The organism is Exiguobacterium sp. s26 (assembly GCF_018618235.1).
In the GTDB taxonomy this organism is placed as follows: domain Bacteria; phylum Bacillota; class Bacilli; order Exiguobacteriales; family Exiguobacteriaceae; genus Exiguobacterium; species Exiguobacterium chiriqhucha.
Genome location: NZ_JACSLS010000003.1, coordinates 57,672 through 114,632 on the forward strand (window position 1 = coordinate 57,672; position 56,961 = coordinate 114,632).

A 56,961-nucleotide genomic window follows, 5' to 3' on the forward strand; every position below is an offset into this window, starting at 1 on the left:
GTCAAAGCGGAGAAGTTATTGCTGCGGGCGATGTTGAGTGGTCCGGAACGGGTTCGTTTCGTCCGGGACCGCCTCGGTCTGTCCTACCAGGACGAGGTGCACCGGATGTTGGCGACGGCATTGTATGAAATCGTCTCCGAGGACATGACACACGAGGAGTTCGAACAGGTCGCCCCTCCGTTCATGGAACGATATTGTGACCAACGTCCGGACTATGCGAATCGTTATGCCGAGATTCGACTCATGGCCGCACCGGATGAACTGACCGAAGAGGTTTTAGATGAATACATTAAGGTCATAAACAGTTATGAGGAACAGCGTCAAATCGAGCGGGCGAAAAGGGAAATCGGACAAGATGCCGAAAGTATAGTAGACCAGGCATCCAAGTTACAAGAATTGATTACCCGGAGTCGTCGGCTTCGTGAACGATGAACGTGGAGGAAGTTTGGAAGGAGTTGAACTGCTAGATGGCAGAGAAGAAAAAAGAGGATTTATTTAACGCCATAGAGGAACTTGAGAAATTAGGGAAGAAAAAAGGCGTCGTATCGATGCAGGAGATTCAAGATCGCCTCAGCCATTTCGAGGTGGACTCAGACTTTATCGATAACTTCATCGAAGATTTAGAAGGTAAAGATATCCGCGTCACAGAAGATGCGGCCGATGCCGAAGAGACGCCATCGAAAAAAGAAGACGAAGAGGTCGATTTGAACGACCTATCTGTCCCACCGGGCATTAAAATCAATGACCCGGTCCGCATGTACTTGAAAGAAATCGGACGCGTCGATCTTCTTAGCGCGAAAGATGAGACTGAACTCGCGAAGCGGATTGAACAAGGCGATGAAGAGGCGAAGAAACGCCTTGCCGAAGCCAACCTCCGTCTCGTCGTCTCGATTGCGAAACGTTATGTCGGGCGCGGCATGCTCTTCCTCGACTTGATTCAAGAAGGAAACATGGGCCTCATTAAAGCCGTCGAGAAGTTCGACTATATGAAAGGGTTCAAGTTCTCGACATATGCGACGTGGTGGATTCGTCAAGCAATCACACGTGCCATCGCGGACCAAGCCCGGACAATCCGGATTCCGGTTCACATGGTCGAGACCATTAACAAATTGATTCGTGTTCAACGTCAATTGTTGCAAGACCTCGGACGCGAACCGTCGCCTGAAGAGATTGCCAAAGAGATGGAGCTCACACCTGAGAAGGTGCGTGAAATCTTGAAAATCGCTCAAGAACCGGTGTCACTTGAGACGCCGATTGGTGAAGAAGACGATTCACACCTCGGTGATTTCATTGAAGACCAAGATGCGATGGCTCCACAAGATGCCGCCGCGTATGAATTGCTCAAAGAACAACTCGAAGACGTGCTCGACACGCTCACGGACCGTGAAGAGAACGTACTCCGTCTCCGCTTCGGACTCGATGACGGCCGCACGCGTACGCTTGAAGAAGTCGGTAAAGTGTTCGGCGTCACCCGTGAGCGGATTCGTCAAATCGAGGCGAAGGCACTTCGGAAACTTCGTCACCCGAGCCGTTCGAAACGCTTGAAAGACTTCCTCGATTAATTGTGTTTTTGAATAAAATGTGAAGTTTTAGAAGAAAGGAAGGAAAATGAGTGATTTTCCTTCCTTCTTTATTATTTTTTGAGTAAAATAGTGATGGGTAGAAATTTGGAATGAACATGAGGGGGAAATGCAATGCGTAATCCATTGTTACCGTTTGCAGCGATTGCGATCGTCGCAATCATTGCCATGGTCTCATTATCGTATTTTGGCGTAAACCAAGCACAACAAGCTGCTGAAGGTCCGTCTGTCACTGAGATGAACCCAGAAGACTTGTATGCGGCTAAAGGCTGCACAGGTTGCCACGGTGGAAATCTCGAAGGAGGCGTCGGTCCTGCCTTGACTGGTGTCGGCGAACGTTTATCGGCTGAAGAAATCACGAACATCATCGTCAACGGTAAAGGTGCGATGCCAGCTGGCCTCGCGACTGCCGAAGAGGCGGACGTGCTCGCGACTTGGTTGCTCGAACAATAAGAGGGAAACGTACTCCTAACGGGGTACGTTTTTTATTGTCCTGGCTATCAATATTCGTTACCCTAATAGTGAAGAAGTAGAAAAAGGAGTTGTCCCTATGCAAGAACAAGTGACGTTAGACCGGCGGCTGAAGCAAGTCGTCGATTTCATCCCGAAAGGTAGCGTAGTGGCGGACATTGGATCTGACCACGCCTACGTGCCGTGCTACCTCGTCCAACAAGGCATCGTCAATCGAGCCATCGCCGGCGAAGTGAACCGCGGACCGATGGAGGCGGCAAAAGCGCAAGTCGCGTTGATTGGCGCGACTGAACAGATTGACGTCCGTCTCGGTGACGGACTCGCCGTCCTCGAAGCAGATGAGGCGACCTGTATCTCAATCTGTGGGATGGGAGGAAGTTTGATTCGGTCGATTTTAGAGAGTGGCCGTGACAAGTTAGGCGCGGTCGAACGCCTCGTCTTGCAACCGAACGTGGATGGACAACACGTCCGCGAATGGTTGCTCGACGCAGGTTTCGTGTTGATCGCCGAGTCCATCGTCGAAGAGAACGATAAAGTATATGAGATTCTCGTCGGAGAACGTGGTACGGAGACCCGCTATAGTTCGGATGAAACGGAACGGGCTTGGCAGCTCATGTTCGGACCTTACTTGCTCGAGACACGGCCTGAGGCGTTCAAGCTGAAATGGGGACGCGAAGCGGACAAGCTCGATTATGTGCTCGGTCAAATGGCCGAGGGGGCACAGACCGAGGCGCTCATCCAGAAACAGGAGGAGTTCAAGACGTTACGTGACAAAATGAGAGAGGTGAGCAACTAATGGCGAACGGAAACCATGTCATCCAATTGTTTGACGAATTTGCCCCGAAACATCTTGCCGTCGAGGGCGATAAAATCGGTCTCCAAATCGGTACGTTGAATAAACCGGTACATCGGGTCATGGTGACGCTCGACGTGCTCGAATCGGTCGTCGATGAGGCCATCGAACGAGACGTCGACTTGATTATCGCCCATCATCCACCGATTTTCAGTGCTCTCGAACAAGTGAACGACCGCAGTGCGGCAGGGCGCATCGTCATGAAATGCATTCGGCATGACATCGCCGTCTATGTGGCCCACACGAACTTGGACGTCTGCGAGGGCGGGGTCAACGACTGGATGAGTGAGGCACTCGGGTTGGTCGATCCGACGGTGCTCATCCCGACGTATGAAGAACCGGTGTATAAACTGTCCGTGTTCGTCCCGACGACGCATCGACAAGCCGTGTCGGATGCGCTCGGCCGGGCCGGAGCCGGTCGTCTCGGAGATTATGGGGACTGTCAGTTCACCGTCTCGGGAGAGGGTCAGTTCACACCACTCGAAGGGTCGGACCCCTATCTAGGCCAACACGGCAAGATGGAACATGTCGAGGAAGTGAAAATCGAGACGATTGTCACGGAGAGCCAAAAGAAACGAGTACTCAAGGCGATGACGGACGCACATCCATATGAAGAGGTCGCCTATGATTTGATTCGGGACGACATCGAGGGGCGTGTGTTCGGTCTCGGGCGCATTGGTCGTCTGTCGACCCCGCTCACACTCGCTGCGTTCGCAGAGCACGTCAAGGCGAGCTTTGGCGTCGAGGCGGTGCGTATCGTTGGCAATCCGAACCGGACAATCGAGAAAGTGGCCGTCCTCGGTGGTGATGGGAACAAATACGTGTCGGCCGCCCATTTCAAAGGCGCGGACGTGTATGTGACGGGTGACTTGTATTTCCATGTGGCGCACGACGCGATGGCTCTCGGTCTTTCGGTCGTCGACCCGGGTCATCATGTCGAGAGTGTCATGAAGCAGGGTGTCGTCGACGTCATGCGGCAAAAAGGAGAACGTGCGAAGCTCGATGTCGAATTCTTCGTGTCCGAAGCCGATACGAATCCATTTCGTTTCTATTGATGATGCAACAACCCCCGTCCTCAGGTGAGGACGGGGGTTGTGTTCATTTACGGAGCGCCTTCACTTTCGGGAGGATGCTGCGCAGTTCGAGATAAGGGGTCTTGTCATGTGTGCTCAAATCGAGCGGGTCATATTGGCTCAAGAAGTCGATCACTTTCTTCGTGATCGGCGTCGGTGTAGACGCGCCTGACGTGACGGCGACCGTCTCGACACCATCGAGCCAAGCCAGGTCGAGCTCGCTCAAATCACCGATGCGATAGGCATTCGTGCCGGCAATCTCTTTAGAGACTTGGGCCAGGCGGTTCGAGTTATTCGATTTCGGGTCGCCGACGACGATTAACAGTTCGCAATCGCCGGCTTGTTCGGCCACCGCTTCTTGACGGACTTGTGTCGCGTTACAGATCTCATTATGCACTTCGACGTGTGGATAACGCTCTTGAATCATTTCGATCAAGGCCGAGACGTCCCATTGACTCATCGTCGTCTGGTTCGTGACGAGGATTTTCGTCTCATAGAGATGGGCCGGCAACGCCTCGAAATCCCGTTCATATTGTACGAGATGAACTTTGCCCGGGGCGACGCCCATGGCACCCTCTGGTTCCGGGTGTCCGTGCTTCCCGATATAGATGACCTCATAGTCGAGGGCCGTCTTTTCACGAATCAAATCGTGCGTGACCAAGACGTCCGGGCACGAGGCATCGACAATCGTCAATCCTTTCTCGATGGCACGTTTACGTACGAGCGGCGAGATGCCGTGAGCGGTAAAGACGACCGTTCCGCGGTCGATGGTCTCGAGTGCTTTCATGCGATCCTCGCCGTCGACCGTCTTGACGCCGAGGTCCTCGAACGCTTGGGTGACATGTCGGTTATGGACGATCATGCCGAGTATATGGATAGGACGCGGTAAATCTGGGTTGGCCACCGCTTCGTTGGCGAGCTTCATGGCATCGACGACGCCGTAGCAGTATCCGCGTGGACTGATTTTTTTAACTTTCATTTTGTAAGGAACGCTCCTTTCGCGATGCTTTCATACGTATTAGTCTAACATTGTTTCGAAAATACGAAAAGAATTGCGTGTATTCATGCTATAATCTTAAGGTTAGAAAGGAGGGACACCGTGGAACGCTTGAGAACATTGCTTGAAGTTCGAAAATCGTACTTCTTTCAGATTACATTTATTATCTTCATTATACTAGGACTTGTCATCTCTTCACTAGCGTTCTCTGCCGATCGTGTGACGGTGTCCCGGGCGGAAGAGCTAGCGAAAGAACAATTTGATTATGCGATTGACGGAAGTATCGAGAACCTAGAGACGCGACTCGGTAAACTGTATGAAGACTTGGTCTATCTCGGCGCCTACGTCGGAAACGAGACGTATATCGAAGAACGGATTCGAACCGGCTATTTGAATCAGCGCACGAGCTTTACCTCGATTTTTTATTACGATTTACGGGACGATGCCTTTAAATGGTACTCGCAACGTCAAGTGCCGGCTACGACGCTGAAAGCCGATGCAAAGTTTAACGAAGTGCTCAACGGTGGAGGCAACGACTTATTCATGAGTGAACCGATTTCCATCTCCGGTGACGTCGGGACATTTTTGTACGTACCGGTCCTTGAGGATAACCGGTTGGTCGGGATGTTCGGCGGCAGCATCAGCGTGCTCAACTCCGATTTATATCGACGCATGCTCGAATCGGCGAACGACGATATGATTCTTTACTTGTTGAACGAGCGGGGCGAGGTGTTATCGACGTCGTTCAATCTCGTCACGGACGCGGAACGTCGTCTGCCTCGCTCGATTATCGAGGCGACGGACGACTATGCGGTCCGGACGATTTTCAGCACTAAGGATGACGTCATCATGTATGAACCGGACGCCCGCGTCGCCGGCTGGAGCGTCCTCGCCAAACATAGTACTGATTCTGTGTACGAGGCGGTCTATGCGACGCGCTGGCAATATTTAATGATTACGCTCGTCACGTTCTTTTTAAGTATCATGGTCGGTTTGCTCTTGTCGAAGACGTTGACGAGCCCGCTCCTCGAGCTCGTGCAAAACATCAAGAAGCAGCAGTCGCTCGAACCGATTCAACTAGAACGGACCGGCTCCAAAGAAGTCGAGACGTTGCTTGATACGTATAACGACTATTCCCGCCGCATGGAGACGGCACGACGGGAACAGCTTAGCCAGCAACAACTGTTGCTTCAGCAAGAGAAGCTCGCCTCGCTCGGACAGCTTGCGGCCGGAATCGCTCATGAGATCCGCAACCCGCTCACACCGGTCCAAATCACGTTACAGATGGTGAAAGAGGGGCATAGCAGCCAAGAAATGCTTGACCTCGCCCTCTCAGAGCTCGACCGGGCCAACCATTTGATTACGACGATGCTCACGCTCGCCAAGCCAGATCAGGCGAAACTGCAAGAAGAATGGCTCGATATGACAGAGTTTGCGAGTCGCCTTGAATTCTTGCTCGACGCCGAGTGTTATAAACGGGTCACGAATTGGGAGTTGAACTTCCCGAACGACATGCCGCCGTTTTACTGCTCGAGCGACATGCTCATTCAAATCATTTACAACTTGTTCAAAAATGCGGTCGAAGCCGTCGACTCGAAAGGGGCCGACGGGAATGTGACGGTCACCATTCAGTTCACGGAGCGGGATTATCGCTTCTTGATTGAGGATAACGGCATCGGCATGACCGAGGCTCAAGTCAAATCGGTCGGATCGGCGTTTTACACGACGAAAGAGAACGGCAACGGCTTAGGTCTCTACATGATCCGCGAATACTTGAAAGCCGTGAACGGTGACATGAACATCGAGAGCGTTGAAGGAGAAGGTACGGCCATGATGATTAAAATCCCAAGGCGGTCGCACCCATGACGAAAGGATTCAAACATTACTGGTTATGGCTACCTGTCGTCTGGGCGTTGACGATTTTACTGATCACCTCGATTCAATTGCCGGAACGTTCGAGTGAGAACAACGAAGTCGGTTTCGTCTTCGTCAGTGAAAAGCATGAGCACGCCAATAAATTGTTGGCTGCTTTCGTCAGGACGGCGAATCAAAAAGGGTTCATCCCTGTCCCGACGACGAGCGAGGACTCACGGGTGTTAGAGAAAGAGAAGTTGGACGCCTTGATTGACCGCGGGGTCGAAGCGATTTTTGTGACGACGCTCGACGAGGCGTTCATTCGTCCGTCGCTCGAGCGTGCCGAGCGGGAAGGGATCCCAATTATCGCGATTGACCGCATGATTGACCATGAGAGCGTCTTGACGTCCGTCATGTCCGACAACGTCGAGATCGGCCGCATGGCGGCGAACCATATCGCCGCCCAACACGCGGGGCTCGACCGTCCGATTCGAGTCGTCGAAGTGCGCGGGACGGCCAAAGTCCGCTCGACGATTGACCGGAGTCTCGGATTGACGGAATATGATAAGGCGAACGACAACCTTCAAGTCGTCGCTTCCATCACCGGAAACTATGATACGTTCCAAGCGGAGATTGAGATGTCACGTTGGCTCGAGGCTGATATCCCGTTCGATGCCGTCTTCTCGCATAACGATGACAATACGTTCGGTGTCGTCCGCGCCCTTGAAAGTCATGGGCTCAGCGACAAAACGCTCGTGTCGGTTGACGGGGTGACAGAAATTTATCCGCTCATCCACAACGGCAAAGTGAATGCGACGGTCGTCCAATCTCCGAACGAGATGATCGAGGTCGGATTTAAAGCGCTCGAACTACATTTGAGCGGCAAAAAAATCGCACCACACTACTACACATCGAGCTATTTATATGAAGGGCTCGCAAAAGATTAATTGACAAATGATTAGATTCCGCTATGCTAGGAAAAGTGGAAAGAAACAGGAGGTGTATCGATTGAACAGCTTCCAACAGTTCAAATTGTTACCGTTTATCGTCGATGCCTTGACAGAAAAGCGCATCACAGTACCGACGGACATTCAGGCCCGGATTATTCCGGCTGCGATGAATGGCCGCGATATCATTGGGAAATCACAAACCGGGACGGGGAAGACGCTTGCGTTCCTCTTACCTATTTTAGAAGCAATCGATCCGAAAGAAGAATCGGTCCAAGCCATCGTCGTCGCACCGACGCGCGAACTCGCTTGGCAGATTCACGAAGAGTTGAAAACACTTCTCGTCAAACAGCCGGACTATATTAAGACAAGTCTGATTGTCGGAGGAACTGACCGGGAACGACAAATCGACAAGATGAAAAACCCACCACAACTGATCATCGGGACACCAGGTCGTTTGCTCGACTTGATGAAAGTCCAAGCGTTATTCCCGCACAAAGTCACGCACTTCGTCGTCGATGAAGCTGACCAAATGCTTGACATGGGCTTCTTGCCTGAAGTCGACCGCATCGCGCAGTCGTTGCCAGAGAAACTTCAAACGATGGTCTTCTCAGCGACAATCCCTGAGAAGTTACAGCCGTTCTTGAAGAAATACTTGCACGACCCACGCTACGCGGAAGCGAGTGAAGAGCACCGTGTCGTTCCGAAAATCAAGCATCACGTCATTCCGGTCCGTCACCGTGACCGTAAGGCGTTGACGGTCGAAATCGCAAAAACGATTAACCCGTTCGTCTGTCTCGTGTTCACAAACACGAAACAAGATGCAGATGAGTTGGAGACGTCGTTCCGCGAGGCGGGACTCAACGTCGGCACGCTTCATGGGGACATGCAAGCCCGTCGCCGGAAGCAAGCCATCAAAGACATTAACGACGCGAAATATCAGTTCGTGATCGCCACCGACTTGGCGGCGCGCGGCATCGATATTAAAGGTGTGTCGCACATCATCAACTTCGGGATTCCAAAAGACCTTGACTTCTATACGCACCGCGTCGGCCGGACGGGCCGCGCCGGTGAGACGGGTGAAGCGTACACGTTGTATGAAGATCACGAGAACGGTCCGATCAATCGACTCGAAGAGCGTGGTTTCACGTTCAAGCACGTCGATGTGAAGAACGGGTCACTTCAAGAGATTAAGACACGCAAACGTCGCACGACCGACCGGAAGATGAAAGTCTCGCAAACGGCGCACAGCCGGATGGCGGGCGAAATCAAGAAGGCGAAGAAAAAGGTCAAGCCTGGTTACAAGAAGAAGTTCAAGTATAAGTTGAAAGAGACGGCCTCACGTGAACATATGCAGAGCCAACGTCAGGAACGTCGCGAAGTTCGTAAGAAGAACCGTCGCTAAGCAAAAGAAGAATCGACTTCATGGAGTCGATTCTTCTTTTTGTGTACACTAAAGACAGATGAGAATGAAGGAGAAATGACTATGTTAAAAATTGGTTCCCACGTTTCAGTTTCCGGTAAGAAGATGTTGCTCGCAGGAAGTGAAGAGGCCGTATCTTACGGTGCCAACACGATGATGGTGTATACGGGTGCGCCCCAAAACACACGTCGCAAACCGATTGAAGACTTGAATATCGAGGCGGCGCTCGTTCATATGGCGGCACACGACATCGAGGAAATCGTTGTCCATGCCCCTTATATCATCAACTTGGGCAATACGACGAAACCCGAGACGTTTGAACTCGCCGTGTCGTTCTTAGCAGCCGAGATTAAACGGGCCGAGGCGCTCCAAGTCGCGCGCCATGTCGTGCTCCATCCCGGTGCCCACGTCGGTGCCGGTGAAGACGTCGGACTCGCTCGCATCATCGAGGGCTTGAACGAAGTGCTCACTGGCGATGAGACGGTTAAAATCGCGCTCGAGACGATGGCTGGGAAAGGCAGCGAGCTCGGCAAGACGTTCGAGGAGCTAGCGACCATCATCGATGGAGTGACGCATAACGATCGTCTCTCGGTCTGCTTCGATACGTGTCACGTCCATGACGCAGGTTACGACCTCGTCGGTGATTTGGACGGCGTCATCGAACAGTTCGACCGAATCGTCGGATTGGATCGGCTCGGTGTCATCCACGTCAACGACTCGAAGAACGTCCGTGGCGCGAAGAAAGACCGGCACGAGAATATCGGATACGGGGAGATCGGCTTTGATACGTTGAACCGCATCATCCATCACGAGGCGTTCACCCACTTGCCGAAGATTTTAGAGACGCCATATATTCCAATCAGTGAGAAGACGAAAGTGGCACCATACAAGCAGGAAATCGAGATGTTCCGGGCGAACCGCTTTGACGCCGAGTGGCGCGAACAGTTCACGCTCGCGCACCAATAAGATGAGCGTCATCCGAATCAACCCGAACGTATATGACGTCTGGTCTGCGCTTCCGACATATTTTCAAGAAGCGAGCCCGTTTTATGTGGAAGGGCAGATTGACGAGGCGACAGCGTGGATTGAGATTCTCGGATATGGAATCGTGGCCGAAGTCGAAGTCATGCTCGTCGAGAAGACGCAGCGCCCGTTCGACCGCTATTGGCGGACGGAGGCAACGCCCGAGGTGACGGCGTATAGTCTCGTCGATGTGATCGGCCTCGACTTTCATCATCCGCTGCTGCGAACGGGCCTGTATGAAGGGGACACGGACGTCGAGATTCGTGATAAGTGGGAGCGGGGGTACCGCGTCCCTTCTGCGAAGTGGACCCGGGAGACGTTCCGCGCCCATTTGGCGGACGAGCAGGCGAGGTTACAACTCGCCCCGACGACTGTCTGTGAGGCATGCGGGGATGACTTGAGCCGTTTTGGAGCATTTGGGGTTCGTCTGATGGAGTATCATCTCGAAGCAGGAAGCGGTACATGGCTTTGCCCGACGTGTCACAAAGCAAGACATTACGATATGTAAAAAAAACGAAGCCCGCGGGCTTCGTTTTTTGAATTAAAATGGCCAGTTCGCGAGTGCGAATTGATATACTTTCATCCCAAGAAACACACCGAAGATGCCGATGACACCAGGTAAAACGGGTGGGGCAGGGAGCGGCAACTTCAAAGCGGTGAAAATCATGCCACAAATAAGACCAGCGAGCAATGACAATAGGATTTCTTGCATGAATGATTCCTCCATAATCGAAATGAAAACGCTTTATTAACAGGTAACCGAATTCATTATACAATGTTCATTCTCGTTTGAGAAGTCTAACATCAGTCATCTGTCATTTTCTCATTTTCAGCTCGTAAGCGAAGGACTTCCCGTTCGGCCCAGTTCGAAGGTTCCCGTTCAAACACGCTCGGAATGTTGTTCCAGCGGCCGCCCGTGTATTGATGGATGATGATTTGTGATTGAATTTGTTCTTGTCCGGCTTCTTGTTTCAAATACACATAACTGCCGTCAGCACGCTGGATTCTGGCTTTCACGTTATCGACGAGTTGTAGCGCGAGCATGTCTTTAATATACGACTTATGTCCCGCATCGAGGATTGGGAATAGAATCTCAATCCGTTTGCGCATGTTACGGGTCATCCAGTCGGCAGAGGAACAATATAAGTCTTCTTTCCCGTTTTGATAGAAGTAGAAGATACGCGAGTGTTCCAAATAGCGATCAATGATGGAGATGACACGGATGTTTTCCGAGATGCCTTTAATGCCCGGACGCAGACAACAGATGCCGCGGATGATTAAATCGATTTTGACGCCGGCCTGTGAGGCGTCGTATAGTTTCGTGATAATTGGCTTGTCGGTAATCGAGTTCATCTTGGCGACGATGCGGCCGTTGCCGTATTTCTCGTGCAGTTTAATTTCGTCCTCAATCTTTTGAAGGAAGAAGTCGTGCATGTCGTCCGGTGACGTCTCGAATTTATGCCACGACGGACGTTCTCCGTACCCCGAGAGCCAGTTGAAGAAGTTGGTCGCGTCTTCGGCGAGCTCTTCGTTCGTTGTCAACAAGCCGATGTCCGTGTACAGCTTGGCGGTCGAGTCGTTATAGTTGCCGGTACCGAGATGGACGAACCGTTGCAAGACGCCGCCTTCAAGAATACGGACGACGAGCGTAATTTTCGAGTGCGTCTTTAACTCTTTATAGCCATAAATGACGTGGGCGCCGGCTTTCTCGAGCTGTTTTGCCCATTGAATATTCTTCTCCTCATCGAACCTGGCCTTCAATTCGACGAGCACCGTCACTTGCTTCCCGCTCTCGGCGGCATCGGTCAGCGCCTTGATAATCGGCGAGTCACCGGACACCCGATATAACGTCTGCTTGATGGCGAGGACGTTCGGGTCTTTGGCCGCCTGGGCGATGAAGCGGACGACCGGGTCGAACGAATGGTACGGATGGTGGAGCAAGTAATCTTTTTTCAGTACCGCTTGGAACAAATCTTTCCCCGGTTCAAGTCCTTCCGGGACGAACGGAATGAGCGTCTCGTTAATCATCTCATCATACTCGATCCCGATTTTATTATAGACCCCGAACAAGAACGTCAAATCGATTGGACCATCGACGAGGAAGATGTCCCGGTCATGAAGGTCGAGCACGTCCTGGAGCATGAACAACAGCTCTTTACTGAGTGACCGTTGCTGCACCTCGAGCCGAATCGCGACCCCGTAGCGTCGTTTCTTCAACTCTTTCTCGATTTGTTTCAAGACGTCGCGGCTGCCTTCCTCATGGAACGGCATATCGGCGTTTCGGGTGATTCGGAACGGCATCGTCGACTCGACTTCGAACCCTTTGAACAACGAGTCGATGAACTGGATGATGACATCCTCGAGCAACATCAAGTCGGTATGGTCCTCATCCTCGGTCGGTAGCTCGAGATAGCGTGGCAAGACGGCCGGCACTTGGACGAGAGCGAGCCGTTTCTTGCCTTCATCGGTCGAGGCGATCTCGACGGCGATATTCAGTGATTTAGACAACAACATCGGGAACGGCCGGTAGGCGTCGACGGCAATCGGCGTCAAGACAGGGAAGACATGCGTCCGGAAATAGAGTTTGACGAACTCGAGTTGCGTCTTATTCAAATGTTTCGGCCGCAAGAAACGGACGTTCTCCGCGGCGAGCTGCTTGAGGATTTTCTTATATGTCGCGTACTGGACCTCGACGAGCTCTTGCGCCTTGATGGAGATGGCTTTGATTTGCTGCTTCGGCGTCAGACCGGCCTTGTCTTCCGGACGGTTGAAGCCGGCGAGCACCTCGTCTTTCAATCCGCCGAAACGGACCATATAAAACTCATCGAGGTTCGAGCTGAAGATGCCGAGAAACTTCAGCCGTTCCATGAGCGGATTGCGTTCGTCCATCGCTTCTTGCAAGACGCGTTCGTTGAAGCTCAGCCAGCTGAGCTCACGGTTATTGAAATGTTCGGGTAAGTAGATGGTCATGAATCTCTCTCCTCTACGCGTAACTCGATTGATTGGTCAATCGCACGTTCCAAATGTTTTTTATGGCGGATGCCGCGTTGCAGTTCAAAGCGCGGGGATGTGTGCGTATGAAGCGTGAAGACAAGTCCTTCCTCGGTCGAGGATACGTCGACGTTCTCTACGACTTGACGTTCGGTCAAATCGAGCGCGTCGACGAGCTTGACGATGGAGCCGAGCAGCTCTAAGCTCTTCAACATCTTCGAGTCGAACCATTCGGGGAAGCCTTCGATATGTTGTTCGAGCAGGCGTCGTGATTTATAGGACGTCACCAAGGCGAGGGCGAGCCTGTCCTCGTTGTTCATCCCTTTAAAATCGTTCGTCGTAATCAAGTGGAACGTGTGGTCGCTCTTGTTATTATGGTCGATATATTCCCCGACATAAGCGAGCCGGCACGCCCCTTCTAAAAGACCGGGTTCGAACGGTTTCGGCTTAATCGTCTTCGTCTCAATCAAGCCGGTGTAAATTTGGCGGGCGAGATGAATCAAGTGTTGATGACGGACCGGGTCGACGGCATACTGCTTCTCGAAATGACGGAAACTTTCTTCTTTGACGTCACCGAAACGGACCCGATTGTTTTCCTTTAAGTAGTACTCATAGAACAAGCCCTCGCGTAGTCCGTTGTTGCTCATCATGAACTCAGGAACTTTCAAATACTTCGCCAGTTCATCGATGGCGGTCACGGCCGGGGCGATGATGTCCATCCGGTCCTTCGACAAACCGTCGAGACGCCCAAGTTGTTTCGGCGACATTTGTATGAGTTCGTCGACGACATCATGCAGGCGGTCGGCCCCGAGCGTGTATTGATGAATTCCCTCGAGTGGGAACAAGGACATCGACTGTTCGACCCGAACGAGGTTTCGAGCCGTGCCTCCGACACCGACGAGCGGTATACCGTGCGGCTCGAGCCAGTCGATCTCTTTGAACGACTTTTTCAAGAACGTCGTCAATTGTTTACGCTCGTCTTTCGTGAGCGTGTCACCCTTCATGAAGTCCTCGGTCAATGTGACGGCTCCGAACGGGAAGCTGTGATAGAAGACGAGTTCACGATCTTTGAAGTAGGTCACTTCCATTGAACCACCACCGATATCGACTGAATAGCCGTCCTCGATATACGTCGAGTTGATGATGGCCGAGTAGCCGTAAAACGCCTCCTCATAGTCGCTCAACAACCGAATCTCCATGCCGGTCGCTTGCCGGACTTCTTCTAAAATGGCCTCGGAATTGCTGGCGTTGCGGATGGCGGCCGTCGCGACGGGCAACACTTCTTTCACTTCGTGATGCTCGTTCAAGCGATTAAAGTGATTCAGCGTCTCGATGAGCGCCTCGATGCCAGACTCGGACAGTTCATTGTCATCGGTGATATGGCTCGACAGCCGTGCCACTTCTTTCACGTTCAACCGTTCAAAATACTGACCGTGGCCGTTCACTTCAAAAATGACGTTACGAATCGAGTTGGACCCGATATCGATGACTGCTAGTTTTTTCTCCACGGAAAAACCCCCTCTGCGTTATCTCTAGTGTACAACGAAGATCATAAAATTACATACGGATTTCAGTTCGTGCGCCGCCAATCGGCTCGCATTGCCTCTATACTTGAAGCATAGACTGATATTCTGTATAATACAGACGCCAAGCAAGTAGAAATGATTACGATTTATCACACGAGAGAAGGGTAGCTTATGACGACATCCGTCGTAAAATTAAATCATGTTTCCTATCATTACGATGGGACCGCCGCGCTACAGGACGTGTCCATCGATATTAAACAAGGCGACTTTGTCGCTGTCGTCGGGGAGAACGGGTCCGGCAAATCGACCTTGATTCGGACGATTCTCGGATTGTTATCGCCGCAAACCGGATCAGTCGAACTGTTCGGCCGTCCCCAAGGACAGTTCAAAGACAAGTCTCGTATCAGTTACGTTTCCCAAAAAGCCGCGTCGTTTAACTCAGGATTTCCGGTGACGGTCGAGGAAGTCGTCGCTATGGGCCGTTATGGACGCCTCGGTCTGTTCAAACGGTTGAATATCGAAGACAAGGCGGCCATTCAAAATGCACTCGAGACGGTCAATATGTGGCAGTTTCGACATCGGAAAATCGGCAGCCTGTCCGGCGGCCAGCAACAGCGCGTCTTTATCGCTCGAGCAATCGTCAACCAACCGGACTTGCTCATCTTGGATGAACCGACGGTCGGGGTCGACCAAAAACATTTGCGTGATTTTTATGAGGTGCTCCATCTGTTGCGTGAGCACACGTCATGTACGTTCATTCTCGTCACCCATGACTTGAACGTCGTCACCGACCTCGTCACGAAAGTCGTCCATCTCGATCACGGGCGTATGGCCTGCAACTGTGGATTAAAAGAATATAGTGAACTCGGCGAATTGACGGCGATTAAACCGTATCCGGTCAAAGTGCTCGTCCATGAAGGTACGTCATGATCACGGATCTGTTCACGTACAGCTTTTTACGTTATGCGTTCATCGCAGCCGTCGTCATTGGTTTCACTGCGCCGCTCATCGGCTCGTTCGTCGTCGTCAGACGGATGAGTTTGATTGCCGACGCGTTATCCCACATGACGCTTGCCGGAATCTCGTTCAGTCTGTTCCTCGGACAGTATATTCTGCTGTTCAGCGACTTGAACCCGCTTTACTTGGGGACGCTCGTCTCCGTGCTCGCCGCGCTCGGCCTCAATTGGCTCCGCGGAAAATACGTCCATTTCCAAGAGTTGTCGATTCCGATCATGATGTCGGCCGGGATGGGACTCAGTGCGATCTTCATCTCATTGTCGCGCGGGTTTTCCATCGATTTGTCGACGCTCCTGTTCGGGTCAATCTCAGCGGTCAGTCTATCAGACATCTGGATGATTTTGGCGGTGGCGGGTTTCACGTTGCTCGTCATCATCGTGTTCTATAAACAGCTGTTGTTCTTGTCGTTCGATGAAGAACAGGCGAAAGTGTCGGGCCTGCCGAGTACGATGCTCCACGTGCTGTTCATGTTCGTCGTCGCGCTCGTCATCGCCGTCAGCATGCGCATCGTCGGCACACTGCTCGTCTCGAGTCTGATCACATTACCGGTCGCGGCTGCGCTCCGGTTCACGAGCAGCTTCAAGCAAACGATTCTCTGGTCAATCGTGTTCGGAGAAGTCGCGACGATTGGCGGACTCATCCTCGCCTATGAGCTCGATGTCGCCCCGGGTGGTGTCATCGTTCTGCTCGCCGTTATGATTTTAGCCGTCGTCATGCTGGCTGAACGACTCGGACTCGCTCGGAAGAAGGAGGTTCGTTATGAAGGAAACTGAACAATTGACCCGCCTGCAATCGTCGTCGCTCAAAGTGACACCGAAACGGATTGAGATGTTTGCCTTTCTCGCGGCGGAAGAGCGTTACGTCAGTGCCAAGGACGTGCTCGACTATATGCGCGCGAAACATCCGACGATGAGTTTTGACACCGTGTACCGCAACTTGAAGTCATTCGCTGAGGAAGGATTGCTCGAAGCGACCGAATTGAATGGAGAGAAGGCGTTCCGCGTCACGTGCGGGTCGAATCATCATCATCACCATTTGATTTGCCGCGGTTGCGGTAAGACGAAGCTGCTCGAGCTCTGCCCGATGCGCTATGTCGAGACGCTCGATCCTGATTTTGAGGTCGTCGATCATAAATTCGAGATTTACGGGTATTGTAAACAATGTAAGTGACAAGAAGGGATTGTGGATGCAATCCCTTTTTTGTCGAATCAAGAGAGGGGGAGTCGAGATGATTTACACCGCAGCCGAAATCAAACAAGCCGATGCGACGGCGCTCCGGCAAGGGATGCCGGCCGACGTGTTAATGGAACGGGCAGCATCAGCCGTGGCGGCCCGTCTGACCTTCCGGCCACGCTCGTCGGTGCTCGTCATCTGCGGCGCCGGCAATAACGGTGGGGACGGCTGGGTCGTGGCTCGAGAATCGGCACAGCGAGGGTGTGACGTCTTTGTCTATGCCCCATTTGGCGAACCGAAGTCTTCGGAAGGGGAACGGCATGCGGCGTATGCGCGCCGTTTCGTCACCATCGTCGAGGAGCCCCGAGACGCCGATTATGTCGTCGACGCCTTGTTTGGGGTCGGATTCCGTGGTCCGGTCACCGGAAAGGCGAGGGACGTCATCACTTGGATGCGTGAACAGTCGGCGCCGGTCATGGCGATCGATGTGCCGTCCGGTGTCCCGAGTGATGAGGCGTCAGAATTTGACGGACATGCGGTTAAGGCAGATACGACGTTTTCGCTACACGGCTATAAGCGGAGTGCCTTTTTAACTCAGACGGCCCCATATTATGGGACGGTCGAGATGGTCGATATCGGACTGTCACACAAGTCCGAATGGCGTGTGTTGATCGAGTCAGACTTTGATCGGGGGTTGCTCGAGCGCGACCCGTACGGTCATAAGAATCGATATGGTCATGGATGTTTGATTGGCGGGAGCCGTCATTTGATTGGAGCCCCGTTCTTGGCGGCCCGGGCGGCGTTACGGACTGGCATTGGCTTACTGGACTTGGCCATCCCATCGGAGGCGCACATCATGGCATCGAGTTTACCGGAGGCGATGTATTATGGCATCGATGAATTACCGGACAAAACGTATGCGGCTACGGCGATTGGGCCAGGTCTCGTCGACGATGAACGGTCGGACCGTTTATGGCAAACCGTCAGTCGTCAATCGAAACCGCTGATCGTCGATGCGGGCGCCTTGACGACGGAACATCTCGCAGCGGAAGGTCCTCTCACGTTGACGCCGCACCCGGGAGAGTTCGCTCGCTTGACGGGACGGTCCGTCGCCGAGATTGAAGCGGACCGGTTCCGTATCGCGTCAGACTTCGCACGGCAACATGGGATTCACCTCATCTTGAAAGGGACGCATACGCTGATTGTCAAACCAGACGGGACGGGGGCGGTCAATACGATTCAAGCCGCGGCGCTCTCGAAAGGAGGGAGCGGCGACGTGTTGACCGGAATGTTGCTCGCGCTCTGGGCGCGGACGGACCGAATCGACACCGAGTCTTCCCCGAACGAACAAGCCGTCCTATGGCACGCCTTGGCGGCACAAGCCGCGAGTCGGCAGATGCATCCGGCGAGTGTCCTCGCAACAGACGTCATCGAAGCGATCGGACGCATATAAAAAAGCCCCGTATACAGTGGATATTCTTATCCACGTATATGGGGCTTTTTTTAAATGGTGATAGACTTGGTCGTCTCGAAGCGATTGACGATGTGGAGCGCCTCGTTCCAAGATGTGATCCGCTTCACGCCATCCGGTAACGGTTTGCGATTATACGGCGCGTCGAACAATAGGACCGGGATGGTCGTCTGTTCATGGATCGAGATCGCGTTCTCATAACGGTCCTCCATGAATAGGTCGAGTTCGAGCTGTTTGACGACGCCGACCTTGTCATGGCTCCCTGTCATGATGAGCGAGTCGAGTGGGAGTTCATGCTGCCGAATCCACTCCTCGGTGACGGCGCGGACGGCTTCGCTGCGGGCCGTGACGTAATGGAGACGGTGTGCTTTTCGCATGTGCCAAAGGACGTCGTTCACTTCAGAGTGGGGAAGTGAGCGACGATAAATCGCTTCCTCGTGGCCTTGCTCAATCATGAAGCGCCAAAACGCTTCTTGCGTCATATCGGTATACGTATGCAACTCGTATTCGGTCGCTTGATGATAATCGATGGCGTACCCGAGTGCGTCGTTCATATAGTGAAAACAACTTTGCGGATCCGTGACGGTTCCGTCGAGGTCTATTCCAATGTGCATCTTCGTCCCTCCTTGCTCATAACCCTTATTGTACCAAAAGCCCGCTCGGTTGCAACCGAGCGGGCGAAGGATTAGTTAGATTGGTTGGCGAGTTCTTGCTCCTCGAGTTCGCGAGCGGCAAGTTTCTCGGCGACAATGGCGTCGATTTCTTTCTTCAACTCTTCGACCATCGTGGCTTCAGGCACTTTACGGATGATTTTCCCGTGACGGAAGAGCAGGCCTTCGTTGCGGGCACCGGCGATGCCGATATCGGCTTCACGTGCTTCACCCGGTCCGTTGACCGCACAGCCGAGCACAGCGACCTTGATGTTGACGTTAATGTTTTGGATATACTCTTCCACTTCTTTCGCAATCGAAATCAAGTCGATTTCGATGCGTCCACATGTCGGGCATGAGATGAGCGTCGCCGCGTTGGCCGCGAGACCGAACGATTTGAGCACTTCTTTGGCGACTTTGATTTCTTCGACCGGGTCGTCAGATAGTGAGACACGGACCGTCGAACCGATACCGAGCGAAAGGATTGCCCCGAGGCCGGCAGCAGACTTGAGTGATCCCGAGAAGAGCGGGCCTGATTCCGTGATTCCGACGTGGAGCGGGTAATCGAACGTCTTGGCTGCGAGCGTATACGCTTCGAGGGCCAAGTTTACATCAGATGCCTTAAGCGAGATGATTGTGTTATAGAAACCGAGGTCTTCTAAGATTTTGACGTGGTGCATGGCACTCTCGACCATTCCTTGAGCCGTCGGATAACCGTACTTTTCAAGGAATTGCTTTTCGAGTGAGCCGGCGTTGACACCGATGCGAATCGGGATGCCTTTTGCTTTAGCGGCGTTGACGACCGCTTCGACTTTCTCGCGACGACCGATGTTACCCGGGTTGATTCGAATCTTATCGACACCGCTCTCGATGGCTTTGAGCGCCAATTTGTAGTCGAAGTGAATATCGACGACGAGCGGGATATTGATGCGGCTCTTAATCTCAGCGAGGGCATCGGCAGCGCGCTCATCCGGACAAGCGACGCGGACGACTTGGCAGCCTGCTTCTTCAAGACGCAATATTTCGGCGACGGTCGCTTCGACGTCATGTGTTTTCGTTGTCGTCATCGACTGGATGACGACCTCATTCGATCCCCCAATGATGAGGTTGCCGACACGAATCGGACGGGTTAATGAACGATGCAGAATTTCTGACATATACGTAATCTCCTTCTTTTGGAAAGGTTCCAATCGATTTAAGATGAGTGGTTTCCTTATTATCATAACGAAATGTTTGTGAAAAAGCACCCGGCAAGCGCTTGCGAGATGTGCTCTTACGAAACGCTAACGTTATCTTAACAGATGCTTCATAATTTTCCACCGTCTGAAGACCGATATATTCAATGAAATGACGTGTGAAGAGGTGGAATGAAGGATGTTGAAGCGATTTAAACGATTGAAGAGGATGAAGCGTCGAAACGAGTGGACGATGGCAAGTCGGTTGACTTGGACGTTGATGCCAATCATGCTCATATCATTTTCAATTGTATTCGGTTGGTTCGCCATGAAAGCCGAACAGTTGATGACCGACGAAATCGAAAAACGGTTGCATCGAGAAGCGACTGTGATGCGGGAGACAATCAAGACGACGTATGGGGCGTATGTCGCGAACGAAAAGATGTTAACCCGTTCTTTAAAGTCGACGTACATGCAACAGGCTTCGATCCTAGCTACAGACGGACTCGAAGCGAGTCAGTATTTGGTGACCAATGATAATATCGAAAAATTGAGCGGGAAAAAAGTTGAAGACCGGTTTAGCAATCGCCTAGATGAGATTTTAGTGGAAGACGTGAGTGTCAGTGATCAACATGATGAGTTTATCGTTACGACGCCGATTCCTGAACTTCAGGCTCATTACGTCATTGTTGTGACGAAACAGTCGGTACTCGGTTCGATGTGGGCACTACAAGAAATCGTCTTCGTTGGCCTGATCAGTATGCTCGTGTTCATGATTGGCTTGTTTGCCGTCATGATTCGTCGTGAGGTCAAGCCGTTGACGCAGTTTGCCGAACGATTGCGTGAGTCGGTGGCGACGCGCTCATTCACAGCAGTTACATTAGACGCCAACTCAATTGAAATGCGAAGTCTAGAGCAGGCATACAATACGTTAATTGGATTATGGACGCGCTCGCTCGTGACGATGACCGAGACGTCAACAGCATTCGAATCAAGCTTGCCGCTGTTCAGAAGACAACTGGAGGCGAATGAACAGCAAATCGTGGGCTTTAAGGAAGTAGCGGCCACGGTCGCGCTGACGAGTCAGTCTTACCAGTCGTTCACGACCGAGTCGACCCATCGGTTTACCGATATCGCTGCCCACGTTCGTTCATTCGAAAAAGATATCGCTGCAATCGATCAACGGACAGAGTTACTAAATCGAACGATTGCGTCAGAAATGGAATCGTTCTCGAGCGTCAAAGGAGCGAGTGAATCGTTTGCCATCAAAGCGGCAGCGGTCCAGCAACGATTATTAGACAGCGAGGCGACATCAGAGCGAGCGGATGATGCGCTAAAGAAAATCCTTTCTGTCGCGGCTGCGACAAAAATGTTAGCGCTCAACGCCTCGATTGAAGCAGCACGTGCCGGTGAACATGGTAAAGGATTTGCCGTTGTCGCCAGCGAGGTCGGACAGTTGGCGAAAGTGACGAACGAATCGACGTTATCCGCTGTGGCTACGATTGAAGCCATTCGGCAAGAACGAAGCGAAGTGTTCATGGAAATGGAACGCTTCGAATCCGACATTAAATCATTAGGGGCGGGATTGCGTAATGTCGAAGCGGGGATCGAGAAAATTGATCATGAGGTCACAAAACAAATGAGCCAATTCCAAGCGATCACGGAACAGACATCGCTGACCGGACAGCAGTTGCTTGAAATGGCGGAAGCGAATGGTCAATTGACCGAAATCGGAATGATGCTCGAGCAAAAACTGCATGACTTACAAGACGGTGTCGAAGAATGGACGGATACACAACGAGCTTTACAAACGGCAGGAACCCATCTCGGCAATCAAAGCGAACGTCTTCACGACGTCTTGCATGATTTGGCACCACTCCAATAAACAAGGCCGGACGAGCGCATAGAAGCGTTCATCCGGCCTTGTTTTATGATGTTCGTTTAATCGGGATTAGCGATAATGGAACGACTACATAAATAAATAATAGTAGAATCCCGAACCACGACGCGGACGGCGAAACGTGATACAGGACGACGAGACTGACTGTCGGAATGAGCGACATCGCGACCGCATACGGCCAAGCTTGGCGATACGGCCACATCTTCTTCGTACGCCATTTCGTGACGAGTTGGACGAGGAGGGCACTGAGGGCGACGAGTCCCATATAGAAGAAGAAAATCGCGAACGCATGTAAGAACAACCACATCGGCCAAAAGAAATTTGGTTGTAACACGATGTAATCGAGTGCCGTGACGGTCAACGTCAACACTAAACTCGCCATCATATAGGCGTGGAGTGGGGCCAAGCGGAGACGTAACGCCTGCTTGGACGGGTAAAGGCTATGGCGGATAAACTGAATCGTTGTCTTGAACATAAATGGAACTCCAATCTGTTATAGTACAAAACTAGAAAAACAAACAAAAATCATACAGTGGTTTAATAAAACCTTAACATTAAACCTGTTTACATCGAATGGGTGATGCGGGCATAATGAGTAGGGCATTAAAAACCAAGCAAACACAACTAATTCACAATCAAAAGGAGTACAAAAATCGTGGAATACAATTTGCAAGAAATGTTATTCATGTTTTTTGGAGGATTAGGGATCTTCCTCTTCGGTATCAAATCGATGGGAGACGGCCTCCAAAAGTCAGCAGGTAACCGCCTGCGTGACATCCTTGATAAGTATACATCGAATCCGTTCCTCGGAGTACTAGCTGGTATCATTGTAACAGTCTTGATTCAGTCATCGTCAGGTACGACTGTCATCACGGTCGGTCTTGTCAGCGCCGGGTTCATGACGCTCCGTCAAGCAATCGGGGTCATCATGGGGGCGAACATCGGGACGACAGTGACCGCGTTCATCATCGGTTTCGATGTCGGCGCCTACGCGTTGCCGATTATCGCTATCGGTGCGATTCTTCTTTTCTTCTTTAAAAAAGAGAAATTGCAACATTTGGGTCAAATCTTCTTCGGTTTCGGGATGCTGTTTTACGGTCTTGAACTTATGGGAAGCGGCATGAAGCCGCTCCGTTCGAGCGAATACTTCATCGACTTGACGCAATCGATGAGTGACAACCCGTTCCTCGGTGTCGTCGTCGGTACGGTGTTTACCGTCATCGTTCAATCGTCATCAGCAACGATCGGGATTTTGCAAGAGTTGTATGCCGGTGGATCAATCGACTTGGACGCGGCACTTCCGGTCTTGTTCGGAGACAACATCGGGACAACGATTACAGCGGTACTCGCTTCAATCGGTGCTTCGGTAGCAGCCCGTCGTGCGGCAGCAGCCCACGTCATCTTTAACATTGTCGGGACGACGATCTTCATGATCTTGTTGATCCCGTTCACACAATATATTTACTGGATCACAGATATTTTAGCGATTGAAGACAAGATGCAAATCGCCTTCGCCCACGGGACGTTCAACGTCGTCAACACGTTCATCCAGTTCTGGTTCATCGGAACGATTGCTTGGATCGTGACGAAAATGGTTCCTGGTGAAGATTCAATCGTCGATACGAAAGCACAGCATTTGGATCCAATCTTCATCCAACAGTCACCATCGATCGCCGTCGAACAAGCGAAGTTTGAAGTCATCCGCATGGGCGACTTCGCAAAACTTGGACTTGATGAAGCGCGCAACTATATGACGACTGGCGATAAGAAACATGCCGAGAAGTCAGCGCACATTGAAGAGGCGCTCAACTCGCTTAACTCAAAAATCACAGATTACCTCGTGAAACTCGCTGCCGTTGATTTGACGGAGCAAGAATCACAAGAACATAAGACACTCATGCATGCCATCAACGATATCGAGCGAATCGGTGACCACGTCGAGAATATTATCGAATTGATCGATTATAAGACGGCGACACGTGTCACACTATCGACCGGTGCTCAGAAAGAGTTGACGGAAATGTACGATTTGACACGGGCCACGCTCGAGAAGTCACTTCAAACGTTGGCGAGCGGAGACATGGTCGAAGCGCGTCAAGTCATCGAGATGGAAGCGAAACTCGATATGCTGGAGCGTCAGTTCCGTAAAAATCACGTTGTCCGCTTGAATACAGGTGAGTGTGACGGCCAAGCCGGTATGTTCTTCGTCGATATGCTCTCGAACTTGGAGCGCATCGGTGATCACGCCATGAACATCACAGAAATCACGCTTGAAGATAGAAACGAAGCAACAGTCTAATCCAACGGTCCTTCCGGCTCATTTGAGACGGAGGGACTTTTTGGTTCAATGTGACTTTTGATTGACAGTGACGCGTTCATTCAGTATATTATTACTGTATAACAACGTGGCGGTGTAGCTCAGCTGGCTAGAGCGTACGGTTCATACCCGTGAGGTCGTGGGTTCGACTCCCTCCGCCGCTACCAATAAAGGACCCTTAGCTCAGCTGGTTAGAGCAGACGGCTCATAACCGTCCGGTCGTAGGTTCAAGTCCTACAGGGTCCATTTTGTGAACAGCTTTCTGATGAAAGCTGTTTTTTGTTTTCATTTTTAGTTTTCAAACTCGAAGTCCTGGGTAAATATCCGTTAGCATTTTGTTTTTTGAAAAATATGAAATGAGGCGAAGCGAGATGGAACGAAATCATACGATGATGCAATTTTTTGAATGGCACGTCCCGGCTGACCAGAAACATTGGAAGCGATTGAAAGAACGAGCTTCTGAATTGAAGGAAGTCGGAATTACCGCATTATGGTTGCCCCCTGTCACGAAAGGACAGAGCGACGAGGATACGGGATATGGCGTGTACGATTTGTATGATTTAGGGGAGTTTGACCAAAAAGGAACGGTCGCGACCAAATACGGAACAAAAGAGGAATTACTCGAGGCGACGAAGCATGCCCAAGAACTTGGAATGCAAGTCTATATGGATGTCGTCTTAAACCATAAAGCCGGGGCCGATGCGACCGAGAAGTTCGATGTGCTCGAAGTCGACCCGGAAGATCGCACGAAAGTGCTGTCAGAAGAGCCGTTCGAGATTGAAGGCTGGACCAAGTTTGATTTCGAAGGTCGAAACGACAAACACTCCTCTTTCAAATGGAACTTCCATCACTTTAACGGTACAGATTATGACGCTGCGAACGACCATAGCGGTATCTTCTTCATCCTCGGTGAAAACAAAAAATGGAACGACAACGTCGATGACGAGTTCGGTGTCTATGACTATTTGATGTTCGCCAATATCGATTATCACCACCCAGAAGTCCGTGAAGAAGTTCTTAGCTGGGGCAAGTGGTTTATCGAAGAGACGCAGTGCGACGGGTTCCGACTCGATGCCATCAAACACATCAACTATGATTTCGTTAAAGAGTTCAGCCAGAAAATGAAAGCTGAAAAAGGCGACAACTTCTACTTGGTCGGTGAGTTCTGGAAGTCAGAGCTCGATGCATGCCGTGAGTTCCTCGACAACATCGATTATCACGTCGATTTGTTCGACGTGCCGCTCCATTACAACTTGCAGCGTGCCTCGACAGAAGGAGAATCGTTCGATATGCGGACGATCTTTGACGATACGCTCGTCCAGTCCCACCCGCTCCACTCAGTGACGTTCGTCGATAACCACGATTCACAACCGGCGGAAGCACTCGAGTCATGGGTCGAAGATTGGTTCAAACAAATCGCCTACGGTTTAATCTTGCTTCGCCAAGACGGGTACCCTTGTGTGTTCTATGGGGACTACTACGGCATCAATGGACCGCACCCGGCCGATGGGAAGAAAGTGGCAATCGATCCGCTCCTTTATGCACGCCGGGAGAAAGCGTACGGTCAACAGGACGACTACTTCGATGACGAACACGTCATCGGTTGGGTCCGTCAAGGTGTCGAGGAGATCGAGCGTTCGGGTTGTGCTGTCCTCATCTCGAACAGTGAAGCAGCCGAGAAACAGATGTTCGTCGGCGAGCACCGTGCCGGCGAGAAATGGGTCGATTTGACACAGACCGTCGATGAGGTCGTTGAGATTGATGAAGACGGACATGGGGTATTTAAAGTAGAGGCAGGTTCGATTTCGGTTTGGGCGTTACCTGAACAAGACGTCGAGTGAAGCATTACAATTGAGTCGACCGTCACAAATCTGTTACATTTAAAACGAACGTTGTTCAAACCAATTTAAGGGGGATTTTAGTTATGGCTAAATTTGAATTACCACAACTTGATTACGCATACGATGCACTTGAACCACACATTGACGCACGCACGATGGAAATCCACCACACGAAACACCACAACACTTACGTCACGAACGTAAACAATGCACTCGAAGGAAAAGACGTGAACTACTCTTCACTCGAAGAGTTGCTTCAAAACCTCGATTCACTTCCTGCTGACATTCAAACAGCGGTCCGCAACAACGGTGGCGGTCACTGGAACCACTCATTCTTCTGGAAATTGTTGCAGAAGAACGAGAACGGTGCTCCGACGGGCGAACTCGCTTCTGCAATCGACGAAGCGTTCGGCAGCTTCGACGCGTTCAAAGAGGAGTTCACGAAAGCAGCGACAACACGCTTCGGCTCTGGTTGGGCTTGGCTCGTCGTGAAAAACGGCAAACTCGAAGTCACATCGACTCCAAACCAAGATTCACCGATCATGGAAGGCGTTCAGCCAATCCTCGGTCTCGATGTTTGGGAGCATGCGTACTACTTGAACTATCAAAACCGTCGTCCGGATTACATTCAAGCGTTCTTCCATGTCATCGACTGGGATTACGTCGCGAAGCTCTACGCAGACGCAAAATAATGACACTGTCCCGGGATTCGATTGAATCTCGGGATTTTTTCTACATTTCATTATTTTGTAAACAAATTATGATATAGTGAAAATCGAGTCGAAAAATAGAAATAACACTGACATATACGTTACCTATACTTATAGAAGGAATTGAATCAGAAAGGAGATAACTGAATTGGCCAGAAACCGTGTGAAAGTGCCGAAGAAACGGCGCAACCACCTTCCGTTGCGATTGAACTTATTGTTCTTTATCGTCTTCATCTTATTCGCGACACTCATTTTCCGTTTAGGCGTCGTCCAAATCGTCAACGGTGAGTTGATTGCCCGTGAAGTTCAGAAGACCGAATCAAGCAAAATCAAGTACGAGGTACCGCGCGGTAAAATCTATGACCGCAACGGCCAAGTGCTCGCCGACACCATCTCGAACTACTCGGTCATGTATCGCCGGTCGCAAGTGACGAAGACGGAAGAGCGGCTCGAAGTCGCCATCAAGCTCGCGGAAATCGTCGACGTACCGGAGAAGGACCGTAAAGTGACGGAGCGGGACCGCAAGGATTATTGGATTGCCATCGATCCGGAGCGCTCGCAAGAACGGGTCCAAAACCTGTTGGCTGATTTATCGGAAGAAGAACGGGCCGCCTTGTCGAACCAAGACGTCGACCAGTTGTTGCTCGATTCCATCACGGACGCGGAAATCACGTTTGATGATGCGACCGAAGAAATCATCGCTATCAAACATAACATGGAGTCAGGCTATGCGCTCGACCCACAAGTCATTAAAATCGGGGCGTCTCCAAAAGAAATGGCACTGATTGAAGAAAACTTGGAACTGCTCCCTGGCGTCAGTGTCGAACCGTATTATCAGCGGGATTATCCGTTCGGTGAGACGTTCCAAAGCTTCCTCGGAAGTTATCGTCAAATCCCAGCCGAGCAGCGCGCTTCGTATCAAGCGAAAGGGTATGGCTTGAATGATCGGGTCGGAACGTCTTATCTCGAACAACAGTATGAGGACGTGCTACGCGGGACCCCGGCCTATGACGTCTTCACGACGTATAAAGGGGAACCGGTCGGAGAACCGACTCGCGTTAGCGGGAACCCAGGGAAAGATATCATCTTGTCGACGGACATCGAATTCCAAAAAGAAATCGATGAGATTTTGAAGAAAGCGATTCGAGCCGGCCGCTCGGGCAGCCCGCACTTTGACCGTGCCTTCGCCGTCGTCATGAACCCGCAAACGGGTGAATTGCTCGCCCTCTCGGGACAAGAGCTCGACTATGAAACGAACGAATTCAAAGACGTCTCGACCGGGACGGTCCTGCGGGCGAGTCAAATCGGCTCGACAATCAAGGGAGCGACGGTCGCGTTCGGACTTGAAGAAGAAGTCATCCAACCGGGTGAATATATTTATGACACGCCGATTCGTATCGGTTCGTCACTCAAGTCGTCGTACCGGAACATGGGGAACATCAACGACCTTGATGCCCTCGCGTTATCATCGAACATTTATATGTTCCAAATTGCCCTGCGGCTCGCCGATTACTACTCGACCGGCCAAATCGTCGGAGAGAACGTGACCGAGGCATTCAATACGATGGAACATTACTATAAGCAGTTCGGACTCGGAATTGAGACAGGGATCGACCTCCCATATGAATCAATCGGATTCCGTAGCGTACCGGACCGTGTTACGCTCCTCATGGATATGTCGATCGGTCAGTTCATCTCATACACGCCGATTCAATTGGCGCAGTATACGTCGACGCTTGCGAACGGCGGATACCGGATTCAACCGCATCTCTTGAAAGAAATCATCGAACCTGGCTCGCTCGACGAAGCGAACAAGCAAGTCGTCAGCACGTTCCAACCGAACGCGCTCAATAAAGTCGATATTCGTGATGAATTTCTTCAACGGGCGCGCCAAGGATTCCGGCAAGGGGTCGAGAGTGGAACGTCTCGTATCCTGCAACAGACGGGAATCACGGCGGCCGGTAAGACCGGTACCGCTCAAGCGATCGCGGAAGGGCCAGATGGTCAAGCGAAGCGAAACGCGAACGGTGAACCGATTAAGACACTCAACTCGAACCACGTCGGCTGGGCGCCATATGATGACCCGGAAATCGCTTGGGCCATCATCATGCCAGGCCTCGAGGCGGAAGGGATCAACACCCGTGTCGCGCACGACATCATGAAGGCGTATTTCGACTTAGAAGACGTCCAAGCACAGATTCAATAAAGAAGTCACTTCGGTGGCTTCTTTTTTTCGTCTTTACAATTCTTTTACGTTCCGTTTATTTCTCGTTAATAGTAGTTTATTAGGATGTTAATTGTAGGACAGAACAACGAAGCCACAACACAAATCAAAGCAAACTCAAGGAGGACGTCAGAAATGTCTTGGATGAAAAAATCAGCTTTAGTCGCTTCAATCACTTCGGTGGCCATCATCGGTGCCGCGTGTGGGAATAATGAAGAAGGTGGCGGCGCAGCCGACGGTGAAGGACTTTCAGGTAAAGTCGTCATGGACGGTTCGTCAACAGTCTTCCCGATTATGGAAGCCGTAGCCGAAGAATATTCAGCTGAACAGCCAGACGTTGAAGTCACGGTCGGTGTCTCAGGTACGGGTGGCGGATTTAAACGTTTCGTAACAGGCGAGACAGACTTCTCGAACGCGTCACGTGAAATCAAAGAAGAAGAAGCGGCTGAAGCCGAGAAGAACGGTGTCGAGTATACACAACTCGCTGTCGCTCTCGACGGTCTCTCGCTCGTCGTCAACCCAGAGAACGATTGGGCTCAAGACATCACAATCGACGAACTCAACAAGATGTGGACTGACCCTAACGTGAAGACATGGAAAGACGTCCGCTCAGACTGGCCAGACGAAGAAATCTCATTCTTCTCACCAGGTAAAGACTCAGGAACGTTCGACTTCTTCAATGAAGCCGTCCTTGAAGACACGGACATTCGTGAAGACGCGCAATTGTCAGAAGATGATAACGTCCTCGTGACAGGGGTCGCCGGTACGAAAGGTGCGATCGGATTCTTCGGTTATGCGTACTACATTGAAAACCAAGATACGCTTCGTGCGATGAACGTCGAAGGCGTCGAACCGACGACAGAGACGATCAACGATCTTTCATACCCGCTCTCACGTGAGATTTACACATACGTGAACAACGCGTCATTGAAAGACAAGCCACAAGTCGCTGACTACACACGCTTCTTGAATGAAAATGCAGCAGCCCTTTCAGAAGAAGTTGGATATGTCGGAATGGAACAAGCACGATATGATGAGAACGCTGAAGTGATCGACGAGATCGCTGGCGAGTAATAGCGCAGAAGGCAGAAGGTGAGAGTCGCTCTCGCCTTCTCGCCGTGCTTTCTAGTATGAAGAGGTAGGGAGCGATACACGAGATGAATCAACCAAACAAAGGGCTGTCAATTCGAGAGATGATTGAAGCCAATAAGAAAAAGAAATATAGTACGACGAACGTGTTTGATAAAGTCATGCCGTTCTTATTATTCTTGAGCGCATTCGTTTCGGTCGTCACGACGGTCGGCATCGCGTTCACACTCGGTTTTGAACTGTTCAAGTTTTTCGAGCGCGTACCGGTCGCCGAGTTTTTAGGCTCGACCGAATGGTATCCGCTTAGTGCCGATCAACGTTTCGGCGTCTGGGCCCTCGTCATGGGGACACTCCAGATTACGGTCATTGCCATGATTGTCGCTGTACCACTCGGTTTGGCGTCGGCGATTTATTTGAGCGAGTATGCGTCTGAGCGTGCCCGCACGATTTTGAAGCCGATTCTTGAAGTGCTTGCTGGCGTTCCGACGATTGTCTTCGGATTCTTTGCCTTGTCGTTCGTCACACCGATTTTGCAAGCGTTGATTCCAGGGCTTCAAATCTATAACGCACTCAGCCCGGGAATCGTCGTCGGAATCATGATCATTCCGATGATCGCTTCGATTTCGGAAGACTCGATGAGCGCCGTCCCGAAAAAGATTCGTGATGGAGCCCTCGGCCTTGGCGCGACGCGTCTTGAAGTCGCGATTAAAGTCGTCATGCCAGCCGCGCTCTCAGGGATTATCGCCTCAATCGTCCTCGGGATGAGCCGTGCCATCGGTGAGACGATGATCGTAACAATCGCAGGTGGGTCACAACCGAACTTTGAGTTCAACCCGCTCAACGCGATTCAAACGATGACAGCTTATATTGTCCAAATCGCCAAAGGTGATGCAGGATACGGGACAATCGAATACTACAGTATCTATGCGGTCGGCGCATTGTTGTTCATCTTTACGCTCGTGATGAACTTATTCGCGAACTGGGTGACGCGCCGCTTCAGAGAGGAGTACTAATATGGCATTGCCGAACAGTGAGTTCAAGAATACGAAGAACTTGATGGACCGTGCTTCCGTTTCACAACGGATTAAGCGCCGTCTCCAATTAAATGAAATCTTTAAGTACGTCTTTTTAGCAGGGCTCGTCTTTGCCCTGCTCGTCCTATCGACATTGATTTATGATGTCGTCTCTAAAGGTGGCGGCTGGGTGAATTTGGACTTCCTCCGCAACTTCCCATCCCGTCGACCTGAACAGGCCGGGCTCTATCCAGCCTTGATTGGATCACTTTGGTTGATGATGTTGATCGTCCCGATGGTGTTTATCGTCGGTGTTGGTGCTGCGATTTATCTTGAAGAGTATGCACCAAAAAACCGTGTCACATCATTTATCGAAGTAAATATTTCAAACTTGGCCGGTGTCCCGTCAATCGTTTTCGGATTGCTCGGATTGACGATTTTTGTTCGCATTATGGAACTTGGGAACTCAATCATGGCCGGAGCTCTCACGCTCGGACTGATGAGTTTACCGATTGTTATCGTCGCGTCACAAGAAGCGCTCCGTTCCGTCAAGATGGAATTGCGCCATGCGTCGCTCGCACTCGGAGCCTCGAAGTGGCAGACGACGTTCAACGTCGTCTTGCCGTCGGCGATTCCAGGGATTATCACGGGAATCATCTTGGCCGTATCGCGAGCAATCGGGGAAACGGCCCCATTGATCATGGTCGGAGCAGCGACGTTCATTTCGACGACGCCGAGCAATGTGTTCTCTGATTTCACAGCGCTCCCGATTCAAATCTACAACTGGACGAGCCGTCCGCAAGCTGAATTCCAAAACTTGGCCGCTGCCGGAATCATTGTATTGATGACGATGTTGATCATCATGAACTCGGCTGCCATCTATATCCGTAACAAGTACACGAACCGACATTAAGTCGTAGCAGGTAACGAGGAGGACTCTCGAGATGATGAAACAAAAAGAACTCAAAGGAGATCATGAAGTGAATACAACGACGACTCAACCAACCGGAACGGTGATGCAAAAAGACAGTGCCTATGTCGTGAACAACTTGAATTTATGGTACGGCGACGATCAGGCATTGATCGACGTCAACCTCGACATCAAGAAAAATGAAGTGACGGCCATCATCGGACCGTCTGGTTGTGGGAAGTCGACGTTCATCAAGACGTTGAACCGGATGGTCGAGCTCGTGCCGTCTGTCCGTACGAACGGTGAAATCTTGTATCATGGTCGCAACATCTTTGACCGCGATTATAAAGTCGAAGATCTTCGCACGTCGGTCGGCATGGTGTTCCAACAGCCGAACCCGTTCCCGAAATCGGTGTATGACAACGTGGCGTACGGGCCACGTACACACGGCATCAAAAACAAAAAAGTACTCGATGAAATCGTCGAGCGCTCGCTTCGCGGCGCCGCGATTTGGGATGAAGTGAAAGATCGCTTGAACGAGAACGCCTATGGCCTCTCGGGAGGACAGCAGCAACGTCTCTGTATTGCCCGCACACTCGCCATCGAACCGGACGTCATCCTCATGGATGAGCCGACATCAGCACTCGACCCGATCTCGACATTAAAAGTCGAAGAGCTCGTCCAAGAGTTGAAAGAGCAGTACTCGATTATCATCGTCACGCACAACATGCAGCAAGCAGCTCGTGTATCGGATAAGACGGCGTTCTTCTTGAACGGAGAAGTCGTTGAGTTCGATGCGACCGATAAAATCTTCTCGAATCCAACGGACAAACGGACTGAAGATTACATTTCTGGCCGGTTCGGTTAAGAAGGGGAGACAATCATGGCACAAAATCGCACATTTTTTGATACGAAGTTAAACGAATTAGAAGACAAGGTCGTTCGCTTGGCGAATTTGACGATGCGTCAAACCGCTACGGCCATCGAAGTGCTTGAAAAACATGACCTCGTACTCGCTCAGACGGTCATCGACAACGACAACGAACTCGATGACCTCGAGCTCGAAATCAATGACGAGGCGATTCTGTTGATCGCGAAACAACAACCGGTCGCGACCGACCTTCGTCGTTTGATCGTGACGATGAAGTCGGCGACAGACCTTGAGCGCATCGCGGACTATGCGACGAACATCGCCAAAGCCGTTGCGCGCATCGAGCACGTCCCGTACGTGTTAGACATCAAGCCGCTCAAACAGATGGCCGAGCAGTTGATTGACATGCTCGAGCTGGCGACTCGCGCTTATCGTAAAGGCGAGGTCAGCCGGGTGCGTGACTTGAACGAGATGGACAAAGTCATCGATGACTTGAACTTGCAGGTCATCAAACAATACATGGGATCTGTGCCGACGATGGCTGTCGGGACGAACGATGTCTATGAGTTTTCGAACATCGCCCGCTATTTAGAACGCATGGGCGATCACGTGACGAATTTCGGGGAACATCTCATTTTCCTCGAAAAAGGGAAACATTATGATTTAAACCAGTAAGAAGAGTGGTAAAGAACAACAGACCAGTTGTTCTTTACTTTTTTTTGTGCAGGAATTCACGGGTTGGAGGCGAATAGTAGAACACATGGATTTTTTTTAGGAAGGGAGCCACAAATAGATGGAAGAGAAAATCGTTTCCTTGAAACAACAAGGACTAACGTTAAAACAGATTGCAGAACAATTAGACATGCCGATCGGGAAAGTCCAGTACGCTTGGCGCAAATGGCGTTCCCAACACGGTGAACCAGCCAAGCCGGTAGCCGCCGCTCCAAAACGAAAGACCGAAGGGAAGAAAGCAATGACACCGAAATCGAAGCAAGTACCCGCCTCATCTGGGACGCAGGTCGCTTCGACGCTGCAACATGAGCTGCCAGTCCAATCACCGCTTCTAGATAAAGGCCCAGATGGGTTCTGGAAGCTCCCTGACCGTTATGATCAAGATTTGATGCATGCGGTCGTTCAATCGCCGAACGCCGTCTACGTCTTTTGGGAGGTTTCTGACAGCGTCAAGGAGACGTTGTCGATGCAGTTCATGCGTCCGTGGGAAGATTTGCCGAAGGCGTTCCGTATCCTCGACATCACGTTGCTTGATTACGCGAGCGGGCATGCGAACCGATCGTATACGTTCGAATTACCGGAGATGACGAACAGTTGGTTCGTTCGGCCACTCGATCCGAACACGACGTATGTGTTCGAGTTTGGGATTCGGACGATGGAAGGGGAGTTTCTTCCGTTGCTCGCATCTTCACCGATTGATACGCCACGTGCGGAGCCAGCCGGCCATGGTCGTTTCGCTGAACCGGTACGACGTTGGCAATACGGGGAAGTCGAGTCTCCTGAACTGCTCGACACGCTACCTAAATATTCTGCATACCGATTCGTGCGCTGAGGAGGATTTATTTGATGAAACCAGGTTATTTTTCACTCGTCCTTCATGCCCACCTTCCGTACGTGCGACATGAAGAGAAACACCGCTTAGAAGAGAGATGGGTGTATGAAGCCATCTCCGAGACATATATCCCGATTCTTTGGCAAATCGACCGTCTGCAAAAGCCGCTTCATTGGACGGTCAGCATTTCACCGCCCGTCGTCGAGATGCTCGCCGACCCGCTCGTCCAGGACCGTTACGTGGAACATTTGGATGAGATGCTCGAATTGATTGAGATTGAGCTCGCCGAAGGACGGAGCGAACAGGAAGTTGAGACGCTCCATTTTTATCGCGGGCGCTACACCGATTTGAAAACAACGTTCCTGCATTGGGAAAAGAACTTGAACCATGCGTTCCGTACATATCGTGAGCAAGGGTTCATCGATATGGTCACATGTACGGCGACGCACGGCTTCAACCCGCACTTGTTCACGGAGCAGGCCGCCCGCACGGAAATCCGTACCGGTTTGAACTGTTTCGAGCGTCATTACGGGTTCCGCCCGACCGGCATTTGGTTGCCGGAGTGTGCCTATACGCCGGGTGTCGACCGCATCTTGTACGAGGAAGGCGTTCGTTATACGTTCGTCGATGAGCACGCTTTACTCGATGCCGACCCTACTCCGGACAAGGGGATTGGCGCACCGGTCTACTCGCCGCATGGCGTCGCCTTGTTCCCGCGTGACCAAATCATCTCCGGGAAGATTTGGAGCTCGATGATCGGGTATCCGGGCCATCCTGACTATCGCGAGTTTTATCGTGACCTCGCCTATGACCGCGACTGGGCGTATATTGAAAAGTTCATGCACCCAGAAGGGATTCGATTCGATACCGGTCTGAAGATGCACCGCATCACGGGCGACTCGGATGAGAAAGACTATTATGTCCGCGCCTGGGCCGAACATCAAATCGACAACCACGCCCTCGATTTTGCGCAGACGCTCGAAGGGCATCTCGAGGCCCATGGTGGACAAATGTTCCCGCCGTTCCTCGTGACGGCACCGTTCGATGCCGAGTTGTTCGGACATTGGTGGTTTGAAGGACCTGAATTCCTCGGAAAGGTCGCCGAGCGGCTCGAAGAGTTCGGAATCGAGACGATTACGCCGGCCCTGTTCCTCGAGCGCCACTTCCAAGACCTCGAGACAGTACACGTCTCGATGAACACGTGGGGGCGTAAAGGTTATGGTGATGTGTGGATCAACGAGCGCAACGAATGGATGCTCCGCCACTTGCACATGATGGAAACACAACTCGTCAAAGACGTGGCCGATTATCGTCACGCCTCACCGCTCGTCGATCGGGCGCTCATTCAACTCGTGCGACATTACGTCCTCGCCGTATCGAGTGACTGGGCCTTCATACTCGACGGACAGACGACGGCCCAATATGCAGCCGAACGCTTCCGCGAGCACACACGCCTGTTCGCTGAGCTCGAGACGGCACTGTATCAAGACAAGTTATCGGATGAACTGCTCGCCGACCATTATCGCGCGTATCCGTTCCTTGATGATGTGGACATTGACATCGACACGTTCCTGTCTCCGCACGACTATTACGTGACTGAGGAACGTGGCAGTGAAGGCGAGGCGATTCTCGTCTTGACGCCAGAATATACAGGCAACGTCGTCGGTGATCTCGGACGCCGTGTCATCGACGAGGTCGAAGCCCGGGCGGCGGAAGGCGAGATGGTGTACGTCTTGACCCCGTTCAAGGAAGGGTTACCGGAGTATGAACGTCACAACCACGTCCACGTGTACCGCGTCCGTCTGACGAGCCCGTTCTTGGAGCACGTGATGAACCAAGTCGCGGCCCAAAACGTGGCGTACGTCAAACTTGCGCATGAGCTCGTGGCCAAAGTTCCGTTCAAAGCGATCCATCAATTTGATTGGATGACGATTCCTGCGGCACGTTCGCTTGCGAAAGCACTACAAGTTCCGTTATACTCAACTATGTTGTCCTTTGAAACGACCCGCAATCCGCACGGACACGGCGGTCTGTTCGACGCGATTCACCGAATCGAGAACAGCGTCCTCGCTGAAGCCGACACGGTGTACATCTGCGAACAACTATCGACTGAGGAAGTCGGAATGCGCTATGCGATTGGTGATAACGTAAAAACCTGCCTGCCGCTCGATGCTTCGCCATACGGGCAAAAACGTTTGAAAAAGAACACGAAATAACCTTGCTTTTTCAAATAAAAATTGGTAGGATAATTGAGTATGCTTAGACTGTAAAGCAAAAGCACTTGATACAACATTAGTAAGATGGGAGTGAAAGAAATGCGCGTTAAAATCACACTAGCTTGCACAGAAACAGGCGATCGCACGTACATCACGAAGAAAAACAAACGTAACAACCCAGAGCGCCTCGAATTGCGCAAATACAACCCACGTCTCCGTCGTCACACGCTTTACCGCGAAGTGAAATAATGAGACTGGCCGTCACTCATGTGGCGGCCTTTTTTTTGAACAAGGGGGAATTGAAGTGATTGAAAAGAAACAACTTCGGCAAGACGTACATCGTCAAATCCGTGAACTCGACGACAGGTCGGACCGGGACCGCGTCATCATACATACATTGACCGAACTGAAGGCGTGGCAAGAGGCTGATACGGTGGCTGTCACGCTCGCCCTCGATTTAGAGATTGATACGTTGCCGCTCATCCGCTTAGCATGGAAGGCAGGAAAATCGGTGTTTGTGCCGAAAGTTACGAAACAGGGACTCACGTTCCATGAGATTCATTCGCTAGAAGACCTCGAGCCGGGCGTCATGAATATATTGGAGCCGACGACTGAAGCGACGATGCGCTCGATTGACGTCTGTATCGTCCCCGGCCGCGTGTTTGACCGGTCCGGCTATCGAATCGGATGGGGAGGCGGCTACTATGATCGCTACCTCGCCACGTACAAAGGGACGACCATCGCGTTGGCCTATGACGTTCAACTGCTCGATGAGATCCCGATTGAGCCACACGACATTCCTGTCGAATTCATCGTGACGGAAAGGGAAACGATTTTATGTTCGCCATCTTCGTTGTAACTTGTCTGGTGGCCTTTGCCGGCTATCGATTGCGCTCGTTGACCCGCTCCGGTGCCGTCTTGACGGTCGTGACGGGGACGGTCATCGGCTACGGTTTCGGTTGGTTCGGGCTCTATTTACTCGGTGTCTTCTTCTCGACATCGTCGCTCGCCTCGAAATATCGTGCCCGGGACAAGGCGCCTGTCGATGAGATTGTTGAGAAATCGGGTCCCCGTGATTTCGTACAAGTGCTCGCCAATGGGGGCGTCGGCATGGTGACGGCGCTTGGAATGATTCTTGCGCCAAACGACGCCTGGTTATTCGCCTATGTCGCCTCGATTGCCGCGGCGACGAGTGATACGTGGGGATCTGAGTTCGGCGTCCTCGCCAAGCAGAAACCGCGCTCGATTCGGACGTTCCGTGAAGTCGAACCGGGAACGAGTGGTGGGGTGTCCGTGTTCGGTACGGTCATGTCGATTGTCGGGGCCACGGTCATCATCCTCGCCTCGCTTCCATTTATCGAGATCGATGTGACGTTCGCGCTCGTCTTGATTGCTCTCGGATTGAGCGGCAGCGTCGTCGACACTTTGTTAGGGGCCACGGTGCAACGGAAATATCGATGCCGTGTGTGCGGCAAATTGACCGAGAAGAAAATGCATCATCGTGAGCCGACGGCTTATGTGTCGGGCTGGCGTTTTCTCGGCAATGACGCCGTCAACTTTTTGTCGATCGCCGCGGCCGCGACGATTAGTTTCCTCTTGTTACGATGAGGGTAGTACAGAAAATGTAGATGTTTCAAACGAATGTGAATTTTGTCACAATATCGCCAAAGTGAAAACGGTTTCCCTAGTAGTGAGTGTTTGTGAATGATGTTACAATCTTTATGTAACAGACATAACAAAAACATGAAACAGATTGTTCGAAGGGTGGAGAATCAATATGGAAACATTAAATCATGCAAAAGTAACACGCGTCGCGCTCGTTGGGGCCGGAGCGGTCGGTGCCAGCTTTGCGTACCAATTGACGACAGCAAGTCTTTGTGAGGAACTCGTCATTATCGACATCAACAAATCGAAGGCGGAAGGCGAAGCGATGGACTTGAACCACGGCGTCTCGTTCGCTTCTTCACCGATGCGCGTCTGGGCAGGGGACTATACGGACTGTGGTGCAGCAGATATCGTCGTCATCACTGCCGGTGCTCCGCAAAAACCGGGTGAAACTCGCCTCGACCTCGTCGAGAAGAACGCCAAAATCATGAAATCGATGATTGGGGACATCATGGCATCTGGATTCGACGGCATCATCATCATCGCCTCGAACCCGGTCGACATCATGACACATTTGGCTTGGAAATACTCAGGTTTACCGAAACACCGCGTGTTCGGATCAGGAACGGTACTCGATACGTCACGTCTCCGTTACATGCTCGGTGACTATTTCAACGTCGATCCACGCAACTGCCACGCCTACATCATGGGTGAGCACGGAGACACGGAATTCGCGGCCTGGAGCAACGCCCGCATCTACGGGAAGTCGGTCGAGCAGTTGCTTGAAGAGAACGACGAGTATACATGGGAAGACCTCGAAGACATCTACGTCAACGTTCGGGACGCGGCGTACCACATCATCGAGCGCAAAGGCGCGACGTACTACGCCATCGGCCTCGGTTTGCTCCGTCTCGTCAAGGCTGTGCTCCGTAACGAGAACACGTTGTTGACGGTCGGCGCACATTTAGATGGTGAATACGGCTTGAACGATATCCATATCGGTGTACCGGCCATCATCAACCGCCAAGGAGTCCGTCAAGTCGTGGAAATCGAGTTGTCAGACGAAGAAAAACAAAAGATGCATCATTCGGCAGAAGTGTTATTGAAAACGATGCAACCTGTCTTATAAGAACGATTACTCGTTCTGTCATGACCGTAGTTGGCTCCCGCCACTACGGTTTTTTTGTGGACCGACGGAAGAGCGGGGCAGATTGGGGCGATGCTCGATTTTGTCGTCCTGCCTAAATTCCTTTAGAATGAAAGTATAGAAGGAGGTGAGCCAACATGACAGAACCAGCTTGTTTTTGGGAAGATGTATATCGTGCCGTCGAAGCAGGAGGACGCATCGAGGGCGTCTTAGAGCCGTCGCGGGCACTTTTATTGTTCGACACGAAAGCGGGGGATGTCTATCACCTCTACATACGGACAGATAAGGCGTGGGCGAACCATGTCGCCTTGGACGTCGAGGCGGTCATGAACTCGTTTCGCTTGGCCCGAATCGGCCGCGAGAAGCTCCATGTCCACATTTATGGTGACCCGCTCGTCGATGAAGAGCGTCTGTCGTCGCTCACGTTCCCGATTGCGGCAAAAGTGAAGCTCGAGATGCGGCCGTGCGCCGAAACGGAAACGTCATATCGCCCGCGTGCCGTCGCCCTCGACCAACAACGGAAAAATGAACTGAAGCAACGGTTCGCCTTTGGGAAGCCTCAGTTCGTCTATGCGCTCATGTTCGTGACGTTCCTCGTCATGTGGTTCGCCGAATCAATCGGCTCGACGCTCGATCCGAACACGCTCATCCGCTTCGGTGCGAAAGTGAATCCTCTCATCGACGAAGGAGAATGGTGGCGTCTGATCACACCGATGTTCCTTCATATCGGTTGGTTCCATTTCGCCATCAACATGTTCGCGCTCTGGTCACTCGGCCCGCTCGTGGAACGGATGTACGGGTCGACGCGTTTCGCCACCATTTATCTGTTGGCAGGTGTCATCGCCACGGTCGCCTCGTATGCGTTCAGCGAAGCCATCTCGGCCGGCGCGTCCGGGGCATTGTTTGGGCTTGTCGGCGCACTGCTCTATTTCGGACTGCGCGACCGCTCCTTATTTATGAAGACACTCGGCCCTCCACTGTTTATTATGTTAGGATTAAACGTGGGACTCGCTTTCGTCCTTGGCGCTAGTTTGGACCATTCCGCACACGCGGGTGGACTCGTCGGGGGCTTTCTGATGGCGGGAGTGGTCGGCTTACCGGATGAACATGTGAAGAAACGTCGCCTGCTATTTGCGGGGCTCGTGTTCGTGGCGTCCGGCATATTATTTTGGCTCGGCTACAATCGATGACAAAGGAGTAAGGGTATGATTGAAACGTTGAAGCAATTGGTTGAAATTCCAAGTCCGTCCGGGATGACGGACGAGGCGATCGGATTCGTCGAACAAGAACTGACGGCACTCGGGATCCCCACGAAACGCTTGAACAAAGGGGCGCTTCTGGCGACATTTGAGGGCAAATCGAATCGAGCCCGCCTGTTGACGGCCCATGTCGATACGCTCGGCGCGATGGTGAAAGAAATCTTGCCGAGCGGCCGCTTGCGCTTGACGCAAGTCGGCGGATACGCCTGGACCGCAATCGAAGGGGAGAACTGTCTGGTTCATGCCGAGACGGGTGCGCCGATTGAAGGAACGATTCTCATTCATCAATCGAGCGTCCATGTCTATAAGGATACGAATAGCGCCGAACGGACGGCGTCAACGATTGAAGTGCGCTTGGACGCGGACGTCCATACAGCCGAAGACGTAAGGGCCCTCGGTATCGAGGTCGGGGACTTCGTCTCATTCGACCCGCGCTTCCGTCAGACCGACGCCGGTTATATCAAATCACGTCATCTCGATGACAAGGCGTCCGTTGCCATCTTGCTCGATTTGGCGAAAGATCTGGTCGAGGCGGAGTTGCCACACCCGGTCCATTACTTGATCTCGAACTATGAAGAGGTCGGGTTCGGGGGCAACGCCGGAATTCCCGAAGCGGTGACTGAATATATCGCTGTCGATATGGGTGCGCTCGGGGACGGGCAACACTCGGACGAGTATACAGTTTCGATTTGTGCGAAAGATTCGTCAGGCCCGTATGATCTCGGGTTGCGCCGTCAATTCACCGCGCTATGCCGTAAACATGACATCGCCCATAAAGTCGATATCTATCCGTACTATGGATCGGACGCCTCGGCTGCAATCGGAGCCGGCTACGATGTGCGCCACGCGCTCGTCGGACCAGGCATCGAGTCAAGCCATAGCTATGAGCGGACGCATCTCAAATCGCTCGAAGCGACCCGGGAACTGCTGTACCGTTTCGTGCTCACCGCGATGGAGGACGAACGATGAAAAATTTTTATGACGTCCAGCAATTTTTGAAATCGTTCGGCACGATCATTTATATCGGTGAGCGCGATGCCGAAATCGGGCTCATGATGATGGAACTCGATGAGTTGCATGCGGGCGGAATGATTGAACAACGGGAATATGATACGGCCAAGATTATTTTGACCCATGAACTGAAAAATTCAAGAGATTGACAGAAAAACCCCTAGTGCAAAGGTTTGCACTAGGGGTTTAATAGTGTAAACTATGGGATGAAAGCGATTTAATCGAGACGAGGAGTGGAACACATGAAGTGGTTATTAGGAATCGACATTGGTGGAACGACGGTGAAGATGGCCGTCCTCGATATGAACGGGATTATTTCTGACAAGTGGGAGATTACAACGGATATTCGTGAGAACGGGGTACATATTCCGACTGATATTGCCTCTTCATTCGAAGCCTATTTAGAAACGTCGGGCAAAGCGAAGCAAGATTTCGCAGGAGCGGGCATCGGGGCACCAGGCTTTATCAACTTTTCAGAAGGTGTGGTCGAATATTCACCAAACATCGGTTGGAAAAACTTTGCGCTCGTCAGCGAGTTCGAGAAAGCGGTCGGTTTGCCGGCCGTCTTAGAGAATGACGCCAACGCTGCCGCACTCGGTGAAATGTGGAAAGGGGCAGGCGAAGGCGCATCAGAACTGCTCGCCATCACGCTCGGCACAGGCGTCGGCGGCGGTGTCATCACGAACGGCAATATCGTCCACGGGGCTGCAGGTATGGCTGGGGAAATTGGCCACATCACGGTTGAACGTGACGAGTCGAAAGCCGTCATGTGTGGCTGCGGCCGTAAAGGTTGTATCGAGACGATTGCTTCGGCCACCGGGGTCGCCCGTCTGGCGCTCCAAAAACGTAAAGGTCGGACGACATCGTTGAACGAACTGAACGAAGTGACAGCACGCGACGTGTTCGAAGCGTATAAAGCGAATGATGTCGTCGCGACAGAAGTCGTGAACGAGATGACCGAATATCTTGGATTGACGATTTCGAATATCGCCAACACGTTGAACCCGAAAATGATTGTCATCGGCGGAGGCGTCTCGAAAGCACGCGAAGCACTCCTCGAGCCGCTCGACGAGCAGTTCAAACGGTTCGCCCTCGAGCGCGTCTATGCGTCGACGGCGTTCAAAATCGCGGAACTCGAGAACGATGCGGGTGTCATCGGTTGTGCGTGGCTCGCTCGTAAACACTTTATCCCGACTCGTGTATAACGTTTGTCCATGTACGCCTGCGATTTGACGCAGGCGTGTTTTTTATTTGGAACGGGTATGGGATAATGTAAAATTTGTAATGACGGAGTTGATTTTTTGTTAAAAAAGGGGTAAGATTTGGACTTGATACCGGACTGTTATCGTACGTGAAATGGATAACAAGCCAATTGGCCTTATAAAAAAATAGGGGGACGCGAATCAGTTGATCTCGTCGCCCGTTGAACAGAGGAGGAGGCCGTCAGATGAAGTCATCTCAGAGCTTCTCGAAGCTTACTATGCGACTGAATGATACGGTCCGCGCTTCGTTTCATGAATATCGGTTATTTTGGATTTTCTCGCTATTACTTTGGACGAAGACGTACGTAGTTTACCAATTTTTCTTCAATATCCCGATTGAAAACACCGCTCAGGCATTCATTCTGCTGATCAACCCGATCAGCTCCACTCTATTCCTATTCGCGTTCAGTTTCTTCTTTAAAGGAAATAAGCAGAAATGGGTCTTGTACATGCTGTATGCCGCAGCATCGTTCATCTTGTTTGCGGATGCCGTTTATTACCGCGAGTTTACCGACTACTTGACGATGCCGGTCATCTTGCAACCGTCGAACATGGAGACGTTGTCGACATCGTTCACGTCACTGTTGGAATGGAAAGATTTGATTATCCTCGGGGACGTGCTCGTCTTGCCGTTCATCCTATGGCGCATCAACGCGACAGCGACGGCTGCCTCTCATCGGAGAGCGCTCGTGACATTCGCGACGGCCGTCGTCGTGTTCTTGTTCAACTTGTCGCTCGCTGAAACAGAGCGTCCGGAACTGTTGACTCGTTCGTTCGACCGGGAACTGTTGGTCAAGAATATCGGGACGTTCAACTTCCACGTCTACGATGCGATGCTTCAAACGAAAACGTCGGCCCAGAAGGCGATGGCTGACGGGTCAGAACTCGCCAAAATCGAGAAGTACACCCGTCAACACTATGCAGCACCGAACCCGGACTACTTCGGGAAGTATAAAGGCAAGAACGTGGTCGTCGTCTCGTTCGAGTCGGCCCAAAACTTCACGCACAACATGAAAGCGTCGAACGGCGAGTACATCACACCGAACTTGAACAAACTGATCGAAGAGTCCCACTACTGGCCGAACTATTACCATACGGTCGGCCAAGGGAAGACGTCGGATGCCGAGTTCGCACTCGACAACTCGCTATACGGACTTCCGCGTGGTGCCGTCTACTTCACGAACGCCGATAATGAGTATCAGGCACTCCCTGAATTGATTAAGGAAGACAATTACTACTCGGCCGTGTTCCATGCGAACAACAAATCGTTCTGGAACCGGGACTTGATGTATAAAAACATCGGCGTCGACCAGTTCTTCGATGAGAAGAGCTATGACCTCGGCAACCCCGAGGACATGACGGAGTGGGGACTGCTCGATGACAGCTTCTTCGAACAGTCGATTCCGATGCTCGAAGATCTGCCGGAACCGTTCTATGCGAAGTTCATCACGCTCACGAACCACTTCCCGTACACGATGCCGAGCGAGGACTACGAACTCGTGCCGAAATTCGAGACGAGTTCGACGACACTCAACAACTTCCCACAAGCGCTCGCGTATCAAGATTATGCGCTCGGCTTGTTCATCGACGAGTTGAAGGCGAACGGCATGTGGGACGACACGATTTTCGTCGTCTACGGTGACCATTACGGAATCTCGACGAACCATAACGACGCCATGGCCGACTTGCTCGGCAAAGACGAGTTGACGCCATACGACGTCGCCAAGCTCCAGTCCGTCCCGTTCGCGGTTCATCTACCGGGCCAAGACAAGGGTGAAGTGCACGAGACGATCGGCAGTCATGTCGACATGAAGCCGACGATCTTGCACTTGCTCGGGATCGACACGTCGGACACGGTAGGTTTCGGAAGTGACTTGTTATCGGAAGACCGGACGAGCCGCGCCATCTTCCGGGATGGCACCGTCATCACCGACGAATACGTCTGGACGCAATCGACATGCTATGACGCTTCGAGCGGTGAAGTCGTTGAGGACGTCTCGCTCTGTGGACCGGATAGCGCAGAAGCAGAGAAGATTCTCCAAATGAACGATGATTTGATTTACTCAGATTTGCTCCGCTTCAAAGAGCAGACCGAACAATAACAAATAGCGCCGTCCCGCTTAGCCGGGACGGCGCTATTTGTTATACAAAAAAAGACGACCAGAGTCGTCTTCGTGCTCATTAGCTTGGGATTCCACCGTAAATCAATGTCGCGACGCCGAAAAATCCGAATACGAGTACAGTGACCGCGGCGAAAGCAAGTGGAAAGAATTGGCGCTTCTTAAACGAACGGGCCATTCCCCAGATTGCAACGAGTGCAACGATGAGCGAGATCCATCCAAATGGTTCATACAAATGCATGACGAGTTCCCCCTTTATTATACGTCATGAAATTCATAAAAATTTCACTGAAATATCATTATTATTTTATCCGATAATGTAGACGCTGTCGAGAAAAGAAAGCCTCCGCTACAATTTTGCCACAATATCGATTAGAATGATGGGGGAGGTGTTCTGGATGAACATAGTAAGAATCACATCGGGCCTGGCCCAAGAGAACGGATACGTGCTCGAAAAAGAAGGCACGGTCCTCATCGTCGACCCGGGCACGGATGACCCGAAATTCTTCGAGGCAGTGGAACGATTCGGTGGCTTGAACGCCATTCTGTTGACACATGCCCACTTTGACCATATCGGGGGAATCGATGCCTTGCGTGACCGTTACAACGTCCCGGTCTACGTCCATGAAGCGGAACGGACGTGGCTGATGGACGACGAGAAGAACGGGGCGGCGAAGTTTCATCTGCCAAGTGCGGCGATGCGACCGGCCGAACGGATCTATCAAGGCAAGACGCTCGAAATCGGTGCGTTCTCCATCGAGTTGCATCACACGCCGGGTCATTCGCCGGGCAGCGTCACGCTTCACTTCCCGACCGAACGCATCGCCTTCTGTGGGGATTTGATTTTCAAACAGTCGGTCGGACGGACCGATTTGTACGGTGGTGACCAAGCGACGTTGCTTGGATCGATCGATCGCATGCGTCAGTTATTACCGGGTGAAACGGTGCTCTATTCAGGTCACGGGCCGAAGACGACGCTCGAGGCCGAGATTCGGACGAATCCGTTTTTCGACAGATAACTAAAAAAAGATTGTCTCACGAGGAGACAATCTTTTTTTACATTTGGAAGTTACTCCAATACGTGAAGACGACGAAGAAGACAGTCAAATAAGCGCCGAACACGTATACATACGTTTTTTCAGTGAGTTTCAAGTAGCCTAGTGCGACGAAGAAAATAGTTTGAGCTAAAAAGACAAGACCCATTACGACGAAGTCACCACTATGTTCGCTACTGCTTTGATCTCCACCGAGTGCGCCTACGAAAGCAAGCGCCGCGATCAACCCAGTCCAAAAGCCTAGGACACGGAACATTCTCGCCATGTTAATCCCCCCATACGTGCATTATTCCATTCTCATTCACTATTTTACCAACACATTCAGAAAAATGCTATGAAAACGTGTGAATTGAGCAAAATAATCGTGAAAAATATGTGAAATAAAAACGTTGGACAAGGTTGTACAAAAAAATAAAAAACTTGTACAAACTATGTACAAAACGGGTATAAGGTTGTATAATCAACTTACACACATCGAACGAATCGTTCCACACAATATGAGGAGGTATTGAAATGGCAAATGAATTGATGTTCTACACGTACCCGAGCTGTACTTCATGCCGTAAGACGAAAGCGTTTTTACAGGAGCAGCACCTTGAGGTTAGCGAGCGCCATATCTTCCGCAACGCCCCGACCGTGGACGAATTGAAGACGCTATTGGCACTGAGCGAAAACGGAGTCGACTCGCTTCTCGCAACGAGAAGTCAGGCGTTCAAGCAATTAGACATTGACGTCGAAGATTTAAAGCTGAGCGAGTTGCTCAAGTTGATGAGCGAAAATCCGAAACTATTGAAACGCCCGATTTTGACGGATGGCAACGAAGTCATTGTCGGTTATGACAAGGCGACAATCGAGGCGTATGCCCGCCGTTTCGAATCGACAACTGCAAACGTTTCATGACGCAAGTCCACTTTCCAACGAGTGGGCTTTTTTTTATGCTCATGTTGAGGTGGCGGAGATGATGCGAATAATTGAGCGAGTGATTGATGCGGCACGTACGTTGCAGGCAAGTGATGTCCATTTCATGCCGTTAGGGGACGAGGTGATGATTCAAGTACGGCATGGGGCACACTTGCAACGATTGGAGATGATGACACATACAGACTATGAACGATTGACCTTGCATATGAAGTATTGGTGCTCGTTGACGGAAACAGATCATCGCGTGCCCCAGTCCGGTATGTACGCCGGGTCAGTTGAGGCAATCCGGGTCACTTTCCTACCATCGTTCGACCGAACGCTCATGTCGTGGCGGCTTCCGAACGCCTCGTTCCATTTAGCGGAGTTGTTAGATGACAAGGACGTCCATCGGTTCAACGAATGGTCGACGTTGCGGCAAGGTCTGCTCTTAATCGGGGGCGCGACCGGGGCGGGGAAGACGACCGTCCTATATGCGTTCTTACAAAGTTTGGCCGGTCGACGCATCGTCACGATTGAGAACCCTCCGGAGAAGCAAGTGCCGGGCGTGATTCAACTCGAAGTCAATCCGAAAGCGGGACTCGACCATCGCACGTTGCTGAAAGAGACGCTCCGGGCCGATCCGGATGTGATTGTCATCGGAGAGATCAGGACGAGTGAGGAGTTGAGGGTGGCGCATGATGCGGCACTCAGCGGTCATATGACGATTGCGACGTTCCATACGGCGAGTGTGACAGATGGCGAACGGCGACTCGAACAGCTCACGGGGAAGATGGAAGTCGCACGGCATTGGTGCATCCTGCACCGGGAAGACGAGGTGAGCTGTACGTGGTCCGAGACCAATTGAGCAGGGAGTTGGCCATCATTCGCCGCTTCCTCAGACTCCAGTCACGTGGAGTCGGGTTGAAGAAGACGTTCGAGACGCTCGAACTGCATGAACGTGGAAAAATGAAACTAGTCATCCGTGAGATGCGGAATCAACTTGAGCAAGGACGCTCGCTCGCCAACGTGTTCGAGGGACTCGTCACCGACCCGAGGATGCGAGAGATGCTCGTCACAGCCGAACGGGGTCATCATTTTTTGGAAGGGCTTGAGCAAGTGCTCGTCTTATCGACGATGCGCCGCAATCTACGGCAAGAACTCAGCCAGTTGGCACGGTACCCGCTCGTGATTTTGACGATGCTGCTCGGGCTCGGTGCGATTTACGCCCTGTATATCTTCCCAAAGCTGTTGACGATGGTAGAGGTCGATACGCTCGATGGGCTGAACGCGATTCTTCTGTCGCGATGGTTTTTCCCAGGTCTGTTCGTCGGATTGCTCGTGACTGGGGCCGGCCTCTATTGGAACGGCCGACGCGGCCGACTCGTGCCGCTACGTGTCGTCGAGAGAGGTAGACGCCTGTACGTGACGTACTTGTTCGTCAGTGAGTTAGCCTTGTTGAGTGAAGGACAGGGTTCGGTCCGTCACATCATCGAGCGGCTGTCACGAGGAGACGGTGAGGTGGCGAGCATCGCGAGACGGATGCATGAGCGCATGTCGGCCGGGTGCGAACTCGAGGCGGCGGCGCGGCAAGAGCGTTTGCTCGAGCATGAAGTCGTCAGTCTGTTCGGCGTCGGGACGGTGAGCGGGGAGCTCGGATCAATCATGATGATTCATCGGGATCTCGTGTTCGAAGAGATGGAGCTGTATTGGAAGCAGCTGATCGCCAAGGCCGAACCGATGTTATACGGATTTTTAACGGTGATGGTCACGATGATCTTTTATACGATTTATTTGCCGGTCAAACTAATCATGTCTCAACTATGACAAGGAGGAATCTGATTATGACACGCTTCAAATCAGAACAAGGATTCACGCTCGTCGAAATGGCCGCCGTCTTGCTAATTATCTCGGTGTTGCTCTTGCTCCTCGTCCCGTCGATGTCAGACGGGAAGTCACGAGCGGACAGCGTCAGTTGCGAGGGCAGTGTGCGCATCGTCGAGTCCGAAATCAATTTGTATTACGCGGAACATAAAGCGTACCCTGAGACGTTAGTGGCGATCGACCGTGCCACGACTGAGAGTCCGCTCGAATACAGTTGTCAGTCGTTCGTGTACACGTATGCGCCGACGACCGGTACGTTGACGAAACAGTGAGGCGAGACGGCTATACGTTAATCGAGACGGCGGCCGTCCTCGTCATTTTGGCACTCCTGCTCCTCATGGCGACCCCGGTCGTCCGGTCGATGGACCGGTTGGCATTATTCGATTTCACGGAGGCGCTCGTGAGTGACATCGCCGAAGTGGGACAAGCGCCCTACGTCGCCGCCGACGGCTCGTGTGTGCCGCGTTTACGTTGGTATCTCAAAGAACGGCGCTACCAAATCGCTTGCGGGACGACACCAATCGTGTCCCGCGTGGTGCCGGAAGGGGTCGATCTGAGTTTGCCGACCAATAGTGAAATCGTCTTTTCACGCACGGCAGCGACGTATGCGGGACAGTGGAAGTTCTATTCAGGAACGACGATGGTGACGTTGAAATTCAGGATGGGGACGTACGAGCCGGAGGTGTTGCGCGTTGAAGGGAAATGAGCAAGGAGTCACGTTTTGGGAGATTTGCCTCAGTCTGGCGCTCTTACTGGCTTGGGTCGGTGTCGTTGCCCCATTCATCGAGGCGGCGACGGAACGGGTCGAGCGCCTCGAGACGACCGTCCGTAAGTATGAACGGCTCCAAGGGGAGGTGCTGCGCGATGCCGCGAACCCGAGCGGACGCCAAACAATCTGTGACGGCGACCTTTGCCTGCCGACGCTTTGATTCGGGCTTCACCTTGCTCGAAGTGAGTCTCACGATGTTGATCATCCCGCTCTTCATCGGGCTGATGGTCCACTTCCTCGTCCTCGGACAAGCATTTTATGAACAACCTCGGGCGAAAGTTCAGACGACGCCGCAACTGATGGTGCGGAAACTGTTCGAGAGCCGCGATTGTGACGTCGTGTCGGGCCGTCTCGTCGGTACGCACGTGCGCCCGGACGGGACGACATGGACGTGGACGCTCAAACAAATCGACCGGAACTTGGTCATGGTCGGAGACGGGGGAGGGAATTTGCTATTTTTAAGAGGAATCGAGGCGTACCGGGTCGAACCGGTAGGGGAAGGTTTTCGAATTCAATGGAACGATGCGACCGGGCCGCGCGAGAAGAACGTGATGTGCATGCGCGCGGATACTTTGTGATGTCGACGTTAATCGTATTGACGTGGTTACTCGGCGGGGCGATGTTTTGGTATACTGATATCGAACGAAGCACTGAACAATTGGCGCTCGATGCCTTGGCGATTCGCTTCGAGGCTCACGTGATGGTGGCGGAGCGGACGTGCGGGTCGACCGCGGTCGCGTTGACGAGACCGACCGGCACAATCCAATGCCGTCCGCTCGGCACTGGGACGATTGAGGTCGACGTACGCCTTCAGACCGGTGAACGACATAAAGAGGTGATTTATTTCGATGACTAAACCGTTTTACATCATTGGATTTATGGGTACAGGTAAATCAAGCTTAAAACAATATCTTGCAAAATCGAATCACGTCATCGATTTGGACGAGTTGTTTGAAACACATACCGGTATGGACATCCCGGCATATTTCGATCGTTACGGCGAAGCAGCGTTTCGGCTCCAAGAGAGTCGACTGTTACAAAATGCGCGCGCTGACTATATCGTGACGGGCGGAGGGATTGTTGAACGGGAAGCGAATATGGAATGGATGCGAGAGCAAGGTGTCATCATCACGCTCGACTTGCCGTTTGAAGCTTGTTGGGAACGGATTAAAGACTCGGACCGTCCACTCGTTCGTAACGGAAAAGCGGCCGTTCATGCATTGTACGAACGTCGTCGACCGCTCTATGCGCGCGCAAATCACGTGCTTGACGCTTCGCTCTGCACAGAGGCCATCGCGCATACATTGAATCAGTTGAAGGAGGTAGAAGGATGATTTGGATTAATCTTGGGATTATCGTACTCGCACTTGTCGGGCTCGGCTTGTATGGCTTCTTATTGTACCGTAATAAAATGAAGGCAGACCTTCGTCGCGTGAAGCGCTTGACGGAACGGTTCCAAATCCGTGCCGACGTCATCCAAGGGCTCGTCAATGAGATTAAACAACACGTGGATACGGTCAATGCATCGGTGAAACAGATGAAAGCCTATTCGGTGAAAGTGAAGGACGAGACGATGGAGCTGAAACAAGCGACCGTCGGCTTGACGAAAGAAATTAAACGGACCGCTGGAATCGAACGCCCAGACGTTTCCACTGAGACTAAAATATGAAATAATGAGGATGAAAACGTTTTCGTTTTCCATCCTCTTTATTTTTGCCCATTTTGGCTAGGCAGAGCCGCAAAAAATTGATAAAGTGGAATAGAAAACGAAATATTTCACGAAATACATTATTTACGTTCGGGATTGGGGGATAATATGGAGAAAGTATCGTTAAAACGTACGCCTTTATATGATTTGATTTCCGTAAAGGCGAAGATGGTGGATTTTGCGGGGTTTGAGATGCCGATCATGTTCTCATCGATTAAAGAAGAGCATCAAGCGGTTCGCAACAACGTCGGGATGTTCGATGTGTCACACATGGGGGAGATTCGCATCGAAGGACCGGATGCGCTCGAGAACGTGCAACGTCTTGTCACGAACGATGTGTCAAAATTACAGATCGGTCAGGCGCAGTATAATCTGTTCTGTTTACCGAATGGCGGTGTCGTCGACGACCTGCTCGTCTATCGACTTGATGAAGATGCATTTTGGCTCGTCGTCAACGCCTCGAATATCGAAAAAGATGTGGCGCACGTCCGTGAATATGTCACAGGGGACGTCACAGTGACGGATGAGTCGAACGCCTATGGTCAAATCGCCATCCAAGGACCGATGGCTGAACAAGTGCTCGGCCGTTTGACGGATTTGCCGCTGGCCGACATCAAGTTTTTCCGGTTCATGACCGGCGACGTGGCCGGCGTGTCGACCATCGTTTCACGCAGTGGCTATACGGGGGAGGACGGGTTTGAATTGTATGCCCGCGCCGAAGACGTAGCCGCAATTTGGTCAGCGTTAGAAGCTGAAGGCGTCACGCCATGCGGGCTCGGCTCGCGTGACACGCTCCGATTTGAAGCGTGCCTCCCGCTCTATGGGCACGAGCTCGATGAGACGGTCACTCCGTTCGAGGCGAACTTGAACTTTGCCGTCAAACTCGATACTGAGTTCATCGGTAAGGACGCCCTCGTGAAGCAAAAAGAAGACATCCCGCGCCGATTGATCGGCTTGCGTCTGCTCGGGCGTGGTATCGCGCGTCAAGGCGCGACGGTCGAAGTTGACGGAGAGACGATTGGTGTTGTCACGACTGGTACGATGCCGCCGACGGTGAACGAATCAATTGCCTGGGCGCGCGTCGATCGCCGTTTCGCGGAGGCGACACACTTTATCGTTGAAGTTCGGGGTAAAAAAATAGAAGCCGAACGTGTACCGACACCGTTTTATAAACGTAAATGAAACAGGGGGATTCAGCATGAATAGAATGGAGTTTCGTTATTTACCGATGACAGAGCAAGATGAGCGTGACATGTTGCAGACGATTGGCGTAGAGTCGATTGAAAACCTACTCGAGGATATTCCAGCATCGCTCCGGGAGACGGCTTCTTTAGCGGCCATCGGTGCGCCGCTTCCGGAAGTTGACCTCGTTCGTCATATGACGAAGCTGGCTGAGAAAAACATGCACACGAAATCGACTCCGAGTTTCCTCGGGGCCGGGATGTACGATCACCTCTCTCCGAGCGTCATGAACCATATGCTTCTCCGTTCCGAGTTCTATACTGCTTATACGCCATATCAACCTGAAATCTCGCAAGGTGAACTCCAAGCGATGTTCGAGTTCCAAACGATGATTTGCGAATTGACGGGGATGGACGTGGCCAACTCGTCAATGTATGACGGAATCACTGCCCTCGCTGAAGCAACGTATCTGGCGAGTGCCCATACGAAGAAAAAACGTGTCGTCGTATCAGGAGCGGTCCATCCGGAAGCGAAGGATGTCATCCGAACATACGCCGGTGGGCCAGGGCTCACGGTCGAATATACGGACGTGAGTGCGGGAGTGACCGATATATCTGACATCGATTTGACGGACGCCTCGTGTCTCGTCGTCCAATATCCGAACTTCTTCGGTCGTGTCGAGGACTTGTCAGCCCTCGCGAAAGCAGCGCACGACGCCGGCGCCTTGTTCGTCGTGTCGAGCAATCCGCTCGCGCTCGGTATTCTGGAATCACCGGGTGCGCTCGGTGCCGACATCACAGTCGGTGACGCCCAACCGTTCGGAATCCCGCAAAGCTTCGGCGGTCCTTCATGTGGATACTTCGCCGTCAAACAAGCACTCATGCGCAAACTTCCAGGCCGCCTCGTCGGTCAAACGGTCGATGAGGATGGGAAGCGCGGTTTCGTCTTGACGCTTCAGGCCCGTGAACAACACATCCGTCGTGACAAAGCGACGTCAAACATCTGCTCGAACCAGGCGCTCAATGCGCTCGCGGCATCAATCACGATGTCTGCCCTCGGGAAGTACGGGATTCGTGACATGGCCGTCCGTAACATTCAAACGGCCCATTACATGAAAGAAGCACTCAAGACTGCCGGATACACGGTAATCGATGAAGGGCCGATGTTCAATGAGTTCGTCGTCGACTTCGGAGTCGATGCGGAAGATGTGTCGCGTCATCTGCTCGAGGCCGGCATCATCGGCGGCTTGCCACTCGGCTCGTATGAGACAGAACGGCAGACGCAAATGTTGCTCTGCGCGACGGAGCTTCGGACGAAAGAAGAAATCGATCAATTTGTTGAAGTGGTTGGGGGGATGAAGTGATGCAACACGAACAAACATTAATTTTCGAAGTGTCACGTGCAGGACGAACGGGCTATAACTTGCCGACACCGACCGTGCCGGAAGTCGATTTGGACACGCTCTTACCGGCTTCGATGATCCGTCAAGAAGCGGCCGAGCTTCCGGAAGTATCGGAACTTGATGTCGTCCGCCATTATACGTCGCTGTCGACACGCAACCACGGTGTCGATTCCGGCTTCTATCCGCTCGGCTCGTGCACGATGAAATATAACCCGAAAGTGAATGAAGATATGGCCCGCCTCCCTGGCTTCGCCCATATCCACCCGTTGCAGCCGGTCGAGTCAATTCAAGGGGCGCTCGAGCTCATGGTCGACCTGCAAGAACAACTTGCCGAAATCACCGGCATGGATGAAGTGACGCTTCAACCGGCAGCCGGGGCCCATGGAGAATGGACCGGTCTTATGCTCATCAAGGCGTTCCACCATCACAACGGTGATATGGAGCGGACAAAAGTACTCGTGCCGGATTCGGCACACGGAACGAACCCGGCCTCGGCCGTCGTCGCCGGTTTCGAGACGGTGACCGTCAAATCAGATGAGCGTGGGCTCGTCGATTTGGAAGACTTGAAGTCAAAAGTCGGGGCCGATACGGCAGCGCTCATGCTAACGAACCCGAATACACTCGGTTTGTTCGAGGCCGACATTTTGGAGATTGCCAAAGTCGTCCACGAGGCCGGCGGCAAACTTTATTACGACGGAGCCAACTCGAATGCGATTTTAGGCATCGCCCGTCCTGGGGATATGGGCTTCGACGTCGTCCACTTGAACTTGCATAAGACGTTCACGGGCCCGCACGGTGGTGGCGGTCCAGGATCTGGACCGGTCGGAGTGAAGCGCGATTTGATTCCGTACTTGCCGACGCCGATTGCGCGCCGTGCCGAAACGGGCTTCACGCTCGATTATGATCGCCCGCAATCGATTGGCCGCATCAAACCGTTCTATGGCAACTTCGGGATTAACGTCCGTGCCTACAGCTACATCAAGACGATGGGCGCGGAAGGGTTGACGCGCGTCTCACGCGAAGCGGTATTGAACGCCAACTATATGTTCGCCCGCTTGAAAGATGCGTTTGATGTGCCGTACGATACGTTCTGCAAGCATGAGTTCGTCTTGTCTGGAAAACGTCAAAAAGCGCTCGGCGTGCGTACGCTCGATATCGCCAAACGATTGCTCGATTTCGGCTACCATCCGCCGACGATTTACTTCCCGCTCAACGTCGAGGAGTGCATCATGGTCGAACCGACGGAGACGGAATCGAAAGAGACGCTCGACGCATTCTGCGACGCGATGCTCCAAATCGTCAAAGAGGCAGAAGAGAATCCGGAAATCGTTCAAACGGCCCCGCATACGACGGTCGTCAAACGACTCGACGAGACGCTCGCTGCTCGCAAGCCGGTGCTCAAATACGAACGACGCCAACCGTCGTCCATCAATTGAAACCGAACCCGTTCGCTATAAGCGAGCGGGTTTTTTGGCGCAAAAAAACGTCCATCTCCGCTAGAAGGAGTGGACGTAGTGAGCGGGTCAGTCTTTTTTGACTTTCCCTTTCCAGTTTTTGAAGCCGCCGTCGAGCATGTAGATGTCCGTATAACCATTTTTCATGAGCAGCTTGGCCGCTTGGTTCGTACGTGACTTGCCTTGGCAATACATGAGGATTGGTTGATCTTTGCGAAGTTCTTTCATGCGCAGTTTCATTTGTCCGACCGGGATGTTACGGGCGCCGACGATGTGGCCTCCCTTGTACTCGTTCGGTTCACGGACGTCGATCAATTGACCTTTACGGAGCGATGCACGGAACTCTTCTTGCTTCATTTTCTTCAAACCGCGAGCCGGCAAGAAACGCCAGACGATGTATGCGATGAGCGCAGCCCATAGGATGATGACGAGGATAGTTTCGATTCCCATTGATGTTCTCCCTTTCTCTATTAAGTTTCACCAACATCCATTATAAAGAATTTAAGGTCATGAGACAATGATTGACTGATGGATTTCCCCGTTCTGCTTTCGGTTTCTAAATGGTTGCGTTAAAATAGAGATTGCAGAACGGAACATAAGGGGAGGCTATGCCCATGCCGACACCGAGTATGGAAGATTACTTAGAACGAATTTATTTGCTGATGGTGGAGAAAGGATACGCTCGCGTATCCGATATCGCCGAACATTTAGGGGTGCATCCCTCCTCTGTCACGAAAATGGTGCAAAAGCTCGACCGGGAAGATTATTTGATTTATGAGAAATATAGAGGTCTCATGCTGACGAACAAAGGCCAAAAAATCGGGAAACGGCTTGTCGAACGGCATGCGATGCTCGAGTCATTCCTACGCTTGATTGGCGTCGACGAAGCTCACGTCTATGAGGATGTCGAAGGTATTGAACACCACTTAAGCTCAAATACGCTCGACTGTATGACCCAATTCGTCGAATTTTTCGAAGACAAACCGGAACTGATGGCACAGTTTCGTGCGTTTCAAGACGTGAACCGCTCTGAAGACGAGTGAATGTAAACGACCGCGACCGATGAATCGAATCGGAAGCGGTCGTTTTTACATAAATCTAACCTAAACCCGAACGATGACTTCATATTTTTTAAGTAAAGTCTATTTTTAAGCCGTTTTTATGATAGAATGGGTGCTGGTAAGAAAGATAAGGGGGTGACGGCGAACAATCGCCGACATTATGGATATTCAAATCAAAGGGAAACTGTTTGACGAAGCGCAGATTAAACAACGTGTGGCGGAACTCGCCCAACAAATCGAACGCGATGCGGCAGGGACACCGATCG

The 56,961-nt window shown here is 51.9% G+C and carries 61 protein-coding genes and 2 tRNA genes (2 of these 63 running past the window's edge); 53 read left to right on the forward strand and 10 right to left on the reverse strand.

Annotated features, from left to right (window positions below; genetic code table 11):
* The 5 genes from dnaG to KNP82_RS05045 form a co-directional block, all read left to right on the forward strand.
* Positions 1-432: the final stretch of a DNA primase gene (dnaG, locus tag KNP82_RS05025; RefSeq protein WP_353049054.1), read on the forward strand. The gene continues 1,389 nt to the left of window position 1, outside the view; 432 of the gene's 1,821 nt are visible here — the last part of the coding sequence; its start codon lies off the left edge, out of view; its stop codon occupies positions 430-432.
* Between the two features lie 35 nt (positions 433-467).
* Positions 468-1,562: an RNA polymerase sigma factor RpoD gene (rpoD, locus tag KNP82_RS05030; RefSeq protein WP_021065698.1), complete on the forward strand. Its 1,095-nt coding sequence runs from the start codon at positions 468-470 to the stop codon at positions 1,560-1,562.
* Between the two features lie 132 nt (positions 1,563-1,694).
* Entirely contained in the window at positions 1,695-2,033 is a 339-nt protein-coding gene (gene cccA, locus KNP82_RS05035; protein ID WP_021065699.1) for a cytochrome c550, read from the forward strand.
* 97 nt (positions 2,034-2,130) lie between these two features.
* A complete protein-coding gene (locus tag KNP82_RS05040; protein WP_021065700.1) occupies positions 2,131-2,847 on the forward strand; it encodes a tRNA (adenine(22)-N(1))-methyltransferase in 717 nt (238 codons plus the stop codon).
* Positions 2,847-3,959, forward strand: a complete 1,113-nt coding sequence (locus tag KNP82_RS05045) for a Nif3-like dinuclear metal center hexameric protein (protein WP_214756525.1) — start codon at positions 2,847-2,849, stop codon at positions 3,957-3,959. The genes KNP82_RS05040 and KNP82_RS05045 overlap by 1 nt, the downstream gene beginning before the upstream one ends.
* A gap of 43 nt (positions 3,960-4,002) precedes the next feature.
* Here KNP82_RS05045 and KNP82_RS05050 read toward each other — a convergent pair whose 3' ends face one another.
* A complete protein-coding gene (locus KNP82_RS05050; RefSeq protein ID WP_029595228.1) occupies positions 4,003-4,956 on the reverse strand; it encodes a 4-hydroxy-3-methylbut-2-enyl diphosphate reductase in 954 nt (317 codons plus the stop codon).
* 120 nt (positions 4,957-5,076) lie between these two features.
* Here KNP82_RS05050 and KNP82_RS05055 point away from each other — a divergent pair, with 120 nt between their 5' ends.
* The 5 genes from KNP82_RS05055 to KNP82_RS05075 all read left to right on the forward strand — a co-directional run bounded on the left by KNP82_RS05055 (position 5,077) and on the right by KNP82_RS05075 (position 10,729).
* Positions 5,077-6,840, forward strand: coding sequence for an ATP-binding protein (locus KNP82_RS05055; protein ID WP_131471275.1), 1,764 nt, complete (start codon positions 5,077-5,079; stop codon positions 6,838-6,840).
* A complete protein-coding gene (locus KNP82_RS05060) occupies positions 6,837-7,775 on the forward strand; it encodes a sugar ABC transporter substrate-binding protein (RefSeq protein WP_021065704.1) in 939 nt (312 codons plus the stop codon). The genes KNP82_RS05055 and KNP82_RS05060 overlap by 4 nt, the downstream gene beginning before the upstream one ends.
* A 52-nt stretch (positions 7,776-7,827) precedes the next feature.
* Positions 7,828-9,180, forward strand: coding sequence for a DEAD/DEAH box helicase (locus KNP82_RS05065; protein WP_031199865.1), 1,353 nt, complete (start codon positions 7,828-7,830; stop codon positions 9,178-9,180).
* A gap of 81 nt (positions 9,181-9,261) precedes the next feature.
* Complete coding sequence (locus KNP82_RS05070) at positions 9,262-10,164, forward strand: deoxyribonuclease IV (RefSeq protein ID WP_021065706.1); 903 nt, start codon at positions 9,262-9,264, stop codon at positions 10,162-10,164.
* Positions 10,121-10,729 (forward strand): hypothetical protein, encoded by a 609-nt coding sequence (locus tag KNP82_RS05075; protein WP_251128647.1) that lies wholly within the window; start codon positions 10,121-10,123, stop codon positions 10,727-10,729. The genes KNP82_RS05070 and KNP82_RS05075 overlap by 44 nt, the downstream gene beginning before the upstream one ends.
* A gap of 33 nt (positions 10,730-10,762) precedes the next feature.
* Here KNP82_RS05075 and KNP82_RS05080 read toward each other — a convergent pair whose 3' ends face one another.
* From KNP82_RS05080 to KNP82_RS05090, 3 genes are all read right to left on the reverse strand, one after another.
* Positions 10,763-10,933, reverse strand: coding sequence for a DUF1427 family protein (locus tag KNP82_RS05080; RefSeq protein ID WP_021065708.1), 171 nt, complete (start codon positions 10,931-10,933; stop codon positions 10,763-10,765).
* 92 nt (positions 10,934-11,025) lie between these two features.
* Positions 11,026-13,191, reverse strand: coding sequence for an RNA degradosome polyphosphate kinase (locus KNP82_RS05085; RefSeq protein ID WP_058763938.1), 2,166 nt, complete (start codon positions 13,189-13,191; stop codon positions 11,026-11,028).
* The gene (locus tag KNP82_RS05090; RefSeq protein WP_021065710.1) at positions 13,188-14,720 is read right to left on the reverse strand and encodes a Ppx/GppA family phosphatase; all 1,533 of its coding nucleotides are present in this window, start codon (positions 14,718-14,720) and stop codon (positions 13,188-13,190) included. The genes KNP82_RS05085 and KNP82_RS05090 overlap by 4 nt, the downstream gene beginning before the upstream one ends.
* Before the next feature lie 189 nt (positions 14,721-14,909).
* On the opposite strand from KNP82_RS05090, the gene KNP82_RS05095 reads away from it, so the two are divergent.
* The 4 genes from KNP82_RS05095 to KNP82_RS05110 are packed head-to-tail and all read left to right on the forward strand — an operon-like array spanning position 14,910 to position 18,381.
* Positions 14,910-15,668 (forward strand): metal ABC transporter ATP-binding protein, encoded by a 759-nt coding sequence (locus KNP82_RS05095; protein WP_021065711.1) that lies wholly within the window; start codon positions 14,910-14,912, stop codon positions 15,666-15,668.
* Positions 15,665-16,528, forward strand: coding sequence for a metal ABC transporter permease (locus tag KNP82_RS05100; RefSeq protein WP_058763937.1), 864 nt, complete (start codon positions 15,665-15,667; stop codon positions 16,526-16,528). The genes KNP82_RS05095 and KNP82_RS05100 overlap by 4 nt, the downstream gene beginning before the upstream one ends.
* The gene (locus KNP82_RS05105) at positions 16,515-16,925 is read left to right on the forward strand and encodes a Fur family transcriptional regulator (RefSeq protein WP_021065713.1); all 411 of its coding nucleotides are present in this window, start codon (positions 16,515-16,517) and stop codon (positions 16,923-16,925) included. Before KNP82_RS05100 ends, KNP82_RS05105 begins: the two co-directional genes overlap by 14 nt.
* Before the next feature lie 58 nt (positions 16,926-16,983).
* The gene (locus KNP82_RS05110) at positions 16,984-18,381 is read left to right on the forward strand and encodes an NAD(P)H-hydrate dehydratase (protein ID WP_214756522.1); all 1,398 of its coding nucleotides are present in this window, start codon (positions 16,984-16,986) and stop codon (positions 18,379-18,381) included.
* Between the two features lie 50 nt (positions 18,382-18,431).
* On the opposite strand, the gene KNP82_RS05115 is transcribed toward KNP82_RS05110, so the two are convergent.
* The gene (locus tag KNP82_RS05115) at positions 18,432-19,013 is read right to left on the reverse strand and encodes a hypothetical protein (protein WP_236355694.1); all 582 of its coding nucleotides are present in this window, start codon (positions 19,011-19,013) and stop codon (positions 18,432-18,434) included.
* 71 nt (positions 19,014-19,084) lie between these two features.
* Positions 19,085-20,206: a flavodoxin-dependent (E)-4-hydroxy-3-methylbut-2-enyl-diphosphate synthase gene (gene ispG, locus KNP82_RS05120; RefSeq protein ID WP_021065716.1), complete on the reverse strand. Its 1,122-nt coding sequence runs from the start codon at positions 20,204-20,206 to the stop codon at positions 19,085-19,087.
* A gap of 217 nt (positions 20,207-20,423) precedes the next feature.
* Here ispG and KNP82_RS05125 point away from each other — a divergent pair, with 217 nt between their 5' ends.
* Positions 20,424-22,109, forward strand: coding sequence for a methyl-accepting chemotaxis protein (locus tag KNP82_RS05125; RefSeq protein ID WP_214827254.1), 1,686 nt, complete (start codon positions 20,424-20,426; stop codon positions 22,107-22,109).
* A gap of 43 nt (positions 22,110-22,152) precedes the next feature.
* Here the strand turns inward: KNP82_RS05125 and KNP82_RS05130 are convergent, their stop codons facing one another.
* Positions 22,153-22,599, reverse strand: a complete 447-nt coding sequence (locus KNP82_RS05130; RefSeq protein WP_251128648.1) for a hypothetical protein — start codon at positions 22,597-22,599, stop codon at positions 22,153-22,155.
* Positions 22,600-22,779: 180 nt separating this feature from the next.
* Between KNP82_RS05130 and KNP82_RS05135 the strand changes: the two genes are divergently transcribed.
* The 22 genes from KNP82_RS05135 to KNP82_RS05240 all read left to right on the forward strand — a co-directional run bounded on the left by KNP82_RS05135 (position 22,780) and on the right by KNP82_RS05240 (position 45,265).
* Positions 22,780-24,423, forward strand: coding sequence for a Na/Pi cotransporter family protein (locus KNP82_RS05135; RefSeq protein ID WP_058763927.1), 1,644 nt, complete (start codon positions 22,780-22,782; stop codon positions 24,421-24,423).
* A 108-nt stretch (positions 24,424-24,531) separates the two neighbouring features.
* A tRNA-Met gene (locus KNP82_RS05140) sits at positions 24,532-24,608 on the forward strand.
* 5 nt (positions 24,609-24,613) lie between these two features.
* Positions 24,614-24,687, forward strand: a tRNA-Ile gene (locus tag KNP82_RS05145).
* A 125-nt stretch (positions 24,688-24,812) separates the two neighbouring features.
* Positions 24,813-26,282, forward strand: coding sequence for an alpha-amylase (locus tag KNP82_RS05150; protein WP_214827257.1), 1,470 nt, complete (start codon positions 24,813-24,815; stop codon positions 26,280-26,282).
* Positions 26,283-26,365: 83 nt separating this feature from the next.
* Complete coding sequence (locus tag KNP82_RS05155) at positions 26,366-26,974, forward strand: superoxide dismutase (protein ID WP_214827260.1); 609 nt, start codon at positions 26,366-26,368, stop codon at positions 26,972-26,974.
* A 166-nt stretch (positions 26,975-27,140) separates the two neighbouring features.
* Positions 27,141-29,198 carry a peptidoglycan D,D-transpeptidase FtsI family protein gene (locus tag KNP82_RS05160; RefSeq protein ID WP_198662263.1) on the forward strand — a complete coding sequence of 686 codons (2,058 nt, stop codon included), beginning with the start codon at positions 27,141-27,143 and terminating at the stop codon, positions 29,196-29,198.
* Positions 29,199-29,351: 153 nt separating this feature from the next.
* Positions 29,352-30,290: a PstS family phosphate ABC transporter substrate-binding protein gene (locus tag KNP82_RS05165; protein WP_214827262.1), complete on the forward strand. Its 939-nt coding sequence runs from the start codon at positions 29,352-29,354 to the stop codon at positions 30,288-30,290.
* An 83-nt stretch (positions 30,291-30,373) separates the two neighbouring features.
* Entirely contained in the window at positions 30,374-31,318 is a 945-nt protein-coding gene (gene pstC / locus KNP82_RS05170) for a phosphate ABC transporter permease subunit PstC (protein ID WP_021065724.1), read from the forward strand.
* Position 31,319: 1 nt separating this feature from the next.
* Positions 31,320-32,231 (forward strand): phosphate ABC transporter permease PstA, encoded by a 912-nt coding sequence (pstA, locus tag KNP82_RS05175; RefSeq protein ID WP_058763923.1) that lies wholly within the window; start codon positions 31,320-31,322, stop codon positions 32,229-32,231.
* 103 nt (positions 32,232-32,334) lie between these two features.
* A complete protein-coding gene (gene pstB, locus KNP82_RS05180) occupies positions 32,335-33,096 on the forward strand; it encodes a phosphate ABC transporter ATP-binding protein PstB (RefSeq protein WP_251026185.1) in 762 nt (253 codons plus the stop codon).
* Between the two features lie 15 nt (positions 33,097-33,111).
* On the forward strand, positions 33,112-33,774 hold the full coding sequence (gene phoU / locus KNP82_RS05185; RefSeq protein ID WP_021065727.1) for a phosphate signaling complex protein PhoU: 663 nt from the start codon (positions 33,112-33,114) through the stop codon (positions 33,772-33,774).
* Between the two features lie 118 nt (positions 33,775-33,892).
* Complete coding sequence (locus KNP82_RS05190; protein WP_021065728.1) at positions 33,893-34,663, forward strand: DUF4912 domain-containing protein; 771 nt, start codon at positions 33,893-33,895, stop codon at positions 34,661-34,663.
* A gap of 14 nt (positions 34,664-34,677) precedes the next feature.
* Positions 34,678-36,879, forward strand: a complete 2,202-nt coding sequence (locus tag KNP82_RS05195) for a 1,4-alpha-glucan branching protein domain-containing protein (RefSeq protein ID WP_214827264.1) — start codon at positions 34,678-34,680, stop codon at positions 36,877-36,879.
* Between the two features lie 84 nt (positions 36,880-36,963).
* Positions 36,964-37,128: a 50S ribosomal protein L33 gene (rpmG, locus tag KNP82_RS05200; RefSeq protein WP_255313299.1), complete on the forward strand. Its 165-nt coding sequence runs from the start codon at positions 36,964-36,966 to the stop codon at positions 37,126-37,128.
* Positions 37,129-37,183: 55 nt separating this feature from the next.
* A complete protein-coding gene (locus KNP82_RS05205) occupies positions 37,184-37,738 on the forward strand; it encodes a 5-formyltetrahydrofolate cyclo-ligase (protein WP_021065730.1) in 555 nt (184 codons plus the stop codon).
* Positions 37,717-38,487 (forward strand): DUF92 domain-containing protein, encoded by a 771-nt coding sequence (locus KNP82_RS05210; RefSeq protein ID WP_058763916.1) that lies wholly within the window; start codon positions 37,717-37,719, stop codon positions 38,485-38,487. Before KNP82_RS05205 ends, KNP82_RS05210 begins: the two co-directional genes overlap by 22 nt.
* A 169-nt stretch (positions 38,488-38,656) precedes the next feature.
* Entirely contained in the window at positions 38,657-39,613 is a 957-nt protein-coding gene (locus KNP82_RS05215) for an L-lactate dehydrogenase (RefSeq protein ID WP_021065732.1), read from the forward strand.
* Positions 39,614-39,768: 155 nt separating this feature from the next.
* Positions 39,769-40,821 (forward strand): rhomboid family intramembrane serine protease, encoded by a 1,053-nt coding sequence (locus tag KNP82_RS05220; RefSeq protein ID WP_131471267.1) that lies wholly within the window; start codon positions 39,769-39,771, stop codon positions 40,819-40,821.
* A gap of 15 nt (positions 40,822-40,836) precedes the next feature.
* Positions 40,837-41,859: a M42 family metallopeptidase gene (locus tag KNP82_RS05225; RefSeq protein WP_131471266.1), complete on the forward strand. Its 1,023-nt coding sequence runs from the start codon at positions 40,837-40,839 to the stop codon at positions 41,857-41,859.
* Positions 41,856-42,050 carry a YqgQ family protein gene (locus tag KNP82_RS05230; RefSeq protein WP_021065735.1) on the forward strand — a complete coding sequence of 65 codons (195 nt, stop codon included), beginning with the start codon at positions 41,856-41,858 and terminating at the stop codon, positions 42,048-42,050. The genes KNP82_RS05225 and KNP82_RS05230 overlap by 4 nt, the downstream gene beginning before the upstream one ends.
* A gap of 93 nt (positions 42,051-42,143) precedes the next feature.
* Entirely contained in the window at positions 42,144-43,106 is a 963-nt protein-coding gene (locus KNP82_RS05235) for an ROK family glucokinase (RefSeq protein ID WP_131471265.1), read from the forward strand.
* Positions 43,107-43,348: 242 nt separating this feature from the next.
* The gene (locus KNP82_RS05240) at positions 43,349-45,265 is read left to right on the forward strand and encodes an LTA synthase family protein (protein ID WP_214827266.1); all 1,917 of its coding nucleotides are present in this window, start codon (positions 43,349-43,351) and stop codon (positions 45,263-45,265) included.
* A gap of 79 nt (positions 45,266-45,344) precedes the next feature.
* On the opposite strand, the gene KNP82_RS05245 is transcribed toward KNP82_RS05240, so the two are convergent.
* Positions 45,345-45,524, reverse strand: coding sequence for a DUF2759 domain-containing protein (locus tag KNP82_RS05245; protein ID WP_021067729.1), 180 nt, complete (start codon positions 45,522-45,524; stop codon positions 45,345-45,347).
* Positions 45,525-45,681: 157 nt separating this feature from the next.
* Here KNP82_RS05245 and KNP82_RS05250 point away from each other — a divergent pair, with 157 nt between their 5' ends.
* Entirely contained in the window at positions 45,682-46,302 is a 621-nt protein-coding gene (locus KNP82_RS05250; protein ID WP_131471263.1) for an MBL fold metallo-hydrolase, read from the forward strand.
* A 37-nt stretch (positions 46,303-46,339) separates the two neighbouring features.
* Here KNP82_RS05250 and KNP82_RS05255 read toward each other — a convergent pair whose 3' ends face one another.
* Positions 46,340-46,603: a DUF2626 domain-containing protein gene (locus KNP82_RS05255; protein ID WP_021067727.1), complete on the reverse strand. Its 264-nt coding sequence runs from the start codon at positions 46,601-46,603 to the stop codon at positions 46,340-46,342.
* Between the two features lie 248 nt (positions 46,604-46,851).
* Here KNP82_RS05255 and KNP82_RS05260 point away from each other — a divergent pair, with 248 nt between their 5' ends.
* From KNP82_RS05260 to gcvPB, 13 genes are all read left to right on the forward strand, one after another.
* Entirely contained in the window at positions 46,852-47,238 is a 387-nt protein-coding gene (locus tag KNP82_RS05260) for a Spx/MgsR family RNA polymerase-binding regulatory protein (RefSeq protein WP_021067726.1), read from the forward strand.
* A gap of 58 nt (positions 47,239-47,296) precedes the next feature.
* Positions 47,297-48,103 (forward strand): ATPase, T2SS/T4P/T4SS family, encoded by an 807-nt coding sequence (locus KNP82_RS05265; protein WP_131471262.1) that lies wholly within the window; start codon positions 47,297-47,299, stop codon positions 48,101-48,103.
* Positions 48,085-49,062, forward strand: coding sequence for a type II secretion system F family protein (locus KNP82_RS05270; protein WP_131471261.1), 978 nt, complete (start codon positions 48,085-48,087; stop codon positions 49,060-49,062). The genes KNP82_RS05265 and KNP82_RS05270 overlap by 19 nt, the downstream gene beginning before the upstream one ends.
* A 17-nt stretch (positions 49,063-49,079) precedes the next feature.
* A complete protein-coding gene (locus KNP82_RS05275; protein ID WP_131471260.1) occupies positions 49,080-49,391 on the forward strand; it encodes a prepilin-type N-terminal cleavage/methylation domain-containing protein in 312 nt (103 codons plus the stop codon).
* Positions 49,388-49,825 carry a prepilin-type N-terminal cleavage/methylation domain-containing protein gene (locus KNP82_RS05280; protein WP_131471259.1) on the forward strand — a complete coding sequence of 146 codons (438 nt, stop codon included), beginning with the start codon at positions 49,388-49,390 and terminating at the stop codon, positions 49,823-49,825. The genes KNP82_RS05275 and KNP82_RS05280 overlap by 4 nt, the downstream gene beginning before the upstream one ends.
* On the forward strand, positions 49,812-50,048 hold the full coding sequence (locus KNP82_RS05285; RefSeq protein WP_131471258.1) for a hypothetical protein: 237 nt from the start codon (positions 49,812-49,814) through the stop codon (positions 50,046-50,048). The genes KNP82_RS05280 and KNP82_RS05285 overlap by 14 nt, the downstream gene beginning before the upstream one ends.
* On the forward strand, positions 49,984-50,466 hold the full coding sequence (locus KNP82_RS05290) for a prepilin-type N-terminal cleavage/methylation domain-containing protein (RefSeq protein ID WP_165569415.1): 483 nt from the start codon (positions 49,984-49,986) through the stop codon (positions 50,464-50,466). The genes KNP82_RS05285 and KNP82_RS05290 overlap by 65 nt, the downstream gene beginning before the upstream one ends.
* Positions 50,466-50,744, forward strand: a complete 279-nt coding sequence (locus tag KNP82_RS05295; RefSeq protein ID WP_021067719.1) for a hypothetical protein — start codon at positions 50,466-50,468, stop codon at positions 50,742-50,744. The genes KNP82_RS05290 and KNP82_RS05295 overlap by 1 nt, the downstream gene beginning before the upstream one ends.
* Positions 50,737-51,222: a shikimate kinase gene (locus KNP82_RS05300; RefSeq protein WP_236355692.1), complete on the forward strand. Its 486-nt coding sequence runs from the start codon at positions 50,737-50,739 to the stop codon at positions 51,220-51,222. The genes KNP82_RS05295 and KNP82_RS05300 overlap by 8 nt, the downstream gene beginning before the upstream one ends.
* The gene (locus tag KNP82_RS05305; RefSeq protein WP_021067717.1) at positions 51,219-51,557 is read left to right on the forward strand and encodes a hypothetical protein; all 339 of its coding nucleotides are present in this window, start codon (positions 51,219-51,221) and stop codon (positions 51,555-51,557) included. Before KNP82_RS05300 ends, KNP82_RS05305 begins: the two co-directional genes overlap by 4 nt.
* A 147-nt stretch (positions 51,558-51,704) precedes the next feature.
* Positions 51,705-52,778, forward strand: coding sequence for a glycine cleavage system aminomethyltransferase GcvT (gene gcvT, locus KNP82_RS05310; protein WP_058763896.1), 1,074 nt, complete (start codon positions 51,705-51,707; stop codon positions 52,776-52,778).
* Positions 52,779-52,803: 25 nt separating this feature from the next.
* On the forward strand, positions 52,804-54,141 hold the full coding sequence (gene gcvPA, locus KNP82_RS05315; protein WP_131471328.1) for an aminomethyl-transferring glycine dehydrogenase subunit GcvPA: 1,338 nt from the start codon (positions 52,804-52,806) through the stop codon (positions 54,139-54,141).
* Positions 54,141-55,616: an aminomethyl-transferring glycine dehydrogenase subunit GcvPB gene (gcvPB, locus tag KNP82_RS05320; RefSeq protein WP_021067714.1), complete on the forward strand. Its 1,476-nt coding sequence runs from the start codon at positions 54,141-54,143 to the stop codon at positions 55,614-55,616. The genes gcvPA and gcvPB overlap by 1 nt, the downstream gene beginning before the upstream one ends.
* Before the next feature lie 87 nt (positions 55,617-55,703).
* Here the strand turns inward: gcvPB and KNP82_RS05325 are convergent, their stop codons facing one another.
* The gene (locus KNP82_RS05325) at positions 55,704-56,078 is read right to left on the reverse strand and encodes a rhodanese-like domain-containing protein (RefSeq protein ID WP_081637957.1); all 375 of its coding nucleotides are present in this window, start codon (positions 56,076-56,078) and stop codon (positions 55,704-55,706) included.
* Positions 56,079-56,248: 170 nt separating this feature from the next.
* On the opposite strand from KNP82_RS05325, the gene mntR reads away from it, so the two are divergent.
* Positions 56,249-56,677: a transcriptional regulator MntR gene (gene mntR / locus KNP82_RS05330; RefSeq protein ID WP_029595266.1), complete on the forward strand. Its 429-nt coding sequence runs from the start codon at positions 56,249-56,251 to the stop codon at positions 56,675-56,677.
* A gap of 178 nt (positions 56,678-56,855) precedes the next feature.
* A protein-coding gene (gene hpt / locus KNP82_RS05335) for a hypoxanthine phosphoribosyltransferase (protein ID WP_029595267.1) crosses the window boundary here: on the forward strand, positions 56,856-56,961 show its start. The gene runs 422 nt beyond the window's last position; the window shows 106 of its 528 coding nt (coding positions 1-106); it begins with the start codon at positions 56,856-56,858; its stop codon lies off the right edge, out of view.

Bases quoted from the DNA above. Each gene is read 5' to 3' on its own strand.
- KNP82_RS05155 (WP_214827260.1), top strand. From the start codon at position 26,366: ATGGCTAAATTTGAATTACCACAACTTGATTACGCATACGATGCACTT.
- KNP82_RS05210 (WP_058763916.1), top strand. From the start codon at position 37,717: ATGTTCGCCATCTTCGTTGTAACTTGTCTGGTGGCCTTTGCCGGCTAT.
- KNP82_RS05305 (WP_021067717.1), top strand. From the start codon at position 51,219: ATGATTTGGATTAATCTTGGGATTATCGTACTCGCACTTGTCGGGCTC.
- KNP82_RS05275 (WP_131471260.1), top strand. From the start codon at position 49,080: ATGACACGCTTCAAATCAGAACAAGGATTCACGCTCGTCGAAATGGCC.
- rpoD (WP_021065698.1), top strand. From the start codon at position 468: ATGGCAGAGAAGAAAAAAGAGGATTTATTTAACGCCATAGAGGAACTT.
- KNP82_RS05265 (WP_131471262.1), top strand. From the start codon at position 47,297: ATGATGCGAATAATTGAGCGAGTGATTGATGCGGCACGTACGTTGCAG.
- KNP82_RS05040 (WP_021065700.1), top strand. From the start codon at position 2,131: ATGCAAGAACAAGTGACGTTAGACCGGCGGCTGAAGCAAGTCGTCGAT.
- KNP82_RS05195 (WP_214827264.1), top strand. From the start codon at position 34,678: ATGAAACCAGGTTATTTTTCACTCGTCCTTCATGCCCACCTTCCGTAC.
- KNP82_RS05100 (WP_058763937.1), top strand. From the start codon at position 15,665: ATGATCACGGATCTGTTCACGTACAGCTTTTTACGTTATGCGTTCATC.
- KNP82_RS05255 (WP_021067727.1), bottom strand. From the start codon at position 46,603: ATGGCGAGAATGTTCCGTGTCCTAGGCTTTTGGACTGGGTTGATCGCG.
- KNP82_RS05125 (WP_214827254.1), top strand. From the start codon at position 20,424: ATGTTGAAGCGATTTAAACGATTGAAGAGGATGAAGCGTCGAAACGAG.
- KNP82_RS05225 (WP_131471266.1), top strand. From the start codon at position 40,837: ATGATTGAAACGTTGAAGCAATTGGTTGAAATTCCAAGTCCGTCCGGG.
- KNP82_RS05050 (WP_029595228.1), bottom strand. From the start codon at position 4,956: ATGAAAGTTAAAAAAATCAGTCCACGCGGATACTGCTACGGCGTCGTC.
- pstC (WP_021065724.1), top strand. From the start codon at position 30,374: ATGAATCAACCAAACAAAGGGCTGTCAATTCGAGAGATGATTGAAGCC.
- KNP82_RS05290 (WP_165569415.1), top strand. From the start codon at position 49,984: ATGCCGCGAACCCGAGCGGACGCCAAACAATCTGTGACGGCGACCTTT.
- KNP82_RS05105 (WP_021065713.1), top strand. From the start codon at position 16,515: ATGAAGGAAACTGAACAATTGACCCGCCTGCAATCGTCGTCGCTCAAA.
- KNP82_RS05070 (WP_021065706.1), top strand. From the start codon at position 9,262: ATGTTAAAAATTGGTTCCCACGTTTCAGTTTCCGGTAAGAAGATGTTG.
- KNP82_RS05085 (WP_058763938.1), bottom strand. From the start codon at position 13,191: ATGACCATCTACTTACCCGAACATTTCAATAACCGTGAGCTCAGCTGG.
- phoU (WP_021065727.1), top strand. From the start codon at position 33,112: ATGGCACAAAATCGCACATTTTTTGATACGAAGTTAAACGAATTAGAA.
- KNP82_RS05215 (WP_021065732.1), top strand. From the start codon at position 38,657: ATGGAAACATTAAATCATGCAAAAGTAACACGCGTCGCGCTCGTTGGG.
- KNP82_RS05080 (WP_021065708.1), bottom strand. From the start codon at position 10,933: ATGCAAGAAATCCTATTGTCATTGCTCGCTGGTCTTATTTGTGGCATG.
- cccA (WP_021065699.1), top strand. From the start codon at position 1,695: ATGCGTAATCCATTGTTACCGTTTGCAGCGATTGCGATCGTCGCAATC.
- mntR (WP_029595266.1), top strand. From the start codon at position 56,249: ATGCCGACACCGAGTATGGAAGATTACTTAGAACGAATTTATTTGCTG.
- KNP82_RS05130 (WP_251128648.1), bottom strand. From the start codon at position 22,599: ATGTTCAAGACAACGATTCAGTTTATCCGCCATAGCCTTTACCCGTCC.
- KNP82_RS05165 (WP_214827262.1), top strand. From the start codon at position 29,352: ATGTCTTGGATGAAAAAATCAGCTTTAGTCGCTTCAATCACTTCGGTG.
- KNP82_RS05190 (WP_021065728.1), top strand. From the start codon at position 33,893: ATGGAAGAGAAAATCGTTTCCTTGAAACAACAAGGACTAACGTTAAAA.
- pstA (WP_058763923.1), top strand. From the start codon at position 31,320: ATGGCATTGCCGAACAGTGAGTTCAAGAATACGAAGAACTTGATGGAC.
- KNP82_RS05235 (WP_131471265.1), top strand. From the start codon at position 42,144: ATGAAGTGGTTATTAGGAATCGACATTGGTGGAACGACGGTGAAGATG.
- KNP82_RS05220 (WP_131471267.1), top strand. From the start codon at position 39,769: ATGACAGAACCAGCTTGTTTTTGGGAAGATGTATATCGTGCCGTCGAA.
- pstB (WP_251026185.1), top strand. From the start codon at position 32,335: ATGCAAAAAGACAGTGCCTATGTCGTGAACAACTTGAATTTATGGTAC.
- KNP82_RS05095 (WP_021065711.1), top strand. From the start codon at position 14,910: ATGACGACATCCGTCGTAAAATTAAATCATGTTTCCTATCATTACGAT.
- KNP82_RS05245 (WP_021067729.1), bottom strand. From the start codon at position 45,524: ATGCATTTGTATGAACCATTTGGATGGATCTCGCTCATCGTTGCACTC.
- KNP82_RS05240 (WP_214827266.1), top strand. From the start codon at position 43,349: ATGAAGTCATCTCAGAGCTTCTCGAAGCTTACTATGCGACTGAATGAT.
- KNP82_RS05260 (WP_021067726.1), top strand. From the start codon at position 46,852: ATGGCAAATGAATTGATGTTCTACACGTACCCGAGCTGTACTTCATGC.
- KNP82_RS05150 (WP_214827257.1), top strand. From the start codon at position 24,813: ATGGAACGAAATCATACGATGATGCAATTTTTTGAATGGCACGTCCCG.
- gcvPA (WP_131471328.1), top strand. From the start codon at position 52,804: ATGGAGTTTCGTTATTTACCGATGACAGAGCAAGATGAGCGTGACATG.
- KNP82_RS05300 (WP_236355692.1), top strand. From the start codon at position 50,737: ATGACTAAACCGTTTTACATCATTGGATTTATGGGTACAGGTAAATCA.
- KNP82_RS05115 (WP_236355694.1), bottom strand. From the start codon at position 19,013: ATGCACATTGGAATAGACCTCGACGGAACCGTCACGGATCCGCAAAGT.
- KNP82_RS05110 (WP_214756522.1), top strand. From the start codon at position 16,984: ATGATTTACACCGCAGCCGAAATCAAACAAGCCGATGCGACGGCGCTC.
- KNP82_RS05045 (WP_214756525.1), top strand. From the start codon at position 2,847: ATGGCGAACGGAAACCATGTCATCCAATTGTTTGACGAATTTGCCCCG.
- gcvT (WP_058763896.1), top strand. From the start codon at position 51,705: ATGGAGAAAGTATCGTTAAAACGTACGCCTTTATATGATTTGATTTCC.
- ispG (WP_021065716.1), bottom strand. From the start codon at position 20,206: ATGTCAGAAATTCTGCATCGTTCATTAACCCGTCCGATTCGTGTCGGC.
- KNP82_RS05060 (WP_021065704.1), top strand. From the start codon at position 6,837: ATGACGAAAGGATTCAAACATTACTGGTTATGGCTACCTGTCGTCTGG.
- gcvPB (WP_021067714.1), top strand. From the start codon at position 54,141: ATGCAACACGAACAAACATTAATTTTCGAAGTGTCACGTGCAGGACGA.
- KNP82_RS05250 (WP_131471263.1), top strand. From the start codon at position 45,682: ATGAACATAGTAAGAATCACATCGGGCCTGGCCCAAGAGAACGGATAC.
- KNP82_RS05295 (WP_021067719.1), top strand. From the start codon at position 50,466: ATGTCGACGTTAATCGTATTGACGTGGTTACTCGGCGGGGCGATGTTT.
- KNP82_RS05230 (WP_021065735.1), top strand. From the start codon at position 41,856: ATGAAAAATTTTTATGACGTCCAGCAATTTTTGAAATCGTTCGGCACG.
- rpmG (WP_255313299.1), top strand. From the start codon at position 36,964: ATGGGAGTGAAAGAAATGCGCGTTAAAATCACACTAGCTTGCACAGAA.